At 70.9% G+C, this 41,810-nt stretch carries 35 protein-coding genes (1 of these 35 running past the window's edge); 6 read left to right on the top strand and 29 right to left on the bottom strand.

From position 1 onward, the window contains the following. Nucleotides 1-243: 243 nt before the first annotated feature. From ACGFWE_RS40210 to ACGFWE_RS40180, 7 genes are all read right to left on the bottom strand, one after another. Complete coding sequence (locus tag ACGFWE_RS40210) at nt 244-846, bottom strand: TetR/AcrR family transcriptional regulator (protein WP_352389370.1); 603 nt, start codon at nt 844-846, stop codon at nt 244-246. Continuing rightward, entirely contained in the window at nt 843-1,106 is a 264-nt protein-coding gene (locus ACGFWE_RS40205; RefSeq protein ID WP_393605236.1) for a hypothetical protein, read from the bottom strand. Before ACGFWE_RS40205 ends, ACGFWE_RS40210 begins: the two co-directional genes overlap by 4 nt. Further along, the gene (locus tag ACGFWE_RS40200; protein WP_393605234.1) at nt 1,103-2,149 is read right to left on the bottom strand and encodes an agmatine/peptidylarginine deiminase; all 1,047 of its coding nucleotides are present in this window, start codon (nt 2,147-2,149) and stop codon (nt 1,103-1,105) included. The genes ACGFWE_RS40205 and ACGFWE_RS40200 overlap by 4 nt, the downstream gene beginning before the upstream one ends. 17 nt (nt 2,150-2,166) lie before the next feature. Then, entirely contained in the window at nt 2,167-3,879 is a 1,713-nt protein-coding gene (locus ACGFWE_RS40195) for an urease subunit alpha (protein WP_393605232.1), read from the bottom strand. Between the two features lie 310 nt (nt 3,880-4,189). Further along, a complete protein-coding gene (gene ureA, locus ACGFWE_RS40190) occupies nt 4,190-4,885 on the bottom strand; it encodes an urease subunit gamma (RefSeq protein WP_393605230.1) in 696 nt (231 codons plus the stop codon). A gap of 172 nt (nt 4,886-5,057) precedes the next feature. After that, a complete protein-coding gene (locus ACGFWE_RS40185) occupies nt 5,058-6,146 on the bottom strand; it encodes a branched-chain amino acid aminotransferase (protein ID WP_393605228.1) in 1,089 nt (362 codons plus the stop codon). A gap of 255 nt (nt 6,147-6,401) precedes the next feature. Next, nucleotides 6,402-7,445 (bottom strand): 3-isopropylmalate dehydrogenase, encoded by a 1,044-nt coding sequence (locus ACGFWE_RS40180; protein WP_393605226.1) that lies wholly within the window; start codon nt 7,443-7,445, stop codon nt 6,402-6,404. A 131-nt stretch (nt 7,446-7,576) separates the two neighbouring features. Here ACGFWE_RS40180 and ACGFWE_RS40175 point away from each other — a divergent pair, with 131 nt between their 5' ends. Further along, nucleotides 7,577-9,133: a purple acid phosphatase family protein gene (locus ACGFWE_RS40175; protein ID WP_393605224.1), complete on the top strand. Its 1,557-nt coding sequence runs from the start codon at nt 7,577-7,579 to the stop codon at nt 9,131-9,133. Nucleotides 9,134-9,185: 52 nt separating this feature from the next. Here ACGFWE_RS40175 and ACGFWE_RS40170 read toward each other — a convergent pair whose 3' ends face one another. The 4 genes from ACGFWE_RS40170 to ACGFWE_RS40155 form a co-directional block, all read right to left on the bottom strand. Continuing rightward, a complete protein-coding gene (locus tag ACGFWE_RS40170; RefSeq protein ID WP_020121043.1) occupies nt 9,186-9,317 on the bottom strand; it encodes a hypothetical protein in 132 nt (43 codons plus the stop codon). Between the two features lie 371 nt (nt 9,318-9,688). After that, nucleotides 9,689-10,534 (bottom strand): alpha/beta fold hydrolase, encoded by an 846-nt coding sequence (locus tag ACGFWE_RS40165; protein ID WP_393605222.1) that lies wholly within the window; start codon nt 10,532-10,534, stop codon nt 9,689-9,691. A gap of 66 nt (nt 10,535-10,600) precedes the next feature. Then, nucleotides 10,601-12,232 (bottom strand): L-glutamate gamma-semialdehyde dehydrogenase, encoded by a 1,632-nt coding sequence (pruA, locus tag ACGFWE_RS40160; protein ID WP_352389362.1) that lies wholly within the window; start codon nt 12,230-12,232, stop codon nt 10,601-10,603. 251 nt (nt 12,233-12,483) lie between these two features. Further along, entirely contained in the window at nt 12,484-13,410 is a 927-nt protein-coding gene (locus ACGFWE_RS40155; protein WP_352389361.1) for a proline dehydrogenase family protein, read from the bottom strand. 145 nt (nt 13,411-13,555) lie between these two features. Here ACGFWE_RS40155 and ACGFWE_RS40150 point away from each other — a divergent pair, with 145 nt between their 5' ends. Continuing rightward, nucleotides 13,556-14,890 carry a PucR family transcriptional regulator gene (locus tag ACGFWE_RS40150; RefSeq protein ID WP_393605219.1) on the top strand — a complete coding sequence of 445 codons (1,335 nt, stop codon included), beginning with the start codon at nt 13,556-13,558 and terminating at the stop codon, nt 14,888-14,890. A gap of 103 nt (nt 14,891-14,993) precedes the next feature. Here the strand turns inward: ACGFWE_RS40150 and ACGFWE_RS40145 are convergent, their stop codons facing one another. Next, nucleotides 14,994-15,578 carry a TetR/AcrR family transcriptional regulator gene (locus ACGFWE_RS40145; RefSeq protein WP_352389359.1) on the bottom strand — a complete coding sequence of 195 codons (585 nt, stop codon included), beginning with the start codon at nt 15,576-15,578 and terminating at the stop codon, nt 14,994-14,996. A gap of 96 nt (nt 15,579-15,674) precedes the next feature. On the opposite strand from ACGFWE_RS40145, the gene ACGFWE_RS40140 reads away from it, so the two are divergent. Beyond that, entirely contained in the window at nt 15,675-17,210 is a 1,536-nt protein-coding gene (locus tag ACGFWE_RS40140; RefSeq protein WP_393605217.1) for an MFS transporter, read from the top strand. 60 nt (nt 17,211-17,270) lie between these two features. Here the strand turns inward: ACGFWE_RS40140 and serA are convergent, their stop codons facing one another. The 6 genes from serA to ACGFWE_RS40110 all read right to left on the bottom strand — a co-directional run bounded on the left by serA (nt 17,271) and on the right by ACGFWE_RS40110 (nt 27,208). Next, the gene (serA, locus tag ACGFWE_RS40135; RefSeq protein ID WP_007384881.1) at nt 17,271-18,860 is read right to left on the bottom strand and encodes a phosphoglycerate dehydrogenase; all 1,590 of its coding nucleotides are present in this window, start codon (nt 18,858-18,860) and stop codon (nt 17,271-17,273) included. 234 nt (nt 18,861-19,094) lie between these two features. Then, nucleotides 19,095-20,093 (bottom strand): ketol-acid reductoisomerase, encoded by a 999-nt coding sequence (gene ilvC, locus ACGFWE_RS40130; RefSeq protein WP_393605215.1) that lies wholly within the window; start codon nt 20,091-20,093, stop codon nt 19,095-19,097. Between the two features lie 111 nt (nt 20,094-20,204). Continuing rightward, complete coding sequence (ilvN, locus tag ACGFWE_RS40125) at nt 20,205-20,732, bottom strand: acetolactate synthase small subunit (protein WP_393605213.1); 528 nt, start codon at nt 20,730-20,732, stop codon at nt 20,205-20,207. Between the two features lie 21 nt (nt 20,733-20,753). After that, nucleotides 20,754-22,598, bottom strand: a complete 1,845-nt coding sequence (locus ACGFWE_RS40120) for an acetolactate synthase large subunit (protein WP_352389355.1) — start codon at nt 22,596-22,598, stop codon at nt 20,754-20,756. A gap of 207 nt (nt 22,599-22,805) precedes the next feature. Continuing rightward, nucleotides 22,806-25,820: a putative bifunctional diguanylate cyclase/phosphodiesterase gene (locus ACGFWE_RS40115; RefSeq protein WP_393605211.1), complete on the bottom strand. Its 3,015-nt coding sequence runs from the start codon at nt 25,818-25,820 to the stop codon at nt 22,806-22,808. Between the two features lie 437 nt (nt 25,821-26,257). Beyond that, nucleotides 26,258-27,208, bottom strand: coding sequence for a 2-hydroxyacid dehydrogenase (locus ACGFWE_RS40110; RefSeq protein WP_352389353.1), 951 nt, complete (start codon nt 27,206-27,208; stop codon nt 26,258-26,260). Nucleotides 27,209-27,283: 75 nt separating this feature from the next. Here ACGFWE_RS40110 and ACGFWE_RS40105 point away from each other — a divergent pair, with 75 nt between their 5' ends. Next, on the top strand, nt 27,284-28,282 hold the full coding sequence (locus ACGFWE_RS40105; protein WP_393605208.1) for an aldo/keto reductase: 999 nt from the start codon (nt 27,284-27,286) through the stop codon (nt 28,280-28,282). A gap of 275 nt (nt 28,283-28,557) precedes the next feature. Further along, complete coding sequence (locus ACGFWE_RS40100) at nt 28,558-29,736, top strand: PQQ-dependent sugar dehydrogenase (RefSeq protein ID WP_352389351.1); 1,179 nt, start codon at nt 28,558-28,560, stop codon at nt 29,734-29,736. A 19-nt stretch (nt 29,737-29,755) separates the two neighbouring features. Here the strand turns inward: ACGFWE_RS40100 and ACGFWE_RS40095 are convergent, their stop codons facing one another. The 7 genes from ACGFWE_RS40095 to ACGFWE_RS40065 all read right to left on the bottom strand — a co-directional run bounded on the left by ACGFWE_RS40095 (nt 29,756) and on the right by ACGFWE_RS40065 (nt 37,504). Next, nucleotides 29,756-29,953, bottom strand: coding sequence for a DUF6191 domain-containing protein (locus tag ACGFWE_RS40095; RefSeq protein ID WP_393605206.1), 198 nt, complete (start codon nt 29,951-29,953; stop codon nt 29,756-29,758). A gap of 34 nt (nt 29,954-29,987) precedes the next feature. After that, entirely contained in the window at nt 29,988-33,047 is a 3,060-nt protein-coding gene (locus ACGFWE_RS40090; RefSeq protein ID WP_393605204.1) for an AAA family ATPase, read from the bottom strand. A gap of 140 nt (nt 33,048-33,187) precedes the next feature. Next, nucleotides 33,188-33,376, bottom strand: a complete 189-nt coding sequence (locus tag ACGFWE_RS40085) for a hypothetical protein (protein WP_393605202.1) — start codon at nt 33,374-33,376, stop codon at nt 33,188-33,190. Between the two features lie 196 nt (nt 33,377-33,572). Continuing rightward, nucleotides 33,573-34,178, bottom strand: coding sequence for a hypothetical protein (locus tag ACGFWE_RS40080; RefSeq protein ID WP_352389347.1), 606 nt, complete (start codon nt 34,176-34,178; stop codon nt 33,573-33,575). A gap of 35 nt (nt 34,179-34,213) precedes the next feature. Beyond that, nucleotides 34,214-34,789 (bottom strand): GNAT family N-acetyltransferase, encoded by a 576-nt coding sequence (locus ACGFWE_RS40075; protein ID WP_393605200.1) that lies wholly within the window; start codon nt 34,787-34,789, stop codon nt 34,214-34,216. Next, nucleotides 34,767-36,995 (bottom strand): MMPL family transporter, encoded by a 2,229-nt coding sequence (locus tag ACGFWE_RS40070; RefSeq protein ID WP_393605198.1) that lies wholly within the window; start codon nt 36,993-36,995, stop codon nt 34,767-34,769. The genes ACGFWE_RS40075 and ACGFWE_RS40070 overlap by 23 nt, the downstream gene beginning before the upstream one ends. A 203-nt stretch (nt 36,996-37,198) precedes the next feature. Next, the gene (locus ACGFWE_RS40065; RefSeq protein WP_352389344.1) at nt 37,199-37,504 is read right to left on the bottom strand and encodes a hypothetical protein; all 306 of its coding nucleotides are present in this window, start codon (nt 37,502-37,504) and stop codon (nt 37,199-37,201) included. Between the two features lie 138 nt (nt 37,505-37,642). On the opposite strand from ACGFWE_RS40065, the gene ACGFWE_RS40060 reads away from it, so the two are divergent. Further along, nucleotides 37,643-38,458, top strand: coding sequence for a methyltransferase domain-containing protein (locus ACGFWE_RS40060; protein WP_352389343.1), 816 nt, complete (start codon nt 37,643-37,645; stop codon nt 38,456-38,458). Nucleotides 38,459-38,510: 52 nt separating this feature from the next. Here ACGFWE_RS40060 and gatB read toward each other — a convergent pair whose 3' ends face one another. The 4 genes in view from gatB to gatC are tightly spaced (at most 15 nt apart) and all read right to left on the bottom strand, a layout consistent with a single transcriptional unit that may run on beyond the window. Beyond that, the gene (gene gatB, locus ACGFWE_RS40055) at nt 38,511-40,025 is read right to left on the bottom strand and encodes an Asp-tRNA(Asn)/Glu-tRNA(Gln) amidotransferase subunit GatB (protein WP_393605196.1); all 1,515 of its coding nucleotides are present in this window, start codon (nt 40,023-40,025) and stop codon (nt 38,511-38,513) included. Nucleotides 40,026-40,040: 15 nt separating this feature from the next. Next, nucleotides 40,041-40,280, bottom strand: a complete 240-nt coding sequence (locus tag ACGFWE_RS40050) for a hypothetical protein (protein ID WP_007384862.1) — start codon at nt 40,278-40,280, stop codon at nt 40,041-40,043. Then, the gene (gene gatA / locus ACGFWE_RS40045; protein ID WP_352389341.1) at nt 40,277-41,779 is read right to left on the bottom strand and encodes an Asp-tRNA(Asn)/Glu-tRNA(Gln) amidotransferase subunit GatA; all 1,503 of its coding nucleotides are present in this window, start codon (nt 41,777-41,779) and stop codon (nt 40,277-40,279) included. The genes ACGFWE_RS40050 and gatA overlap by 4 nt, the downstream gene beginning before the upstream one ends. Before the next feature lie 5 nt (nt 41,780-41,784). Continuing rightward, on the bottom strand, nt 41,785-41,810 hold the final stretch of the coding sequence (gene gatC / locus ACGFWE_RS40040; RefSeq protein ID WP_007384860.1) for an Asp-tRNA(Asn)/Glu-tRNA(Gln) amidotransferase subunit GatC. It continues 271 nt past the right edge of the window; only the last 26 of its 297 coding nucleotides appear in the window; the start codon falls outside the window, past its right edge; its stop codon occupies nt 41,785-41,787.

Below are 41,810 nucleotides of genomic sequence, written 5' to 3'. Positions count from 1 at the left end.
GTGCGCGCCTTAGTTCGACGTGCAAGAAAGCTCTACCGGTGGCCGAGCCGCCCAACTGCACGTCGCCTGAGATGACGCCTAACCTCGGTCGCTCTAAAAGACATGCGGCGGCTCTGGACATGTTCCCCCCTGTGGTCCCCGGTGACGCATTCCCCCGGCCCCGCGCCGAAGGCTCCCCACGAGGCAAACGCACCACCGGCCACAGGGTCAATCGGCCTTATTGCGTACAACCCGGGCGGAAGGTCACGCGTCCGCGAGGAGGCTTTCGTCGAGGAACTCCCTCACGTGGCCGAGAATCGTTCTCCGGTCCGTCCCGCGCAGCCCGATCGCCACGTGGATGGAGAAGCCGTCCAGGAGGGCCCTCAGCCGGGTCGCGAAGCGGTCCGGGTCGACGGCCCGGAACTCGCCCCGCGACACCCCTTCCGCGAGCAGTGCGACCAGGTCCCGGTGCCAGGCGCCCTCGATCGCGGCCTGGCGTTCGCGGGCCTCGTCGTCGGCGTTCTGCGAGCGGTTCCAGACCTCCAGCCACAGGGTCCAGTGCGGATCGCGGTGGCCGTCGGGGACGTACAGGTCGACGTACGCCTCGAGTCGTTCGCCGGCGGTCGCCGTACGGGTGAGCAGCCGGGCGCGCTCGGCGCCGAGCCGTCCCTCGCTCCACTCCAGGGTCTGGAGCAGCAGTTCGTCCTTGGAGCGGAAGTAGTACAGGAGGTGGCCGCTGCTCATACCGACCTCGCGGCCGAGCGCGGCCATGGTCAGCTTCTCCAGGCCGCCCGCGGCGATCATCTCCATGGCCGCGGCGAGGACGCGTTCACGCGGAGGCGCGGGCGTGCGCCGGGCGGCGGTCATACGGCGTCCACCCGTGCGGCGGCGCCGGGGAGCCGATGCGGCGGCTCGGTGCGGCGGTGGTCGTGGGCGGTGCGGTGCGGCGGCTCGGTGCGGCCGTGGACGTGGGCGCGGGCGGCGCGGCCGTGGTCGCGGGTGGTGCGCTGGTGCGGCTCGGTTCGGCGGTGACCGCAGACGGTGCGGCCGGGGTGGCGGGCAGTGCGGCCGAGGTCGCAGGCGGTGCTGCCATGGCCGCGGGCAAGGCGGTGCGGTGGGGCGTTCACGCGTCTGTTCTACCCGACCGTCCGGCCGTCGCCCGCGGCTGCTGCTGGGTGACGCAATGGATGCCGCCCCCGCCCGCGAAGATCGTCCGCGCGTCGACCAATGTCACCGTGCGCTCGGGGAACAGCCGCCGGAAGACGCCGGCGGCAAGCTCGTCGCGCGGGTCGTCGAAGCCGCAGAGCACGACACCGCCGTTGCAGAGGTAGTGGTTGATGTACGAGTAGTCGGCCCAGTGCCCGTCCGCCTCCAGGACGGTCGGGGCGAGCACCTCGACGACCTCCAGGCGGCGGCCCCGGGCGTCGGTCGCCGCCTTCAGCAGGCCTACGACCTCCTTGGCCACCTCGTGGTCCGGGTGTGCCGGGTCCGGCTGGACGTGTGCCACGACCACGCCCGGGCGGGCGAAGGCGGCGACGATGTCGACGTGGCCCTGGGTGCCGTACGTGCCGTAGTCGCCGGTCAGGCCGCGCGGGAGCCAGATGGCCCTGCGGGTGCCGAGCCTGGCGTGGATCTCCGCCTCGACCTGCTCGCGCGACCAGCCCGGGTTACGGCCGGCGCCGAGCTGGACGGTGTCGGTGAGCAGGACGGTGCCCTCGCCGTCGACGTGGATCGCGCCGCCCTCGTTGACCAGCGGGCTGCTCAGCACCGGCACTCCGGCGAGGTCGGCGACCTGGCGGGCGATCTTCGCGTCGTGGTCCCAGCGGGCCCAGTCCTGGCCGCCCCAGCCGTTGAACACCCAGTCCACGGCGGCCAGTCGGCCCTCTTCGTCCTTGACGAACGTCGGGCCGATGTCACGCATCCACGCGTCGTCGAGCTCGCGCTCCACGAGTTCGACGTCCGGGCCGAGCAGGGCGCGCGCGGACGCGGCGTGGCCGGGGCCGTGCACCATCGTCACCGGCTCGAAGCGGCGCACCGCGCGGGCCACGGACGCCCAGGCGGCCCGGGCCGCGGTGAGTTCCCCGTCATCGGTGAAGGTCGGGTTGGGGCCGGGCCAGGCCATCCAGGTGCGTTCGTGCGGGGCCCACTCGGGCGGCATGCGGTAGGTCATCGGGGGTCCTGGGAGTCCTAGAGGAAGTACAGACGGTTGAGGGAGACCGAGTCGGCCGGTGCGGAGACGACCGGCTCTCCGTCCAGCGTCACCAGGCCGGTGCGCCGGTCCACGTCCACCGCTCCGGTACGGGAGTTGAGGCGCAGGTCGGCCGGTCCGATGCCGCGGGTGCCGTGCACGGCGACCCTTCTCCTGCGGGTCGGCAGCCGGTCGTTGCCCTGGTCCAGGGCGGCCCGGGCGACGAAGGCGACGGAGATCTCGGCGGGGGTGGCGCCGTGTGCCCCGAACTGCGGTCCCAGGACGAGGGGTTCGCAGGTGTCGGTGGCCGCGCCCGGGTCACCGACCACGCCGTAGGCCGGGAAGCCGGACTTCAGGACGAGTTGCGGCTTGGCGCCGAAGAACTCCGGCCGCCACAGGACGAGGTCGGCCAGCTTGCCGACCTCGATCGAACCGACTTCGTGCGAAAGGCCGTGTGCGATGGCCGGGTTGATGGTCAGCTTGGCGATGTAGCGCAGGACGCGCTCGTTGTCGTGGCCGTCGTCCGGGGCACCGAACTCGGCCTTCATCTTCCCGGCCATCGCGAAGGTACGGCGGACCGTCTCACCGGCCCGCCCCATGCCCTGCGCGTCGGAGGAGGTGATGCCGATCGCGCCCAGGTCGTGCAGGACGTCCTCGGCGCCCATGGTCCCGGCCCGGATGCGGTCACGGGCCATGGCGGCGTCGCCGGGCAGGTCGGTCTTGAGGTCGTGGACGGAGACGATCATGCCGTAGTGCTCGGCGACGGCGTCCCGGCCGAAGGGCAGGGTGGGGTTGGTGGAGGAGCCGATGACGTTCGCAACCCCGGCCATCTTCAGCACGTTCGGTACGTGTCCGCCGCCGCAGCCCTCGATGTGGAAGGCGTGGATCGTACGGCCCTCCAGCACCTTCAGGGTGTCCTCGACGGACAGGCACTCGTTCAATCCGTCGCTGTGCAGGGCGACTTGGACGTCGTGCTCCTCGGCGACCCGCAGAGCGGTGTCCAGCGCGCGGGTGTGGGCGCCCATGTCCTCGTGCACCTTGAAGCCGCTCGCCCCGCCCTCGGCCAGCGCCTCGGTCAGGGGGTCCGGCGTGGAGGACGAACCCCGGGCCAGGAAGCCGATGTTGACCGGCCAGGCGTCGAAGGCTCCGAACGCGTGCCTCAGCGCCCAGGGCGAGTTGACCCCGACGCCCCATACGGGCCCGAACTCCTGCCCGATGATCGTGGTCACCCCGGAGGCCAGCGAGGCCTCCATGATGCGCGGCGACAGCAGATGGACGTGGGTGTCGACGGCACCGGCGGTGGCGATGAGCCCCTCGCCGGACACGATGGAGGTACCGGTGCCGACGACGACGTCGACCCCGTCCAGGGTGTCGGGGTTCCCGGCCCGTCCGATGGAGCAGATCCGTCCCTCGCGGATACCGATCGAGACCTTCCGGATGCCCTGCACGGCGTCGATCACGACGACGTTGCTGACGACGACGTCACAGGTGTCCCGCACGGCGGCGGCCTTGAGGTGCAGCCCGTCACGGGCGGTCTTGCCGAACCCGGCGAGGAACTCGTCGCCGTAGCGCTGGGAGTCCCCCTCGACCCGGATCACCAGCCCGGAGTCACCGAGACGCACGCGGTCACCGGCACGGGGTCCGTGGGTGGCGGCGTACTCGTAGGGAGTGAGGCGCCGAGCCTCGGCGGGGTGGCCTCCGGGGCGGCTCATCGAACGACCCCCTCATCACGCACTCCCGGACAACCGCAGACCGCACCACACCCGCGGCACGTGAGCCGACGGACCCCGCCCGGGCGCCCTCCGAGACGGCTCATCGGACGGCCCTCCACATCACGCACTCCCGGACAACCGCAGGCGGCGGCCCACCCGCAGCACGTGAGCCGACGGACCCCGCCCGGGCGCCCTCCAAGACGGCTCATCGGACGGGCCTCCACATCACACACTCCCGGACAACCGCAGGCGGCAGCCCACCCGCAGCACGTGAGCCGACGGACCCCGCCCGGGCGCCCTCCGAGACGGCTCATCGGACGGCCTCCTCGTCGCGCACTCCCAGGTAGCCGCAGGCCGCCGCCCGCCGCAGCGCCTCCTCGCGCGCACCCGGCGCGTCCAGCGGACCGTCCACCAGACCCGCGAAGCCGACCGCCACCCGGGCCCCGCCGATCGGTACCAGGCCGACCTCGGCCGACTCCCCCGGGCCGAACCGCACCGATGAGCCGGCGGGCACCGCGAGCCGCATGCCGTACGCCTCCGCGCGGGGGAAGTCCAGGCGCGGGTTGGCCTCGAAGAAGTGGAAGTGGGAGGTGACGGAGACGGGCACGGGGGCGGTGTTGGTGACCGTCAGCCGTACGACCGCCTCGGGCTCGGCGTGTTCGGGCCCCGGCAGCAGCGCGCCGGGCGCCCCCTCGCCGAGCCCCCCGCCGATCGGATCGCTGACGACCGCGAGCCGAGAGCCGTCGTCGAAGACCGCCTCGACATGCACCTCGGTGACGACGTCCGCGACACCGGGCAGGACGTCGTCGGGCCCGAGCACCGACCGGGCCCGCTCGACGGCCTCGGCCAGCCGCACCCCGTCCCGGGCGGCCTCGCACACGGTGTCCGCGATGAGCGCGGTCGCCTCCGGGACGTTCAGCCGCAGCCCGCGGGCTCTGCGCGCCCGGGCCAGCTCGGCGGCCCCGAACAGCAGCAGCCGGTCACGTTCCGTGGGGGTCAGTCTCACGACACGCCGCCTCCCTACCTTGCCCTGAGTTAGAGCAACACTCTAAAGCAGGTGCATGGCAGATCAACAGGGTGGGTAGAGTCACATTGAGCGCTGCTCTAACGGTGTGGCCGACACGCGACGGGCCCGCCCGGAACATGTCCGGGCGGGCCCGTGGAGCCGTCTGCGGAACTCAGCCCAGCTTGTGCATCCAGCCGTGCTTGTCCTCCCTGACACCGCGCTGGATACCGAGCAGCGCCTCGCGCAGCTTCAGGGTGACCTCCCCGGGCGTGCCGTCGCCGTGGGTCCAGGCGTCCGCCTTCGTCTTGACGTGCCCGATCGGCGTGACGACCGCCGCGGTGCCGCAGGCGAAGACCTCGGTGAGGGCACCGGACGCGGCGTCGGCGCGCCACTGGTCCAGGGTGACGACACCCTCCTCGGCGGTGTAGCCGAGGTCGCGGGCGACCTGGAGGAGGGAGTCGCGGGTGATGCCCTCCAGGATCGAGCCGGTCAGCGACGGCGTGACGATCCGGTCGCCGTAGACGAAGGCGATGTTCATGGAGCCGGACTCCTCGACCTTGGTGCGGGTCACCGCGTCGAGGTAGACGACCTGGTCGCAGCCGTTCGCGGCGGCCTCGGCCTGCGGGAGGAGGGAGGCCGCGTAGTTGCCGCCGGTCTTGGCGTCACCGGTGCCGCCGGGGACCGCGCGGACGTAGTCCTCGGAGACCCAGATGGTGACCGGCTTGACGCCCCCGGCGAAGTACGCGCCGGACGGGGAGGCGATCAGCATGAAGAGGTACTCGTTGGCCGGGTGGACGCCGAGCGCGGCCTCCGTGGCGAACATGAACGGGCGCAGGTAGAGGGACTCCTCGCCGCCGTGCGGCGGGACCCAGTCGGCGTCCTGGCCGATCAGCGCGTCGAGGGCCTCGATGAACAGCTCCTCGGGCAGCTCGGCCATCGCCATCCGGCGGGCGGAGTTGCGGAAGCGGCGCGCGTTGGCCTCGGGCCGGAACACGGCGACCGAGCCGTCGGCCTGGCGGTACGCCTTGAGGCCCTCGAAGATCTCCTGGCCGTAGTGCAGGACGTGGGTGGAGGGGTCGAGGGAGATCGGGCCGTACGGAACGAGCTGCGCGTCGTGCCAACCGCGGCCCTCGGTCCACTTGATCGTCACCATGTGGTCGGTGAAGTGGCGGCCGAACCCGGGACTGGCCAGGATCGCCTCGCGCTCGGTGGCGGAGAGCGGGCTGGCGGAGGGCTTGAGCTCGATCGTGGGCGTCGTCATGAGTGGTTGTCCTTCACCGGTTGTGTAGTGACGGGCCGCGCTCACGCCCCTTTACTGTCAGTGACCAGTGCTAGGACGTCCGAGCATTCCCTCACTCCGCGGCTCCGCGTTCGATTATCGCAAGCGCGGGGCCGGAGAAGAAACGGCGTGAAATGCGACCCGGGGATGATGGTGACACCCGGCGGGGGACATGCGAAAGCCGCCGGGTGCGAGTGACCCGGCGGCTTCGAAGGCATTTTCGAGTGGTCCGCCCGGTCAGCCGGCTACTCGTACGGCCAGCGCGTCGCCGATCTCCGACGTGGAGCGGGCGGGCTTGCCGGTGCGCTCGGCGAGGTCGGCGGAGACCGCCTCCTCGATGCGGGCGGCCTCGGCCTCGTAGCCGAGGTGGCGCAGCAGCAGGGCGACGGACAGGACCGTGGCGGTGGGGTCGGCCTTGCCCTGGCCGGCGATGTCCGGGGCCGAGCCGTGGACGGGCTCGAACATCGACGGGAACTCGCCGCTCGGGTTGATGTTCCCGGAAGCGGCGACGCCGATGCCGCCGGAGACGGCCGCGGCGAGGTCGGTGATGATGTCGCCGAAGAGGTTGTCGGTGACGATCACGTCGAACCGGGCCGGGTCGGTGACCAGGTAGATGGTGGCCGCGTCGACGTGGATGTAGTCGGTGGTGACCTCGGGGAACTCCGCGGCCACCTTGTTGAAGGTGTTCGTCCACAGGTGGCCGGCGAAGGTCAGCACGTTGTTCTTGTGGACCAGCGTGAGCTTCTTGCGCGGCCGGGCCTGGGCACGGGCGAAGGCGTCCCGGACCACGCGCTCGACACCGAAGGCCGTGTTCACGGAGACCTCGGTGGCGACCTCGTGCTCGGTGCCCTTGCGGATGGTGCCGCCGTTGCCGGTGTACGGGCCCTCGGTGCCCTCACGGACGACCACGAAGTCGATGGCCGGCTCGCCCTTGAGGGGCGTGTCGACACCGGGGAGCAGCTTCGACGGGCGCAGGTTCACATGGTGGTCGAAGGCGAAGCGGAGCTTGAGGAGGAAGCCGCGCTCCAGCACGCCGGAGGGGACCGACGGGTCGCCGATGGCGCCCAGCAGGATCGCGTCGTGCTTCTTCAGCGCGTCGAGGTCCGCGTCGGTGAGGGTCTCACCGGTGGCGTGGTAGCGCCGGGCGCCGAAGTCGAAGTCCTTGGTCTCCAGCTTCACATCCTGCGGAAGGACGGCGGAGAGGACCTTCAGACCTTCGGCCACGACCTCCTGGCCGATGCCGTCACCGGGAATCACTGCGAGATTGATGCTGCGAGACATGCGGGAACCCTACTCCTCGTCCCATGGGATGACACCGCATGTCCGCGATGCGGACACGGCATCACGGACGTTCGGCGTGCGTTCACCCGTAGGTGTGGCGGTTGTCGGGGTCCGCTGGGAAGTTCACCTCCATGGACCTTCCCGACGTCGGCATTCCGCCGCGGCTCGCACAGCGGATGAGCATGGCCGAGCAGCACGAGTACCTGCGCACGAAGCTGTCCCGGCGCCGCACTCTGGTGACGGCGGGCGCGGTCGCGGGCGGTCTGCTGACCGGCTGCGGCCCCGCGGGATCGTCCACCGCCACCGCCACGCCCTCCCCCACGGCGACGGTGCACGGCTCGGCCGTCTCCCCCTTCGGCCGCCATCTCGCCTTCGGCGCCGATCCGAGGACACAGATGCGGATCTCGTGGCAGGTCCCGTTCGCGGTGAAGAGGCCGTATGTCCGCGTCGGCCTGAGGCCCGACGACCTGGACCGCGGGATCGAGGCCGAGCTGCGCGACCTGCACACCCCGGGGCAGAGCGGCGTACGCCTCGCCCTCGACCAGTACTACCTGCACGCGGCCCTGGACGGACTGCGCCCCGGCACGACGTACTACTACGGCGTCGGCCACGACGGCTTCGACCCGGCGGACGCGCGCCACCGCTCGACCATCAGCACCTTCCGTACGGCCCCGGCGAGCCCGGAGAAGTTCGTCTTCACCGCCTTCGGCGACCAGGGGGTCGGCACCGCCGCGGCCGCCAACGACAACCTCCTGCTGCGCCGGAAGCCCGCCTTCCACCTCCACGCCGGCGACCTCTGCTACGCCGACGGCAACGGCCAGGGCCTGACGTCGGACGGCTACGACCCGGGCTTCTGGGACCTGTTCCTCAAGCAGAACGAGGAGGTCGCGCGGAGCGTCCCCTGGATGGTTACGACCGGCAACCACGACATGGAGGCCTGGTACTCCCCCGACGGCTACGGCGGCCAGCTCGCGCGCTGGTCCCTCCCGGAGAGCGGCTTCGACCCGCGCTCGGCGCCGGGCGCGTACTCCTTCACCTACGGCAACGTCGGCGTCGTGGCGCTGGACGCGAACGACGTGTCGTACGAGATCCCCGCCAACTTCGGTTATACGGCCGGGAAGCAGACGAAGTGGCTGGAGGTGAGGCTGGCCGAGCTGCGCGCGGCCAAGGGGATCGACTTCGTCGTCGTCTGCTTCCACCACTGCGCGTACTCGACGTCCTCGCACGCCTCCGACGGCGGGGTGCGCGCCGCGTGGCTGCCGCTGTTCGAGAAGCACCAGGTGGACCTGGTGATCAACGGGCACAACCATGTCTACGAGCGCACGGACGCGATCCGCGGCGGCGCGGTCGGCCGGTCGGTGCCGGTCGGCGGCGCCACGGATCCGACGCGGGACGGGATCGTGTACGTCACGGCCGGCGGGGGCGGCCGGGACCTGTACGGCTTCCCCGCGGGCGTGAAGGAGAGCTACGAGGGGCGCGTGCACGACCACGAGTCCGTCGAGACCTTCCAGTGGACGAAGTCGAAGCAGTCCCGGAAGGAGACAGTGGAGTGGTCACGGGTGCGCTACCGCGGGTTCTCGCTGCTCTCGGTGGAGGCGGAGAGCGGGGCGCGGCCGCGGCTGACGGTGTCGGCGCTCGCGCAGAGCGGGGAGCGCATCGACCATTTCGAGGTGCGGCGCGGGGCCTGACGGGCCCGCGCCACACCTCTTACGGGTGCGGCTCCCGGCTGTGAGGGACCGGTCAGTGACCGGTCGAGCCGCCGTTGTCACGGCGGTCGAGGGCGCGCTGCAGGGCTGCGGCGGCGTTCTTGCGGTCGGACTCGCTGGTACGGGAGGTGTGACGGACTCGACGGCGGGCGGTCGTCTCGGCCATGAGAAATCGACTCCTTCGAATTTCCGGGAAGGGGACAACGAGACGCCGGAAGGGGCGGGGAGCGACGGGCCGCAGGGGTTGCCTGCACGGGGCCCGGCTCACGACCGCCATTCGCTTGATCGAGCGAGACGTTCGGCTCCTACAAAGCTAAGGGAGGACAGCCGGTCTGTCTCCACAATTACTCGGACTTCCTACTATCTGAGACGGAAAAGTGGATCACACGGCGCTGACCTGCGGTTTCGCTGGGAGGAGCGGAGAGCAGCCGCGCCTGGCCGCACGTCCGCCGCCGCCTCGGCCCGGGCACGGCCGGCGAGCTGGTCCTCACCGTGTCTTCGACCTGCTCAAGGTGTGGGAGCCGGAGGACTAGGACGTCACCACGCGCCCCCGACAGGGTTCCCGAGCACGCCTGCCAGGGCGTGCTCGAAGTCCTCGGGGGCCTCCACCCACGGCAGGTGCCCGGCCCTCGGCAGCACCACCCGCCGCACGCGCGGCAACGCCTCCTCCAGCGAGTCCACCGCCGAGCGCGGACGGATGTCCTGTGCGCCGTCGACGATCAGGACGGGCACGTCCAGGGAAGCGCAGGCGGTCCGCAGCTCCGGGGTGCCCCAGGTGCGCCCGGTCTCGGCGTTCAGGGCCGCGTTGCACTCGTGGTTGATCTCGAACCAGGGGTCGGCCAGCCGGCGGGCGTGCTCCAGGGCGTGCTCGCGGTCCGCGAAGTCGGCCGTCCACTGAAGCACCGCCCGCTCCGGGTCCCGCCGCGGCAACTCCCGCCGGCGAGCGAGCCGTTCGGGGTCCTCGCCGAGGCGCGCGGTGAGGTTCTGGGTGTAGGACGCGTGCCACTGCGACACCGGCACGATGCCCGTCCCGCTGACGTAGACCAGTGTGCTGACCCGCTCCGGGTGGGCCAGGGTGTAGCTCAACGCCAGCTGCGCGCCCCAGGAGTGGCCGAGCAGCGCCATCCGGGCCAGGCCGAAGTGGCGTCGTACGGCGTCCAGATCGGCCACGAACCGGTCGGTCGTCCAGGGTCCGGCACACCGCTGCGAGCGCCCGCAGCCACGCTGGTCCCAACGGATCACGGTGGCCCGGTCGTCGAGCATCGCGGCGACGTCCTCGAACATGTCCCACAGTCCCGGACCCCCGTGACACAGGACCAACGGGTCCCCCGTACCCGAACGCGAAGCCCACAGCCGTACGCCGTCCTCGGTGCTCGCCGTCATGACCGCATTGTGCGCGCACGAGGGGGCCGGGCAACAGCCCGACCCCCTCCGGCCGCTGACGATCCGTCAGCCCATGTGCGGGTAGCCGTAGTCGGTCGGCGGGACCAGCGTCTCCTTGATGGCGCGGGTCAGGGTCCAGCGCTGGAGGTTCTGCGGGGCGCCGGCCTTGTCGTTGGTGCCGGAGGCGCGGCCGCCGCCGAAGGGCTGCTGGCCGACGACGGCGCCGGTGGACTTGTCGTTGATGTAGAAGTTGCCGGCCGCGTAGCGCAGCTTCTCCATCGTGTACGCGGCCGCCGCGCGGTCTCCCGCGATGACCGAGCCGGTCAGCGCGTAGTCGGAGGCCGACTCCATCTGGGTCAGCATCTCCTCGTACTTCTCGTCCTCGTAGACGTACACCGCGAGGAAGGGGCCGAAGTACTCGGTGGTGAAGACCTCGTTCTCCGGGTCCGTGCACTCGACGACGGTCGGGCGGACGAACCAGCCGACCGAGTCGTCGTAGGAACCGCCCGCGACGATCGTGCAGGTGGGGTCCGCCTGCGCGCGGTCGATCGCCGCCTTGCTCTTGGCGAAGGCACGCTCGTCGATGACCGCGCCGATGAAGTTGGACAGGTCGGTGACGTCACCCATGGCGATGCCGTCGACCTCGGCGGCGAACTCCTCACGGAAACCGCTGTTCCAGATCGACGCCGGGATGTAGGCCCGGGAGGTCGCCGAACACTTCTGGCCCTGGTACTCGAAGGCGCCCCGGGTCAGGGCGGTCTTGAGGATCGCGCGGTCGGCCGAAGGGTGGGCCACCACGAAGTCCTTGCCGCCGGTCTCGCCGACCAGACGCGGATACGTGCGGTACTTCTCGATGTTGGCACCGACCGTCTTCCACAGGTGCTGGAAGGTCTTCGTCGAACCGGTGAAGTGGATGCCCGCGAGGTCCCGGTGCTCCAGGGCGACCTTGGAGACCTCGATGCCGTCGCCGGTGACGAGGTTGATGACGCCCTTGGGCAGACCGGCCTCCTCGAGGAGCTGCATGAGCAGCACGGCGGCGTGCGTCTGGGTCGGCGACGGCTTCCAGACCACCACGTTGCCCATCAGCGCGGGCGCGGTCGGCAGGTTGCCCGCGATCGCCGTGAAGTTGAACGGCGTGATCGCGTAGACGAAGCCTTCCAGCGGGCGGTGGTCGAGGCGGTTCCAGACGCCCGGGGCGTTGGCCGGGGGCTGCTCGGCGAGCAGGTCACGGGCGTACTTGACGTTGAAGCGCCAGAAGTCGACGAGCTCGCAGGGCGTGTCGATCTCGGCCTGCTGGGCGGTCTTGGACTGGCCGAGCATGGTGGAGGCGGCCAGCGTCTCACGCCAGGGGCCGGAGAGCAGTTCGGCGGCGCGCAGGATGATCGCGGCACGGTCGTCGAAGCTCATCGCGCGCCAGGCGGGGGCGGCGGCGAGGGCCGCGTCGATGGCGTCCCGGGCGTCCTGCTGGGTGGCGTTGCGGAGGGTGCCGAGGACGGCCTTGTGGTTGTGCGGCTGCACGACCTGGAAGGGCTCGCCGCCACCGAGCCGCTTCTCGCCGCCGATGGTCATCGGCAGGTCGACCGGGTTCTCGGCCAGCTCCTTGAGCTTCACCTCCAGCCGGGCCCGCTCGGGCGAGCCGGGGGCATAGCCGCGCACCGGCTCGTTGACGGGGGTGGGGACCTGGGTCACAGCGTCCATGAGTTACCTCTTCCGAGTGGTTCTCGGGCTTCAGCACCGGAGAGCCGAAGCGGTTGCATATCGTCAGCAGCGGTCAGGGCTTGACCGTCACGAACTCGCTGCGGCGAGCCCGTGAGAAGCCCCCTCGGGGGCGGAGTCACGAGATCCGTAACTCCTTCCACGGATCTGGGTCCGGCTCAGCCGGGCGCAGGGCGGCGGCTGTTGGCCTCCGAGACTCCTCGGGGACCGACAGTCGCGGCTCATCCAGCACATCACCCCTTGCTGATCATCGAGCGGACGAAGAAACGCAGGTTCGACGGCTTCTCCGCGAGCCGCCGCATGAAGTAGCCGTACCAGTCGGTGCCGTAGGCGGTGTAGACGCGCATGCGGTGGCCCTCGGCGGCCAGGCGCAGGTGTTCGTCGCCGCGGATGCCGTAGAGCATCTGGAACTCGTACTCGTCGGCCTTGCGGCCCGCCTGCCGGGCGAGTTCCTGGGCGATGGCGATCAGGCGCGGGTCGTGGGAGCCGACCATCGGGTATCCCTCGCCCTCCATGAGGATGCGCAGGACCCGGACGTACGCCTTGTCGATCTCGTGCTTCTGCTGGTGGGCGACCTCGGCGGGCTCCTTGTAGGCGCCCTTCACCAGCCGCACCCGGCTGCCAGCCGCGGCGAGCCGGCGGGCGTCGGCCTCGGTGCGGAAGAGGTAGGCCTGGATCACACAGCCGGTCTGCGGAAAGTCCTTCCGCAGTTCCTCGTGGATGGCGAACATCGAGTCGAGGGTGGTGTGGTCCTCGGCGTCGAGCGTGACGGTCGTGCCGATGGCGGCGGCGGCCTCGACGACGGGCCGCACGTTGGCGAGTGCGAGCTCGTGGCCGCCGTCCAGCGCCTGGCCGAACATCGACAGCTTCACGGACATCTCGGCCCCGGTGCCCAGGTCGAGTGGCCCGAGCCGGTCGACGAGCGCGAGATAGGCGTCCCGGGCGGCCTCGGCCTGCTCGGGCGTGGTGATGTCCTCGCCGACCACGTCCATGGTCAGCTCGAGGCCCCGCGAGGTGAGCTCCCGGACGATCGGCACGATCTCGTCGACCGTCTCGCCGGGGATGAAGCGGTCGACGACCTGCTTGGTCACCGGGGCCGCCGAGATCAGGCGTCGCATCCGGTCGCTGCGCGACGCGGCAAGAATCACGGGACCCAGCACGGGGCACCTCCACAGACCAGCAGACAGAACCACCGTGAAACCTAAGGATCCCTCCGATCGTGGGCCATCGACAGCTGTCACGCATCCGTGCCGCAGATCTCAGACAGATGTATGAAGCGGGGTGTTTTTGCGCGAGAATGCCCGGGTGGCAGGCGACTACAAAGGTGATTACCAGGAGCTGGTCGACGAGATCTCGGAGCTCCTCGGCGTACCGGCGACCCTGGAGAACCGCGACTTCGAGCTGATCGCCTTCGGTGCGTACGACAGTGAGGGCGACCTCGATCCGTCGGCGCTGGACCCCGTCCGCACCCGCTCGATCCTGACCCGGCGCTCCACGGCCGCGGTCCGGACGTGGTTCGAGGGCTTCGGCATCACGCGGGCGAGCGGCCCGGTGCGGATTCCGCCCACTCCGGAGGCGGGGGTGTACCGGGGGCGGATCTGTCTGCCCGTACGTCATCGCGGGGTCGTCCTGGGTTACGTCTGGCTTCTGGAGTCCGAGCCCGGCCCGACCGACCGGCAACTGGACGCGGCGATGCGGGTGACGGCCCGGATCGGCGCGCTGCTCGCGGACGAGGCGCAGCACGGGGCCGACCTGAGCCGGGAGCTGCGGGCGGTACTGACCGCCGAGCGCGGCTGGCAGTCCGACATGGCGGTGGCGGCCCTGCGCACGGCACTGGGCTCCCGCGGCGACGGCCCCTACACCGTGGTGTGCGTCGCCCCGTGGCCGTCCGCCGACCCGGACGACGCCCCGTCCGCCCGTACCATCCCGCACGCGACGGCCCTGTGCACGGTGCCGTGGAGCACCTCGGCCCAGTCCCTGGCAGTCCTGGTCCGCCTGCGCGCGACGGACACCCTGACCCCGGCGAACACGACGGCGGTACGGCTGCTGGAGCGGGCGCGGGGGGTGGACGGGGGCGGGGGCGCCCATGGCGAGACGGGGAGAGGAGAACCGGGGCCGGGCGGATCGAGTGGGAACCACGGCAGCACTCCCGGGCCGGCGGTCCAGGACACCGGTGCAGCAGCTTCAGCCACGGCCCACGACACAGGAGCCTCCGCCGCCGCCCAGCGCACCGTGGCCGCCGGGATCGCAGCCGCCCGCGTGGGCCTCGCCGAGCCGGCCCCCGCCTGGCAGGAGGCGTCGGCCGCGGCCCGGGCGGCGCTCGCGGAACCCCGGTTGGGCCCGGTCGCGGAGTGGTCCCGCATCGGCCCGTACCGTCTGCTGACCGCACTGCCCCCGGAGACGGCCCACGACCCCGCCGTACGCCCGCTCCTCTCCCCCGCCCACCGCGAACTGGCCCGCACCGCCGAGGTCTACCTCGACTGCGCGGGCCAGGCGGGGCGCACCGCAGCGGAGTTGGGCATCCACCGCCAGACCCTCTACTACCGCCTCTCCCGCGTCGAACAGCTCACCGGCCTGGACCTGGACGACGGCGAGGACCGGCTGTTGCTGCACATGGCGCTCAAGGGGGCGCGGCTGTAAGGGATGTCCGGCCGAGAGCACCCCTCACGGCAGGCTCCGGACGCGGCGACCGCCATCGCCCGTGCGTCGGCACGCCACCCGCTCTGATCACGAAAGGCGCACGTCAGCCTCGGGTGGCGGCCTCCACCAGCCGGCGCAGCCCCTCGGTGAGCTGTTCGGCGGTGGGTGCCGTTTTCGGATCGAAGGTCCACTGCGCGATGAGCCCCGTCATCAGCGTCAGGTAGAGCTTGCCGAGCGTGTCCGTCGTCTCGTCGGACACGTCCTCCTCGCGACCGCCCATGAGCAGCGGAATGATCCCGCGTCCGGCCTCCCGCTGGGCCCGCGCCAGGTGGTCGCGCACCTCGGGCATCCGGTCGCCCATGACCAGGATCTCCATGCTGAGATGCCACGGTGAACCGGGCTCGCGCATGGTGCCGATGATGTTCGACCACACCTCCTGGAACCGTTCGACCGATCCCGGCTCGGTGGCGGCGCCGACGGTTCCGCCGCCGTCGAAGGCCTCGCCGAGCCCCTCGACCAGCGCGATGTACGCCTGCGCCAGCAGGGTGTCCTTCGAGCCGTAGTGGTAGCCGATGGACGCCAGGTTGGTGCCCGACTCCTTCACGATGTCGCGCGCCGTCGTCCGCGCGAACCCCTTCTGCAACAGGCAGCGCTTGGCGCCTTCGAGCAGATCCTCACGGTGTCCCATGCGAGCCAGCCTATCCCGATCCATACAGGCGTCCTAGACGACTGATTTATACGCGCGTTCTAGACAACCGTTTAAGACGCCCGTACAGTCTCCGGCATGACGAACCCGACGAGCACGACCGCCTCCCCCGGTGCCCGCGCCGGACGCCGCGAATGGACCGCCCTCGCCGTCCTGATGCTTCCGCTGCTCCTGGTCTCGATGGACGTCTCCGTTCTCTACTTCGCCATCCCGGCGATCAGCGCGGACCTGGAGCCGAGCGGCACGCAGCAGCTGTGGATCTTCGACATCTACGCCTTCGTCCTGGCCGGGCTGCTGATGACGATGGGCTCCCTGGGCGACCGCGTCGGCCGCCGCAGGCTCCTGCTGATCGGCGCCGCCGCCTTCGGCACCGCCTCGCTGATCGCCGCCTACGCGACCAGCGCGGAGACCCTCATCGCGGCCCGCGCGGTCCTCGGCATCGGCGGCGCGACCCTGATGCCGTCGACGATGGCGCTGATCCGCACGATGTTCACCGACCCCGGACAGCGCGCGAAGGCGATCGGCATGTGGTCCGGCGTGATGACGGCCGGGATCGCGCTCGGTTCGGTGATGAGCGGTGTGCTGGTCGAGTACTTCTGGTGGGGCTCGGTCTTCCTGGTCAACCTGCCCGCGATGGTGCTGCTCCTGGTCCTCGGCCCGATCCTGCTGCCCGAGTCGAAGGCCCCCTCGCCCGGCCGGTTCGACTGGCTGAGCGTCCCCCTGTCGATGGCAGCGGTACTGCCCGTCGTCTACGGCCTCAAGGAGATCCCGTCCGAGGGCTGGAACGTCCGGTACGTCGTCTCGATCACCGTCGGTCTGCTCTTCGCGGCCCTCTTCGTGCACCGCCAGCGCACCGCGGCCTCGCCGATGATCGACCCCGCCCTGTTCCGCGGCCGCGGCTTCGCACCGTCCGTCGCCCTGAACCTCGTCTCGGCGTTCGGGATCATGGGGTCGGCCTACTTCACCACGCAGTACCTGCAGTCCGTGCTCGACAAGAGCGCGCTGGAGGCGGCCCTGTGGGCGCTGCTGCCGTCGGTGCCGATCGGGGCCGCGGCGCCGGTCGCGACCGCGCTGGTCCAGAAGGGCGTCAACCGCGCCTCCGTCGTCACCGCGGGCTTCGCGATCGCCTCGGCCGGCTTCGCGCTCCTGGCCTTCGCCGGTACGGACTCGATGTGGCTGGTGCTGGCCTCCTGCGGTGTCCTCGCGGTGGGCGGCGTCATCGTGATGTCCCAGATCATGGACCTCGCGATGGGCACCGCCCCGGTGGAGCGGGCCGGTACCGCGTCCTCCCTGATGGAGACCGGCGCGGAGTTCGGCGGTGCGCTGGGCATGGCGGTCCTCGGCTCCATCGGTACGGCGGTCTACCGCCACGACATGCCGGCCTCGGCACCCGACGTGGCCCGCGAAACGCTGGGCGGGGCACTGGCCGTCGCCGATCGGGTACCGGGGCTGACGACCGTGGCCCGGGAGGCGTTCACCAACGGGATGCAGGGGGCGGCGATCGCGGGCGCGGTGTTGCTCGCGGGGGCGGCGGTGCTGGCCGCGGTGACGCTGCGCCGGGCCGAGCTGCACACACCGCAGGAGGCATCGGAGCCGGAGAAGGTGCCCGCGTGACAGAGAAGCGCCGGGCGGGCCGAGGAAACCCTCGGCCCGCCCGGCGTTCGTGGTGAAGCGTCAGACCAGGTTCACCGCACGGGCCGACGTCGCCCCGATCTCCTCGGCGACCTCGGTCAGCACCCCGGCCGGAACCGTGTCGTCCACGGTCAGGACCGCGAGCGCCTCGCCACCGGCGATCGCCCGCGAGACCTGCATACCGGCGATGTTGATCCCGGCCTCACCGAAGATCCGGCCCACCGTACCGACGACACCGGGACGGTCCTCGTACTTGAGGACGACCATGTGGTCGGCGAGGGCCAGGTCGACGTCGTACTCGCCGACCGCGACGATCTTCTGGAGGTGCTTCGGCCCGGCCAGCGTGCCGGAGACCGACACCTCCTCGCCGCTGCCCAGGGTGCCGCGCACGGTGACGACGTTGCGGTGGTCGGCCGACTCGGAGCTGGTCGTCAGCCGCACCTCGACACCGCGCTCCTGCGCGAACAGCGGGGCGTTGACGTACGACACCGTCTCGGCGACGACGTCCTCGAAGACGCCCTTGAGGGCGGACAGCTCCAGCACCTTCACGTCGTGCTGGGTGATCTCGCCGTACACCTCGACGTCGAGGCGGACCGCGACCTCACCGGCGAGCGCGGTGAAGATACGGCCGAGGCGCTCGGCGAGGGGCAGGCCCGGCTTGACGTCCTCGGCGATGACCCCGCCCTGGACGTTCACCGCGTCGGGCACCAGCTCACCGGCGAGGGCGAGGCGCACCGAGCGGGCGACGGCGATACCGGCCTTCTCCTGAGCCTCGTCGGTGGAGGCACCGAGGTGCGGGGTGGCGACGACCTGGTCGAACTCGAAGAGCGGGGAGTCCGTGCAGGGCTCCTTCGCGTACACGTCGAGACCGGCACCGGCGACCCGGCCCTCCTTGAGGGCGGAGTACAGCGCCTCCTCGTCGACGATCCCGCCGCGCGCGGCGTTGACGATCCGCACGCTCGGCTTGACCTTGCGCAGCGCCTCGTCGCCGATGAGACCGACGGTCTCCGGCGTCTTGGGCAGGTGGACGGTGATGAAGTCGGAGACCTCGAGCAGCTCGTCCAGGGACAGCACCTTGACGCCCATCTGGGCGGCGCGGGCGGGCTGGATGTAGGGGTCGTAGGCGACGACCTTCATGCCGAAGCCGGACATGCGCTGGGCGACCAGCGCGCCGATCCGGCCCAGACCCACGACACCGAGGGTCTTCTCGGCCAGCTCCACGCCCGTGTACTTGCTGCGCTTCCACTCGCCGTTCTTCAGCGCGGCGTTGGCCTGCGGGATGTGGCGGGCGGTGGCGACGAGGAGACCGCAGGCCAGTTCGGCGGCGGTCACGATGTTCGAGGTGGGGGCGTTGACCACCATCACGCCGGCCTTGGTGGCGGCGGAGACGTCGACGTTGTCCAGGCCGACGCCGGCTCGTGCGACGACCTTCAGCTTGTGCGCGGCTGCGATGGCCTCGGCGTCCACCTTGGTGGCGGAGCGGATCAGGATCGCGTCGACGTCGGCGATGGCCGGGAGCAGTTCGGCTCGGTCCGCTCCGTTGCAGTGCCGGATCTCGAAGTCCGGGCCAAGCGCGTCCACCGTCGCGGGCGACAGCTCTTCAGCGATGAGTACGACAGGTTTCGAGCTCACGTGAGTCCTCACAAGTCCATTGCGTGCGGACGGCCGTCCCGACGGCCGCAGGCGGTGGAGGGTACTGGCCGCGTTGAAGACGCACGACGCTGTGGGCCTGACGCGTATGTATGACGGCAGTGTAGTGGCGCTACCAAGGTCGTCCTGCGCCTCTGCGGAAGGATCACCCGTCCGTGACGGCACGGGTGGGACAACGGGGCCGAAGCGCAGTGCTCCGGCCCCGTCACGCGGGGCTTACGCCTCCTCGTCGACCCAGCTCATCAGCTTGCGGAGCTGCTTGCCGGTGGTCTCCAGCAGGTGCTCGGAGTCCTGCTGCTTGTACTCGTTGTACTTCTTCAGACCACCGTGGTACTCGGCCATCCACTCACGGGCGAAGGTGCCGTCCTGGATCTCGGCGAGGACCTTCTTCATCTCGGCCTTGGTGGCGTCCGTGATGATCCGCGGGCCGGTGACGTAGTCGCCCCACTCGGCGGTCTCGGAGATCGACCAGCGCATCTTCTCCAGGCCGCCCTCGTACATGAGGTCGACGATGAGCTTCAGCTCGTGCAGGCACTCGAAGTACGCGATCTCCGGCTGGTAGCCGGCCTCGGTCAGCGTCTCGAAACCGGCCTTGACCAGCGCGGCCGTACCACCGCAGAGAACGGCCTGCTCACCGAACAGGTCGGTCTCGGTCTCCTCGGTGAAGGTCGTCTTGATGACGCCGGCGCGGGTGCCGCCGATGCCCTTGGCGTACGACAGGGCGAGCGCGAAGGCGTTGCCGGTCGCGTCCTGCTCGACGGCCGCGATACACGGAACGCCGCGGCCCTCCTCGTACTGGCGGCGCACCAGGTGGCCCGGGCCCTTGGGGGCGACCATGCAGACGTCGACGCCGGCCGGCGGCTTGATGAAGTCGAAGCGGATGTTCAGGCCGTGGCCGAAGAACAGCGCGTCGCCGTCGTTCAGGTTGTCCTTGATGGACTCCTCGTAGACCTGGGCCTGGATCGGGTCCGGGACGAGGATCATGATGACGTCGGCCTCGGCGGCGGCCTCGGACGGCGTCACCACGCGCAGACCCTGCTCCTCGGCCTTGGCCTTGGACTTGGAGCCCTCGTGCAGACCGACACGCACGTCGACACCCGAGTCACGGAGCGACAGCGCGTGGGCGTGGCCCTGGCTGCCGTAACCGATGACCGCGACCTTGCGGCCCTGGATGATGGACAGGTCGGCGTCGGCGTCGTAGAACAGCTCGGCCACTTTGGGTTCTCTCCTTGGAGTGCAGATGTTGCGTCCCACCGTATGACGGCGGGCTGACATGAAGATTCGGGGTCTCGGTATACGGGCGGCCGAAGCCGCCCGTGGCCAGCCCTACGCGCTGCGGTCGAGGGCGCGCAGCGAGCGGTCCGTGATCGAACGGGCGCCGCGGCCGATGGCGATGGTGCCGGACTGGACGAGCTCCTTGATGCCGTACGGCTCCAGCATCTTCAGCATCGCGGACAGCTTCTCGCCGCTGCCGGTGGCCTCGATCGTGACGGCCTCCGGGGAGACGTCGACGGTCTTGGCGCGGAACAGCTGGACGATCTCGACGATCTGGGAGCGCGTCTCGTTGTCGGCGCGCACCTTCACCAGAACGAGTTCGCGCTGAACGGCCGAGCCGGGTTCCAGCTCGACGATCTTCAGCACGTTGACGAGCTTGTTGAGCTGCTTGGTCACCTGCTCCAGCGGCAGTTCCTCGACCACGGTGACCACGATGGTGATCCGGGAGATCTCCGGGTGCTCGGTGACACCGACCGCGAGCGAGTCGATGTTGAAGCCGCGGCGGGAGAACAGGGCGGCGATCCGGGCGAGGATGCCGGGGGTGTTCTCCACCAGGACGGAGAGCGTGTGCTTGGACATGATCTTTTACGTCTCTCTCGCTCAGTCGTCTTCGTTGTCGCCGAAGTCGGGGCGGACGTCCCGGGCGGCCATGATCTCGTCGTTGGAGGTGCCGGCGGCGACCATCGGCCACACCATCGCGTCCTCGTGGACGATGAAGTCGACGACGACGGGACGGTCGTTGATGGAGTTCGCCTCCGCGATGACCTTGTCCAGGTCCTCCGGGCGCTCACAGCGCAGACCCACGCAGCCCATCGCCTCGGACAGCTTCACGAAGTCCGGCACGCGGGTGCCCTTCGCGTCCGGGTTGACGTCCTGCGGGCCGCTGTGGAGCACGGTGTTGGAGTAGCGCTGGTTGTAGAAGAGGGTCTGCCACTGGCGGACCATCCCGAGGGCGCCGTTGTTGATGATGGCGACCTTGATCGGGATGTTGTTCAGGGCGCAGGTGGTCAGTTCCTGGTTGGTCATCTGGAAGCAGCCGTCGCCGTCGATCGCCCAGACCGTGTTGCCCGGCATGCCGGCCTTGGCGCCCATCGCGGCCGGGACCGCGTAGCCCATGGTTCCGGCGCCGCCGGAGTTGAGCCAGGTGGCGGGCTTCTCGTACTGGATGAAGTGCGCGGACCACATCTGGTGCTGGCCGACGCCCGCCGCGAAGATCGTGCCCTCCGGGGCGAGTTGTCCGACCCGCTCGATGACCTGCTGCGGGGAGAGCGAGCCGTCATCGGGCAGGTCGTAGCCGAGCGGGTAGGTCTCGCGCCAGCGGTTCAGGTCCTTCCACCAGGCGCTGTAGTCGCCCTGGTGGCCCTCGCTGTGCTCCTTCTGGACGGCCTGGACCAGGTCGGCGATGACCTCGCGGGCGTCCCCGACGATCGGCACGTCGGCGGCGCGGTTCTTGCCGATCTCGGCCGGGTCGATGTCGGCGTGGACGATCTTGGCATGCGGGGCGAAGCTGTCCAGCTTGCCGGTGACGCGGTCGTCGAAGCGGGTACCGAGGGCGACGATCAGGTCGGCCTTCTGCAGCGCGGTGACGGCGGTGACCGCACCGTGCATGCCCGGCATTCCCACGTGCAGCGGGTGGCTGTCGGGGAATGCGCCGAGCCCCATCAGGGTGGTGGTGACGGGGGCTCCGGTGAGTTCTGCGAGGACCTTCAGCTCGGCGGTGGCGCCGGCCTTGATGACACCGCCGCCGACGTAGAGGACGGGCCGCTTGGCCTGGGTGATCAGCTTGGCGCCCTCGCGGATCTGCTTGGCGTGCGGCTTGGTCACCGGGCGGTAGCCGGGCAGGTCCATGACGGGCGGCCAGGAGAACGTCGTCTTCGCCTGGAGCGCGTCCTTGGCGATGTCGACGAGGACCGGGCCGGGGCGGCCGGTGGAGGCGATGTGGAAGGCCTGCGCGATGACCCGCGGGATGTCCTCGGCCTTGGTGACGAGGAAGTTGTGCTTGGTGATCGGCATGGTGATGCCGACGATGTCCGCCTCCTGGAAGGCGTCCGTGCCGATCGCCTTGGAGGCCACCTGCCCGGTGATCGCCACGAGCGGCACCGAGTCCATGTGGGCGTCCGCGATCGGGGTGACCAGGTTGGTGGCACCGGGGCCCGAAGTGGCCATGCAGACACCGACCTTGCCGGTGGCCTGGGCGTAACCGGTGGCCGCGTGGCCCGCGCCCTGCTCGTGACGGACCAGGACGTGGCGCACCCGGGTGGAGTCCATCAGCGGGTCGTACGCCGGAAGGATGGCACCGCCGGGAATGCCGAATACCGTCTCGGCGCCGACCTCCTCGAGAGAGCGGATGAGGGACTGCGCGCCCGTGACGTGCTCGGGGGCGGACTGCTGTCCTCCGGATCGGGGCCGCGGCTGCGGATGGGCCCCGGTGGCCTGCTCGGTCATCGTCATTCTCTTCTCGATGCTGAGGGTGTGAAGCTGAGGTGGGGAGGCTGGGCAACAAAAAACCCCTCGTGCCATAAGGCAAGCGAGGGGAGCGCGCCGGGTGGGGATCGCTGAGCGGTCTGTGGCTCAGCGTCAGCCGACGCGCTTTCCAAGTACGAGAATTCGGGTGCGCATGAGACTGACCCTCCCCCCGGCACGCACCGACTGTCAAGTGGGTGGGACGGGAGTCTCATTATGTGAGCGGAGGGTGGTCCCACCACCGAGTACGGCCGACATGCTTCCGGTGTACACCGCCGCGCCCCTTTCCAAGGTTCCCGCGAACGCGGGCTCCGCGGGGCCGTGCGGCACCGGATAGTGCCCCGAGGCCAGCGCCCTGCGCAGCCGGTACTCGTCCAGCGGCCCCGAGAACGCCATGCCCTGCCCGTGCGTGCAGCCCATCGCGCGCAGGGCGACGACCTGTTCCGGGAGGTCCACGCCGTCGGCCACGGACTGCAGTCCGAGGTCTCCGGCGATCCTGAGCAGCCCGCTGGTGATCTTGTGCAGTCTGGCGGACTCCACGACGCCCTCGACCAGGCTGCGGTCGAGCTTCAGTATGTCGACGGGGAGTTTGCGCAGCGCGGTGATCGCCGCGTAGCCGCTGCCGAAGCCGTCCAGGGCGATCCGGACCCCGACGCGCCGGATCGCGGTCAGCCGGCGCTCCAGCTCGTCCAGCGAGACCCGGGGGTCGGCGTCGGAGAGCTCGATGACCAGGGAGCCGGACGGCAGGCCGTGCCGGGTCAGCAGTGCCTCGACGGACCCCAGGGGCAGCGAGCGGTCCAGCAGCCGCTGGGCGCTCATCCGGACCGCCACGGGCACGGTGATCCCGGTCGCGGCCCGCTCGGCGGCCTTTTCGACGGCCTCCTCCAGGATCCAGCGGCTCAGCTCCTGCGTCCTGTCGCTGTCCTCGGCCACCCGCAGGAACTCCGCGGGCGTGAACAGCACTCCCTGGGAGGAGCGCCAGCGCGCCTGGGCGCAGACCGACGTGATCCGGCCGTCCTCCAGACAGACGACGGGCTGGTGCAGCAGGGCGAACTCGCCGTCGTGCAACGCGGCACGCAGACGCGTGGCCAGCTCCGCCTTCCGTACGACGTCCTGCTGCATCTGGGGCGCGTACAGCTCGACCCGGCCCTTGCCGCCCGCCTTGGCGCGGTACATCGCGAGGTCCGCGTTGCGCAGGAGCTCGCCCGCGCCGAGTCCGGGCTCGGCGAAGGCGACCCCGATGGAGGCGGCGACCCGGACATCGTTGCCGTCGATGAGGTAGGGCTGCGAGAGCGTGACCCTGAGGCGGTCGGCGAGCTCCAGGATGTTGGCCTCGCGGGCGGTGCGGTCGCGGGTGCCGTCCCCGACGATCAGCGCGGCGAACTCGTCCCCGCCGAGCCGGGAGGCGGTGTCCCCGTAGCGGACCGCGTCCTGCAGTCTGCGGGCGGCCTGGACGAGCAGCTCGTCCCCGGCCTGGTGCCCGATCGTGTCGTTGACGGCCTTGAAGCCGTCCAGGTCGATGAAGAGGACGGCCGTGCCGCGGTCGGAGGAGCGGCGGCCGGACAGGGCCTGCTGGACGCGCCGGGTGAACAGGGCGCGGTTGGGCAGGTCGGTCAGCGGGTCGTGCTCGGCGTTGTGCTGGAGCTGCGCCTGCAGGCGCACTCTTTCGGTCACGTCCCTGCTGTTGAAGATGAGACCGCCGTGGTGACGGTTGACGGTGGACTCGACGTTGAGCCAGCCGCCGTCGCCGGACCGGAAACGGCACTCGATGCGGGTGGTGGGTTCTTCGAGGGGGTTGGCGGCGAGGAAGCGTCGCACCTCGTGCACCACGCAGCCCAGATCCTCCGGGTGGATGAGACCGGCCAGTTCCGTGCCCACGAGGTCCTCGGCGGGGCGTCCGTAGACACCGGCGGCGGCCGGGGAGACGTACCGGAGGATGCCGTTGGGCGCGGCGATCATGATGACGTCGCTGGAGCCCTGCACCAGGGAGCGGAAGTGGTTCTCCTTCTGCGCGAGTTCCTGGGTGAGGGTGATGTTGTCGAGCAGCATGATCCCCTGGCGCATCACGAGGGCCAGCACGACGGTGCCGCCGGTGAGCAGCACCACCCGGTCCACGCTGCGGCCGTTGAGGACGTTGTAGAGGATGCCCAGCGTGCAGACCGCGGCGGCGAGATACGGGGTGAGGGCGGCCAGCGACCCGGTGATGGGCCGGGTGGCCGGATACCGGCCGTGGTCACCGCCCTGCGCGCCCTGCGGTCCCTGCGCGGACGGGTGGTGCTGGATCCCGAACCGCTGTCTGGGCAGGTGCTCGCGCACTACGCGCGTCTGCCCGGCCGGCCGCTGCCGGTCACCGTCCGGGTGCCGGGGCGCGGCCCAGGGGGCGTAGGCGAGGAGCAGGGAGCCGGCGAACCAGCCGGCGTCCAGCAACTGGCCGGAGCGGTAGCTGTTGTGCAGCAGCGGCGACGTGAACAGGGCGTCGCACATCACGGTCAGGGCGAGCGCGCCGATCGCGGTGTTCACCGCGGTGCGGTTGACCGACGAGCGCCGGAAGTGCAGTGCGAGGACCATGCTGACGAGGGCGATGTCCAGCAACGGGTACGCCAGGGACAGCGCGGTGTGCGCGACGCTCGGCCCCTCGGACTTCGCCGCCTGGGCGAGGGCGAGGCTCCACGAGAGCGTGAGCAGCGAGCCGCCGATCAGCCAGGCGTCGAGGCCGAGGCAGACCCAGCCCGCCTTCGTCACCGGCCGCTTGGCAAGGACCAGCAGACCCACGATGGCGGGCGGCGCGAAGCAGAGGAAGAACAGGTCGGCGTAGCTGGGGTTGGGCACCTCCCGGCCCAGGACGACCTCGTACCACCCCCAGATCAGGTTGCCGAGGGACGCCATGGTCGAGGAGAGCCCGAAGAGCAGCCAGGCGGGCCGAAAGCGGACCCGGCGGTTACGGGCGTAGACGAAGCACGACACGGCTGCCGTGCCCGCCGCGGCGCTCAGCCCGAAGTCGCCCATGACCAGGGCCACTTCGGGCGAACCCCAGCCGAACGCGGAACCGATGGCGTATGCCGCGCACACCAGGGCGAGAAGGAGTTGATGGACCAGGGTCGACCCGCCACGGGAGGCCGGCGGCAGGGAGGGCAGCGCCCCCCGAGCGGGCCGGGCCCGCAGCGCTCCGTCGAGGGTGGTCGTGGGAGACGGGGGCGAACTCACCGGGCCCTCCCGGTCCGCGCCGCTCCGGGGTCCCGGGGCTCCGGGTGCGCCGGGTGCGCATGCCTCCTGCGGCTGTTGTGCCTGCGGTGATGGCTGTGGTGACCGCCGTGACCGGCGTGGTGACCGCGTCTGCGCGCGGCTGTGTGCCAGGGTCGGAGCCGGCGGCCCCGCCGCGTCGGATCGTTGGTCCATAGGCCGTGCATCGCCCGTCGCCCCCCTCACAGTCTGCAATGTCCATCCCCGGCGCCGAACGGTGCGCGGCGCAGCCCCTGTCGGGACGATACACCAGTCTCGTCACTCAGGGACATAGTTCCTCTACGCTCCGTGACGACCAGCGGCGATGCGAGCACGGACCGCGTCCGAAAGATTGCGGAGGGTACCGGAAGCGGATTACGCGCCTGTTGCGCGCCCGCGCCCGACAGCGCGTTCCGTACGCGCTACGCGCCGTCCGATCCCGTCGTAAGGATCACGTTGCGCAGCGGCTCCTGGTTCACATAGCGGTTCAACTGGTCCACCAACAGGCGCTTGGCGCGCGGCAGGAACGCAGACGTGGGTCCTCCGACATGGGGACTGACCAGTACGCCCGGCGCCTGCCACAAGGGGTGCCCCTGGGGCAGCGGCTCGGGATCGGTGACGTCGAGGGCGGCGGTGATGCGGCCGGTCTCCAACTCGGCGAGCAGCGCCTTGGTGTCGACCACGGGGCCGCGGGCGACGTTCACCAGGAGCGCGCCGTCCTTCATACGGGCAAGGAAATCGGCGTCGGCCAGGTGACGTGTGGTCTCGTCGAGGGGCGTGGACAGGATGACGACGTCCGCCTCGGGGAGCAGGGCGGGCAGTTCGGCGAGCGGGTGCACGGGGCCGCGCTCCGTGGTGCGCGCGGAGCGCGCGACGCGCGCCACCCGCGCGACCTCGAACGGTACGAGCCGGTCCTCGATGGCGGAGCCGATCGAGCCGTACCCGACGATGAGGACGGACTTGTCGGCGAGGGCGGGCCGGAATCCGCCCTGCCACTCCCCCTTGTCCTGGGCCCGCACGAAGTCGGGGATCCCGCGCAGCGAGGCGAGGATCAGGGTGAGCGTGAGTTCGGCGGTGCTCGCCTCGTGGACACCGCGCGCGTTGCACAGCCGTACGCCGGGACGCAGGTGCTTCAGACCGGGAGTCACGTTGTCGACGCCCGCCGACAGCGTCTGTACGACCTCGACGGAGCTCAGCCGGGGCAGGGGCCGCTGGACCACGTCCAGGGACTTCATGTAGGGGACGACGTAGTACGCGCAGTCGGCCGGGTCAGCCGGGAAGTCCTCCTCGCCGTTCCAGAAGCGGTAGTCGAGGCCCTCGGGGAGCCCCTCGATGTCGTCGGGCGGGATGGGAAGCCACACGTCAGCACTCATGCCCTGGAGGCTATGTCAGGCGCCCGGGAGCCCAGAGGTTAGGTTGGGGGCCGGAAGAGGGAGGGTCACGGGCAGGTGGAGCGCAGGACGATCGGCGCGGCGGCGCTCGCGGTGGGAGCCGTCGGACTCGGGTGCATGCCGATGAGCTGGGCCTACAACGGGTCGCGGCAGCGGGGCGATGAGTCGGTCAGGGCCGTGCACCGGGCGCTCGATCTGGGCTCGACGCTGCTGGACACGGCGGACATGTACGGCCCGTTCACCAACGAGCTGTTGCTGGGGCGGGTGTTGAAGGAGCGACGCGAGGACGCGTTCGTGTCGACCAAGGTCGGCCTGCTGGTGGGCGAGCAGCACATCGTGGCCAACGGCCGCCCCGGCTATGTGAAGAGAGCCTGCGACGCGTCCCTGCGGCGGCTTCAGACCGACGTGATCGACCTCTACCAACTGCACCGCGAGGACCCCGAGGTCCCGGTCGAGGAGACCTGGGGCGCGATGGCTGAGCTCGTACAGGCCGGAAAAGTACGGTCGTTGGGGCTGTGCGCGATGGGGGCGCGGGGTGGGCGCCGTTCCGGAACCCGGCTGTACGACGCGACGCTCCGGCAGTTGCGGCGCATCCAGCAGGTGTTCCCGGTGAGCGCGGTGGAGGCGGAGCTGTCGGTGTGGTCGCCGGAGGCTCTGGAGACGCTGGTGCCGTGGTGCGCGGAGCGCGGCGTCGGCTTCCTCGCGGCGATGCCCCTCGGCAACGGATTCCTGACCGGCACGCTGACCCCGGGCGAGGGCTTCGAACCGGACGACGTCCGCGCCCGGCATCCCCGCTTCACCGCCGAGATGATGGCCGCGAACCAGCCGATCGTCGTCGGCCTGCGCCGCATCGCGGCCCGGCACGGGGAGGGGGTGACCCCAGCCCAGGTGGCCCTGGCGTGGGTACTGGCGCAGGGCGGCCACGTGATCCCGGTACCGGGCACCAAGCAGGAGCGCTGGGTCACGGAGAACGCGGCGGCGGCCGAACTGCGTCTGACCCCGCAGGACCTCACGGAGGCGGGGGAGCTGCCGCAGGCACAGGGGTCGTGGGACTAGCGGCTGATCGGCGGAGCGGGGCCTGCCGGGGGCGCATGGATCGTGGATCGGCGAGCCTGCCGACTGTGCGAGGGCGGCGGACAGCAAGTCCGCCGACTGCGCACGGCCGCGGATCAGTGAGCGCTGCGCCTGCGCGGGCCCGTCCCCGGCACGCCCACCACCACCCTCCCGGGAGCGGGTCCGCGTATCGGGTCCGCGTATCGGGTCCGGGAGATCGGGAACCTGGGAGGGGTGAGCGGTGTATGACAGGTAGGACTCGCCGCTTCGAAGGGACCATGATCGTGCATCGTCGAGCTGTGACGGCCGTGCTGGCCGCGACCACGCTCCTGCTGACGGCCGGCTGCTCCTCCGACAGTTCAGGAGGCGGCGGCTCGCCGGGAGGCGGGGACAGCGCCGCATCGAGCAGTTCGGCCTCCGGGTCCCCGCCCACCCGGCAGGCCGCGGAGGCGACCCCGCCGGCGAAGGGCTCGGTGAAGGTGGTGCGTACGGTCGCCCAGGGCCTCAAGACCCCCTGGGGCCTGGCCCCGCTCCCGGACGGTGACCTGCTCGTCTCCTCACGGGACGACGGCACGATCACCCGGGTCGACGGAGAGTCGGGCAAGAAGACGGAGCTGGGCCAGGTCTCCGGGGTCTCCGCGGCCGGCGAGGGCGGTCTCCTGGGCATCGCCCTGTCCCCGGACTACGCCTCGGACCACATGGTCTACGCCTACTTCACCTCGGACTCGGACAACCGCGTCGTCAGGATGGTCTACGACGAGCAGAAGGCGTCCGGTGAGCAGCTGGGCGCCCCCGACACCGTGTTCAAGGGCATCCCGAAGGGCTTCATCCACAACGGCGGCCGGATCGCGTTCGGCCCGGACGGCATGCTGTACGCGGGCACCGGGGAGAGCGGCAACACCGGCCTGGCCCAGGACCGCGAGTCCCTGGGCGGCAAGATCCTGCGGCTGACCCCCGAGGGCGACCCGGCCCCGGGCAACCCGTTCCCGGACTCCCCCGTGTATTCGTACGGCCACCGCAATGTGCAGGGCCTCGCATGGGACTCCGAACAGCGGCTGTTCGCCGCGGAGTTCGGCCAGGACACCTGGGACGAGCTGAACGCGATCAAGCCGGGCGACAACTACGGCTGGCCCACCGCCGAAGGCAAGTCCGGCGACAAGAGGTTCCACAACCCGATAGCCCAGTGGCACACCGACGACGCCTCCCCCAGCGGTGTCGCCTACGCCGAGGGCTCCCTCTGGATGGCCGGTCTGAAGGGCCAGCGTCTGTGGCGCGTCCCGTTGAAGGGCACGGCGGCCTCGGCCGACCCGCAGGCGTTCCTGAAGGGTGAGTACGGCCGGCTGCGCACGGTGGTCTCCGCGGGCGGGAACAAGCTGTGGCTCGTCACCAGCAACACCGACGGCCGCGGCAGCCCCAAGGCGGGGGACGACAGGATCCTGGAGATACAGGTCAGCTAGCCGGACGCTCGTCCGAGGCCTAGGCCGAGTCCGAGGCCGAGGTCTCGTCCTCGTCCGGCTTGGGCCGGCGGACGACGACCTTCCCGGACGTGAGATCTATCGGTCCGCGTCCGGGGTCGCCGTCGCCGACGTCCTCGCGGGTCAGCTCCAGCCGCTTCTGTTCGTCGTGGGTGTGCTTGCGGCCGGGTGCGAACAGTTCCTCGAACATGTTGAACATGCAGCCTCCCCTGCCGGTCCCTACACCGTACGCCTCAGTCGGTGACCGGCGACTGGAGAGCCTCCGCCCGGAACAGCCCCAGCCGGTGCGCCACCGCCGCCGCTTCCCCCCGTCCGGAGACGCCGAGCTTGGCGAGGATGTTGGACACGTGGACGCTGGCCGTCTTCGGGGAGATGAAGAGCTCCTCCGCGATCTGGCGGTTGGTGCGGCCGAGGGCGACCAGGCTCAGGACGTCGCGTTCGCGGCCGGTGAGGCCGAGGGAGCGGACCGGGTCGGCCCGGTCGGTCGCGGTGGCCGCGGTCAGGGCGAGGCGGGCTCGCTGGGCCAGCAGCGTGACCGCGTCGGCCAGAGGCCGGGCGCCCAGGTGGTCGGCGGCGGCGTGGGCGAGGCGCAGGAGTTCGGTGGCCCGGTCGCGTTCGGGCTGCTCGGCGCCGCCGGGTGCCGACAGGAGGGCCTGGGCGAGCCGGTGGCGGACGCGGGCAAGGTCGTAGGGGCGGTCCAGGGGCTCGATGGCGGTGAGGGCCTCCCACCAGTGGTCCGGGGTGTCGGCGCACTCGGCGCGCAGCAGTTCGGCGCGGAGCCAGCGTTCGTGGGCGAGCCAGACGGGCGCGTTGGTGGCGAGGGTCCTGGCCGCCTCCCGGATGCGGTGGAGGACCTTCGTTCGGCCCTGTTCGGCGACGGGCAGGCCGAGGCTGTCTGCCTCCATGGTGGCGGCGGTGAGCAGGAGGGGCCAGGCGTAGCGCTGGGTGCCGGGCGGGAAGCCGGTGTCCAGGACGCGTTCGAGTTCGGCGCGGGCGTCCAGGAGGCGGCCTTCGCCGGCGGCGATTCCGATGGCGAGTGCGGAGAGGGGGAGTTCGTGCTGAGGGGTCCGGTCGTGGGAACCGAAGTGGGAGCGTGCGGCGGCGAGTTGGCGAGCGGCCTCGGGCAGGTCGCCGCCCGCGAGGGCGAGTGCGGCGCGATTGGCAGCGTGGAAGCCGCGGGGTTGGGCGCTGCGGCCGACGAGCTCCGCCTTGACGGCGGCTTCCTCCGCCTGGTCCCAGCGGCCCAAAGAGTAGAGGGACTCGGCGAGATTGCCCCAGATCCAGGCCTCCTTGTCGGACAGGCCGTACTTCCGGGCGTAGCCGAGTCCCTCCTCCAGGATCGGCACGGCCTCCCGGGAGCGCCCGATGGATTCGAGGGCATTCGGCAGATTCACGTAGACCCGGCTGGCGACGGCGGAGATGCCGTCCTCGACTGTCTGCCGCAGGATCTCGAACATCTCGTCGAGTCCGGTCTCGACGCCACCGGACTCGACCATGAGGCCTGCGTGAGTGAGCCGGGCGTTCATCTCGATGTCGCGGGCGCCGACCAGGCGCGCGTACTCCACGGCACTCTCGGCGGCCGTGATGGCTTCGGGGCCGGGGACATGGACCATGGACCAATTCGCGACGTTGGCCAGGACCTCGGCGTGCACCTCGGACGGCGGCAGGCCGCGGACCAGGTCCTCGGCGGTGGCGAGTTCGGCCCAGCCGTCGCCGCGGGTCAGGGCCTGGACGAGATGGGAGCGCTGGACCCAGAACCAGGCGGCGCGCATGGGGTCACCGTCCTCCTCCAGCAGGTGCAGCGCCCGCTTGGTGATCATCAGGGCGCGTTCGCGTTCGCCGCCCAGGCGGCCGGCGACGGCGGCCTCGGCCATCAGATCGAGGTAGCGCAGCGCGGTGGTGGCCGGGTCGCAGCCGCAGGGAGGGTAGACCTCGGTGTAGTCGACGGGGCGCAGGGCGGCCCTGACGTCCTCGGGGGCGGTGTCCCACAGCTCCATCGCGCGTTCCAGGAGCCGGAGTTGTTCGGAGTAGGCGTGCCGGCGGCGGGCGGTGACGGAGGCGTCCAGGACGGCGGGCAGCGCCTTGGCGGCGTCGTGCGCGTGGTACCAGTAGCTGGCCAGGCGCATGACCCGCTCGTCGGCGGGGACGAGCGTGGGGTCGGCCTCCAGGGCCTCGGCGTAGCGGCGGTTGAGGCGGGAGCGTTCGCCGGGCAGCAGGTCGTCGGCGACGGCCTCGCGGACCAGGGAGTGCCGGAAGCGGTAGCCGTCGCCGTCGGGTGCCGGGATGAGGATGTTGGCGTTCACGGCGACCCGCAGCGCCTCGATGAGGTCGTCCTCGGCGAGCCGGGTGACGGCGGCGAGCAGCCGGTACTCCACGGTGGAGCCGCCCTCGGCGGCGACCCTGGCGACCCGCTGGGTGCTCTCGGGCAGCCCTTCGACGCGGACCAGGAGCAGGTCGCGGAGCGAGTCGGTGAGGCCGGTGCCGCAGCCCTCGGTGGCGCAGACGGCGAGTTCCTCGACGAAGAAGGCGTTGCCGTCAGAGCGTTCGAAGATCTCGTCCACCTGGGCGGGGTTCGGTTCGGTGGCGAGGATCCCGGCTATCTGGCGGCTGACCTCGTCCCGGTTGAAGCGACCGAGTTCGATGCGGCGGACTGTGCGCAGCCGATCGAGTTCGGCGAGCAGGGGGCGCAGCGGGTGGCGGCGGTGGATGTCGTCGGCGCGGTAGGTGGCGAGGACGACCAGACGGCCGGTGCGCAGGGTGCGGAAGAGGTAGGCCAGGAGGTGGCGGGTGGAGGCGTCGGCCCAGTGCAGGTCCTCCAGGGCGACGACGACGGTGCGTTCGGCGGCGACGCGTTCCAGGAGGCGGGCGGTGAGTTCGAAGAGGCGGGCCAGGCTCTCCTCGTCGTGCCGGCCGGTGCCCCGGGCGGGGTGTGCCTCGCCGATCTCGGGGAGCAGCCTGGCCAGTTCCTCCTCCTGGCCCGCGGCCGCGGCGGCCAGTTCGTCGGGCAGGGCGCGGCGCAGGGCGCGCAGGGCGGTGGAGAAGGGTGCGAAGGGCAGTCCGTCGGCGCCGATCTCCACACAGCCGCCGAGGGCGACGACCGCGCCCTGCCGGCAGGCGGCGGTGGCGAACTCCTCGACGAGCCGGGTCTTGCCGACGCCGGCCTCGCCGCCGAGCAGCAACGCCTGTGGCTCGCCCGCGGCGGCGCGGGCGAGCGCTTCGTTCAGGCTGTTCAGCTCTTCGGTACGGCCGACGAACACGGGACTGACGGACCTGGTCTCCACAGGCCCGAGCATCGCACGCGGGTCCGACAGGACGGCACCGGTTTTCGGGGCGCGACCGGTTGTCCAACTGCCTTTGGCTGCAGGGAGGACGGCTGCGGCGGTGGCCGTGGGGACGGGCAGAGCCGTACGGCCGTCCTCCCTCCCCCCGGCTCTCACGCCGTGCGCAGGAACCGGTGCCGCCGGGGGCGGCCGGTATGGGCTTCGCTCTCCGCGGTGCCTTCGACGGCTTCGCGGCGGGCGGCGCGGCGGCCGCGCAGCGTCTCGCGGACGAGCCGCTCGTGCTCGGCCTGGCGGAGGAGTTCGGCGGAGCGGTACTGGGAGATCTCGTACTCGGGATACATGGCGTCGTCCTTGTCGGAGTCGGTTTCGGGCTTCGCTTTCTGCGATGCCTCTACCTTCGTCTCCGAGGGGGGTCCGCCACATCGGGAGAGTTCCGCATCTTCGGGGGCCGCGGGGGCCTTAGACGCGCGAGAGGGGCCTCAGGCGCTCCGTAAGGTACCTACGGATGTCCTGAGACCCCTCGCGACCTGCGGTTGTTCAGCTCGCGGAGGGCAGGCTGACCAGCACGTCGGTGTACTTGAGTACGGCGATCAGCAGTCCGATGACCGCGAGCGTGACGCCTGCCCAGGAGACCGACTTGATCCAGGCGGCCTGCGGCTTGCCGGGCGCCCCGAAAGCAGGCCGGACCAGGACGACGACGCCGATGATCAGGGCGACCAGGGCGAAGATCCCGTCGTACAGTGCCTGGACGTTCCAGACGTCGCCGTAGCCCTCCTTCAGCAGCGTGGAGACACTCGACGTCTGGGAGTTCTTCATCTGGCTCAGAAGGCTTTCCTTCTGGGCGGCGAGGGTGCCGATCCAGCTGCCGGTGAGCGAGACGAAGGCGAGCGCGGCGGAGACGACGGCGCCGGCGCCCTGGCCGACGCCGGTGGGGCCTTCTTCCCGGGCAACCTCGGACAGGTCGTCCTCGTCGTCGATGTCGTCGACGGCGTTCTCGTCGGCGGCGGTGTCCTCGGCCGAGTCCTGGGACTCGGGCGCGGCCTCCGTCACCGCCTCGGTCTTGGCGACGCTCACCTTCTGCTCGTCGGTCGTGGCCTCGGCGCCCGTCTCGGCGCCGGTTTCGTCAGCTGTCTTCGTTCCCATGTCGGGCACGGTACGGATCCTGTCTGAGAGGGTTCTTAATGATCGTTCCGGCCTGCACGCGCGCGTGCCTCACGCCACTCGGGGGCGAGAATCGACCACACCTCGAGGTCGTGCCGTACGCCACGATAGGGGTGGGCCTCACGGCGGACTCCGTCGCGGGTCATTCCCAGGCGCCGGGCGACGTTGATGCTGGCCGTGTTCCCGGAGGCGGCGACCCATTCGATCCGGTGGATTCCGCGTTCCTCGACCACCGAGTCGATCAGCACCCGCATGGCCCGGGTGATCAGTCCTCGGCCCGTCGCGGCGGGCTCCAGCCAGCAGCCGACCTCGCAGTTGCCCTGCGCGGCGTCGAAGTTGAGGGTGAGCACTCCGCCGACGAGCTTTCCGTCCAGCCAGATGCCGTGGTAGCCGCCGGTGTCGTCGGCGCGCATCCGGCCGTAGCGCTGGAGCGTCTCGCGCGCGGAGGCCACGTCGACGGCCTGGGAGCCGAAGGGGATGAACTGTCCGATGAACTCGCGGCCCCGCTCCAGGTGGGCGAGGAACTCCTCCGCGTGCCACGGCTCCAGGGGCCGCAGTTCCGCCCCGTCGTCACCCAGCGATATCGCGTACATCCCCGCCCCGCCCCTTCTCCAGCTCCTCCACGACCTCGTCCAGCCTTTCATGGGCGGCGCGGCACTCGGGCGGTTCGATGCTGATGCGGGGCATCCGGCGGTCCAGCCAGCCGGGCAGCCACCAGTTGGCGCCGCCGAGCAGGTGCATGAGGGCCGGCACCAGCAAGGTGCGCAGGACGAACGCGTCGAGGGCCACGGCCGCGGCGAGCGCGATGCCGAACATGGCGATCACGCGGTCGCCGCTGAGGACGAAGGCGAGGAAGACGGAGATCATGATGACCGCGGCGGAGTTGATCACCCGGCTGGTCTCGGCGAGGCCGACCCGGACGGCCCGCCGGTTGTCGCCGGTCTCCAGCCACTCCTCGTACATCCGGCTGACCAGGAAGACCTGGTAGTCCATGGAGAGCCCGAAGAGCACCGAGACCATGATCACGGGCAGGAAGGGTTCGATGGGCCCGGCGCGGCCCAGCCCCAGCAGCTCGCTCCCCCAGCCCCACTGGAAGATCGCCACGACCACTCCGAAGGCGGCGGCGACGGCGGCGACGTTCATCGCGGCGGCCTTCAGCGGGATACCGACGGAGCGGAAGGCGAGCAGGAGCAGCAGACAGCCCAGGCCGATGACGACGCCGATGAACAGAGGCAGCTTGCCGACGATGACGTCCGCGAAGTCGTCGTACGAGGCGGTCGTCCCGCCGACGTGGAGGTCGAGGGAGGTGCCGGTCTCGGCCCGCGGCAGCACCTCGGTGCGCAGCCGGTCCACGAGCTCGCTGGTCCGCCGGGACTGCGGGGCGGACTCGGGGACGATCGTGAAGTAGGCGAGGTCGCCGCCGGAGTCGTAGGTCACCGGCGTGGTGGAGGCGATGCCCTCGGTGGTGCGGATCGTGGCGTCGAGGTTGTCCAGGAGGAGCTTGTCCTCGGCGCCCTCGACCGGGGTCACCAGCGTCAGCGGGCCGTTGACGCCGGGCCCGAACCCGTCCGCGAGGAGGTCGTAGGCCTGCCGGGTGGTCGCCGACCGTGGGTCGTTGCCCTGGTCGGAGGTGCCGAGCCGTAGGCCCAGCGTGGGCAGGGCGAGGACGGTGATGACCACCAGGGCGATCGCGCCGAGCAGTTTGGGGTGCCGTTCGACGAACGCGGACCAGCGGTGGGCGAACCCGGTCGGCAGTTCCGGTTCGGGCCCGTGCTCGGCGAGGCGGCGCCGCTCGCGCCGGCTCAGGGCGCGCATGCCGATGAGGGAGAGCAGGGCGGGCAGCAGGGTCACGGACGCGGCGACCGTGAGGACCACGGTGAGGGAGGCGGCGATCGCGACGCCGTTGAGGAAGCCGAGCCGCAGGATCAGCATCCCCAGCAGGGCGATGCACACCGTGGCACCCGCGAAGACGACCGCGCGCCCGGTGGTGGTGACGGCATTCTCGACGGACTCGGTGACACTGAGCCCGCGTTTCAGGCCGCGCCGGTGTCTGGTGACGATGAAGAGCGCGTAGTCGATGCCGACGCCGAGCCCGATCAGCATGCCGAGCATGGGCGCGAAGTCGGCGACGGTCATGGTGTGCCCGAGCAGCACGATGCCCGCGTAGGCGGTGCCCACGCCGACCAGGGCCGTGGCGATGGGCAGCAGCGAGGCGGCGAGCGAGCCGAAGGCGAGGAACAGCACGAGCGCGGCGACGAGTACGCCGACGATCTCGGCGACATGCCCGCCCGAGGACTCGGTGAGGGCGACGGCGCTGCCACCCAGCTCGACCTGGAGCCCGTCGGCCTCGGCGTCCTTGGCGGTGTTCACGACGCCCCTCGCCTCGGAGGCGTCGATGTCCTCGGCCGAGTCGGCGAAGGTGACGGTGGCGTACGCGGTGTGCCCGTCGGCGCTGACCCGGCCGGTGCCCGCGTCGTCGTACGGGCTGACGACGGCGGCCACCCCGGGCAGGTCCGCGATCCTGTCCAGGGTGGCGGTCATCGTCTGCTCGACGTCGGCGTCCCGGACCGAGCCCGACGTGACGTGCCAGACGACGGTGTCGCTGTCCCCTCCGAGGTCCGGGAAGCCGTCCTGGAGCAGCTGGGTGGCGCGGCCCGACTCGGTTCCGGGGACCTCGTAGTCGTTCGAGTAGGCGGATCCGGCGACGGCGGCGCCCGCGCTCACGCCGCCGAGGGCGAGGAGCCACAGGAGAACGACGACCAGACGTCGTCGGACACACCAGCGTGCGAGGGCTGCCACGAACGTGCTCCCGGGATGGCGAATTGTGGATCTTTGACCGGGAACAGTCGTTCATGACACTTCATGAGGTGAACGGCCCGCAAAGAACGCATGAGCAAGGTGTGGACCACTCTTGCAGGCAAAAGTGATCGTTCATGTCCATCGTGCGGTTATTCACAGGAGTGGGAGGCAGATCACAGGACAGTAACGGCCACTCTGTCACGTCAGTCGAACTGGTCGCCCAGCGCCATCACCATGACGCCGGCGATCAGCAGCCACAGCGCTCTTCGCGTGCGCCCCCGGGAGCCCAGGACCGCCGCGAGCGCGCACACCGCGGCGCCGAACGCGTAGGCGGCCGGCACGAGCGCGGGGGCGGAGCCGGCCGCGCGGAGCGCCGCCGCGGCCAGACCGGCGAGGGCCAGCAGGGCGCCGGCGCCGAGGGCCGTCCAGCGGGCCCGCCGGGCGTCCAGCACCTGGCCGTCGTACTCCTCCTGTATGTCGGATGGCTCGGAATTCGCAGGACCGTTCATGGCGGGCGAGCGTAGCGTGTTCCGCTGAGAAACCCGGGCCTCCCGGCCCCCGACCGAAGCAGGTGCGTTGTTTGAGCGTCCGGCCGAGCTCCGCCGTATCCCTTTCCGTCTCTCAGGACTCAAGGAGCCCGTTCACCGATGCCAGACGACATCACCCCGTCCATGACGGGGCCCTCGAGTGAGGACCTCACCCGGCGGCTGACCCAGGCCCGCTACCCGCGCAGCAACAGCTACGACGTCCGCTGGGTCATCGAGAACCAGATGGGCCCGAACGCGCTGTGGCTGCTGGAGTGGCTCGCGCCCGCCCTGGGCCTGGACACCCTGCGCCCCTGCGCCCGGGTGCTCGACCTGGGCTGCGGCCGGGCGATGACCTCGGTCTTCCTGGCCAGGGAGTACGACGTCCAGGTCACCGCCGCCGACCTGTGGGTCAAGCCGGACGAGAACGCGCGGCGCATCGCCGAGGCCGGTTTCGCCGACCGGGTGCTGCCCGTGCACGCCGAGGCGCACGACCTGCCGTTCGCCGAGGGCAGCTTCGATGCGATCGTGAGCATCGACGCGTACCAGTACTTCGGCACCGCCGACCTCTATCTGCCCACGCTGACCCGGCTGTTGAAGCCGGGCGGGCGGATCGGGATCGTCGTGCCCGCGGTGCGGGAGGAGATCGAGGGCGACGAGCCCCCGGAGCACCTCAAGCCGTTCTGGGACCCCGGTTTCTGGGCGTTCCACTCCGCCGACTGGTGGCGGCGGCACTGGACCCGCGGCGGGGCCGTCGAGGTCGAGACCGCCGATTGGCAGCCCGACGGCTGGAAGGACTGGCTGCTGTGGTGCGACGTGATCGCCGAGGAGAGCCCGCAGGAGTTCCACCGCACGATGGCCCGTGAGGTCGGCGAGATGGTACGGGCCGACCAGGGGCGGACGCTGGGCTTCGTACGGCTCGTAGGACGCCGTGAGTAGGTAGCGCTACGGCCCCGGAGGGCATCCCTCCGGGGCCGTACAGTGGATCGGCTCAGCCCTCGCCGACGCCCAGCTTCTCCAGGATCAGCTCCTTGACGCGGGCCGCGTCGGCCTGGCCGCGGGTCGCCTTCATGACCGCGCCGACCAGGGCGCCGGCCGCGGCGACCTTTCCGGAGCGGATCTTGTCGGCGATGCCCGGGTTGTCGGCGATGGCCTCGTCGACGGCGGCACCCAGGGCGCCCTCGTCGGAGACGACCTTCAGACCGCGCTTGTCGACGACCTCGTCCGGGGTGCCTTCGCCCGCGAGGACGCCTTCGATGACCTGGCGGGCCAGCTTGTCGTTCAGGTCACCCTTGGCGACCAGCTCGGTGACCCGGGCGACCTGCTCCGGCGTGATGGCCAGCTCGTCCAGCGCCGTGCCGGACTCGTTGGCGCTGCGGGCGAGTTCGCCCATCCACCACTTGCGGGCGGAGGCCGCGTCGGCACCGGCGTCGATCGTGGCGACGATCAGGTCCAGGGCACCGGCGTTGAGGATCGCCTGCATGTCGAGGGCCGTGATGCCCCACTCCGCGACGAGGCGGTTGCGGCGCACCAGCGGCAGCTCGGGCAGAGCGGCCCGGATCTCCTCGACCCACTCGCGCGAGGGGGCCACCGGAACGAGGTCCGGCTCGGGGAAGTACCGGTAGTCCTCGGCCTCCTCCTTCACGCGGCCCGAGGTCGTGGACCCGGTGTCCTCGTGGAAGTGCCGGGTCTCCTGGATGATCGTGCCGCCGGAGTTCAGTACGGCCGCGTGCCGCTGGATCTCGAAGCGGGCAGCGCGCTCCACGGACCGCAGCGAGTTGACGTTCTTCGTCTCGGAACGCGTGCCGAACTTCTCGCGGCCGTGCGGGCGCAGCGACAGGTTCACGTCGCAGCGCATCTGCCCCATCTCCATGCGGGCCTCGGAGACGCCGAGCGCCTTGATGACCTCGCGCAGCTCACGGACGTACGCCCGTGCGACCTCGGGAGCCCGCTCGCCCGCGCCCTCGATCGGCTTGGTGACGATCTCGATGAGGGGAATGCCGGCGCGGTTGTAGTCGAGGAGCGAGTGCGAGGCGCCGTGGATACGGCCCGTCGCGCCGCCCACGTGGGTCGACTTGCCGGTGTCCTCCTCCATGTGGGCGCGCTCGATCTCCACGCGGAAGGTCTCGCCGTCCTCCAGCTGGACGTCGAGGTAGCCGTTGAAGGCGATCGGCTCGTCGTACTGGGAGGTCTGGAAGTTCTTCGGCATGTCCGGATAGAAGTAGTTCTTCCGGGCGAAGCGGCACCACTCGGCGATCTCGCAGTTCAGCGCGAGACCGATCTTGATCGCCGACTCGATGCCGATCGCGTTGACGACCGGGAGCGCGCCGGGCATGCCGAGGCAGGTGGGGCAGGTCTGCGTGTTGGCGTCCTGACCGAGCTCGGTCGAACAGCCGCAGAACATCTTCGTCTTGGTGCCGAGTTCGACATGGACCTCGAGGCCCATGACGGGGTCGTACGACGCGAGAGCGTCCTCGTACGACACCAGGTCGGTCGTGGTGGTCACGGTGAAACTTCCCTCTCAGCCCAGCAGGACGTCGTCGTCGCCCAGCCGCTTCAGCTCGCGGTACAGGATCGCGAGACCGGTGACGATCGCGACGGCGGACACGGTGGCGTCGATCAGGACGAGCGTGTCCTTCTCGGCGCGGGCCTTCTTGAGCCGCTTGGCGACGCCGATCGCGCCGAACGCGGTCCCGGCGATGGACAGGTACGTGCCGGACTTGGACTTCTTGAAGTCCTTCGCCTTGGTCAGCTTGCTCACAGCGACGGTGCCTCCTCGAGGAGCGGGTGCCCCCACCTTTCCACGAAGGCGGCCTCGACGGCGGCGCCGACCTTGTAAAGGCGGTCGTCCTTCAGGGCGGGGGCGATGATCTGGAGGCCGACGGGCAGGTTGTCCTCGGGCGCCAGACCGCACGGCAGCGACATGGCCGCGTTGCCCGCGAGGTTGGTGGGGATGGTGCACAGGTCGGCCAGGTACATCGCCATCGGGTCGTCGGCGCGCTCGCCGATCGGGAAGGCGGTGGTCGGGGTCGTCGGGGAGACGATCACGTCGACCTGCTCGAAGGCCTTCTCGAAGTCGCGCGTGATGAGCGTGCGGACCTTCTGCGCGGAGCCGTAGTAGGCGTCGTAGTACCCGCTCGACAGGGCGTACGTGCCGAGCATGATCCGGCGCTTGACCTCGGGGCCGAAGCCCGCCTCACGGGTGAGGGAGGTGACCTCCTCCGCCGAGTGGGTGCCGTCGTCGCCGGTCCGCAGGCCGTAGCGCAGGCCGTCGAAGCGGGCGAGGTTGGACGAGCACTCCGAGGGCGCGATCAGGTAGTACGCCGACAGGGCCAGGTCGAAGGACGGGCAGTCCAGTTCGACGATCTCGGCGCCCAGCTCCTTGAGCAGCGCCACGGACTCGTCGAAGCGCTGGATGACACCGGCCTGGTAGCCCTCGCCGCGGAACTGCTTGACGACACCGACGCGCAGGCCGGCGACGCTGCCGTTGCGGGCGGCCTCGACGACCGGCGGAACGGGTGCGTCGATGGAGGTGGAGTCGAGCGGGTCGTGCCCGGCGATGACCTCGTGCAGGAGCGCCGCGTCCAGGACCGTGCGGGCGCAGGGGCCGCCCTGGTCGAGGGAGGAGGAGAAGGCGACCATGCCGTAGCGGGAGACCGCGCCGTACGTCGGCTTCACGCCGACCGTGCCGGTGACGGCGGCCGGCTGGCGGATGGAACCGCCGGTGTCGGTGCCGATGGCGAGGGGCGCCATGTGCGCCGCCAGCGCGGCGGAGGAGCCGCCGCCGGAGCCGCCGGGGATCCGGGTGAGGTCCCAGGGGTTGCCGGTCGGGCCGTAGGCGCTGTTCTCGGTGGAGGACCCCATGGCGAACTCGTCCATGTTGGTCTTGCCGAGGATGACGACGTCGGCGGCCTTCAGCCGCTGGGTGACGGTCGCGTCGTACGGCGGGATCCAGCCCTCGAGCATCTTCGAACCGACGGTCGTCGGGATGCCCTCGGTGGTGAAGATGTCCTTCAGCGCGAGCGGGACGCCGGCCAGCGGGCCGAGCTTCTCGCCCCGCGCCCGCTTCTCGTCGACGGCGCGGGCCTGCGCGAGGGCGCCCTCGCGGTCGACGTGCAGGAAGGCGTGCACCTTCTCGTCGACGGCCTCGATCCGGGCGAGGTGGGCCTCGGTGACCTGCACGGCCGTGAGCTCACCGGAAGCGATCTTCTCGGCGGTCTCGGCGGCGGTGAGCTTGATGATGGTGACGTTGTCCGTCATGGCGGTTAGTCCTCCCCCAGGATCTGCGGCA

Origin of the sequence: Streptomyces sp. NPDC048523 (assembly GCF_043199815.1) — a bacterium.
GTDB lineage: Bacteria > Actinomycetota > Actinomycetes > Streptomycetales > Streptomycetaceae > Streptomyces.
This window is presented reverse-complemented; position numbering and strand designations above follow the sequence as displayed.

What these genes read in the sequence shown, in the direction of transcription:
- ACGFWE_RS40210 (WP_352389370.1), bottom strand. Translation starts at nt 846, where the DNA reads ATGACCGCCGCCCGGCGCACGCCCGCGCCTCCGCGTGAACGCGTCCTC.
- ACGFWE_RS40200 (WP_393605234.1), bottom strand. Translation starts at nt 2,149, where the DNA reads ATGACCTACCGCATGCCGCCCGAGTGGGCCCCGCACGAACGCACCTGG.
- ACGFWE_RS40195 (WP_393605232.1), bottom strand. Translation starts at nt 3,879, where the DNA reads ATGAGCCGCCCCGGAGGCCACCCCGCCGAGGCTCGGCGCCTCACTCCC.
- ACGFWE_RS40185 (WP_393605228.1), bottom strand. Translation starts at nt 6,146, where the DNA reads ATGACGACGCCCACGATCGAGCTCAAGCCCTCCGCCAGCCCGCTCTCC.
- ACGFWE_RS40180 (WP_393605226.1), bottom strand. Translation starts at nt 7,445, where the DNA reads ATGTCTCGCAGCATCAATCTCGCAGTGATTCCCGGTGACGGCATCGGC.
- ACGFWE_RS40175 (WP_393605224.1), top strand. Translation starts at nt 7,577, where the DNA reads ATGGACCTTCCCGACGTCGGCATTCCGCCGCGGCTCGCACAGCGGATG.
- ACGFWE_RS40170 (WP_020121043.1), bottom strand. Translation starts at nt 9,317, where the DNA reads ATGGCCGAGACGACCGCCCGCCGTCGAGTCCGTCACACCTCCCGTACC.
- ACGFWE_RS40165 (WP_393605222.1), bottom strand. Translation starts at nt 10,534, where the DNA reads ATGACGGCGAGCACCGAGGACGGCGTACGGCTGTGGGCTTCGCGTTCG.
- pruA (WP_352389362.1), bottom strand. Translation starts at nt 12,232, where the DNA reads ATGGACGCTGTGACCCAGGTCCCCACCCCCGTCAACGAGCCGGTGCGC.
- ACGFWE_RS40145 (WP_352389359.1), bottom strand. Translation starts at nt 15,578, where the DNA reads ATGGGACACCGTGAGGATCTGCTCGAAGGCGCCAAGCGCTGCCTGTTG.
- ACGFWE_RS40140 (WP_393605217.1), top strand. Translation starts at nt 15,675, where the DNA reads ATGACGAACCCGACGAGCACGACCGCCTCCCCCGGTGCCCGCGCCGGA.
- ilvN (WP_393605213.1), bottom strand. Translation starts at nt 20,732, where the DNA reads ATGTCCAAGCACACGCTCTCCGTCCTGGTGGAGAACACCCCCGGCATC.
- ACGFWE_RS40120 (WP_352389355.1), bottom strand. Translation starts at nt 22,598, where the DNA reads ATGACCGAGCAGGCCACCGGGGCCCATCCGCAGCCGCGGCCCCGATCC.
- ACGFWE_RS40110 (WP_352389353.1), bottom strand. Translation starts at nt 27,208, where the DNA reads ATGAGTGCTGACGTGTGGCTTCCCATCCCGCCCGACGACATCGAGGGG.
- ACGFWE_RS40100 (WP_352389351.1), top strand. Translation starts at nt 28,558, where the DNA reads ATGATCGTGCATCGTCGAGCTGTGACGGCCGTGCTGGCCGCGACCACG.
- ACGFWE_RS40095 (WP_393605206.1), bottom strand. Translation starts at nt 29,953, where the DNA reads ATGTTCAACATGTTCGAGGAACTGTTCGCACCCGGCCGCAAGCACACC.
- ACGFWE_RS40090 (WP_393605204.1), bottom strand. Translation starts at nt 33,047, where the DNA reads ATGCTCGGGCCTGTGGAGACCAGGTCCGTCAGTCCCGTGTTCGTCGGC.
- ACGFWE_RS40085 (WP_393605202.1), bottom strand. Translation starts at nt 33,376, where the DNA reads ATGTATCCCGAGTACGAGATCTCCCAGTACCGCTCCGCCGAACTCCTC.
- ACGFWE_RS40080 (WP_352389347.1), bottom strand. Translation starts at nt 34,178, where the DNA reads ATGGGAACGAAGACAGCTGACGAAACCGGCGCCGAGACGGGCGCCGAG.
- ACGFWE_RS40075 (WP_393605200.1), bottom strand. Translation starts at nt 34,789, where the DNA reads ATGTACGCGATATCGCTGGGTGACGACGGGGCGGAACTGCGGCCCCTG.
- ACGFWE_RS40065 (WP_352389344.1), bottom strand. Translation starts at nt 37,504, where the DNA reads ATGAACGGTCCTGCGAATTCCGAGCCATCCGACATACAGGAGGAGTAC.
- ACGFWE_RS40060 (WP_352389343.1), top strand. Translation starts at nt 37,643, where the DNA reads ATGCCAGACGACATCACCCCGTCCATGACGGGGCCCTCGAGTGAGGAC.
- gatA (WP_352389341.1), bottom strand. Translation starts at nt 41,779, where the DNA reads ATGACGGACAACGTCACCATCATCAAGCTCACCGCCGCCGAGACCGCC.